The organism is Streptomyces sp. NPDC101165, assembly GCF_044768135.1.
Taxonomy (GTDB): Bacteria; Actinomycetota; Actinomycetes; order Streptomycetales; family Streptomycetaceae; genus Streptomyces.
Window position 1 is genome coordinate 56,728 of sequence record NZ_JBIWPG010000016.1, and the last position, 57,671, is coordinate 114,398.

Here is a 57,671-nt window from a genome sequence, read left to right on the forward strand (position 1 = left end):
ATCTTCGAGCCGGGCGTTCGCATCGGCTCGCCGGCCGGGTGACGAACGCCGCCCCGCCGCTTTTCAGGGCCGATCTCAGGGTTCGCCCAGGGTCATCCCGACTGCCGTCGCGGCGGACGGGCCGTCACCATGGACGCATGACGGATCACGAGCACGCCGCGACGGGTCCGGGACCCGGCCCCGGCCCGCGCCCGGCCCCGGGCACCGGACCGACGGATGCCGCGCCCGCCGCGACGGGAGGGACGGGAACAGCAGGAGCGAGGGAAGGAACGGAAGCGACGCGGGATCACGACACCGCCGGGGAGCCGGAGACCATCGACAGCGATCTCCGGTTCCGGCGCGACCGCCGGCACAAGATGATCGCCGGGGTGTGTGCCGGGCTCGGCAGGCAGACGGACATGGACCCGGTGATCTTCCGGATCACCCTGGCCGTGCTGTCCGCGACCGGCGGCATCGGCCTCATCTTCTACGGCTTCGCCTGGCTGCTGGTGCCGTACGACGGGGACGAGGAGAACGAGGTCCGCAGGCTGCTGACGGGCCGGGTCGACGGACAGGCGCTGGCCGCCGTGCTGTTCGCCCTGGTCGGCTGCGGGATCTTCCTGACCATGCTGAAGAACGGCGGGGTGCTGACCTTCGCCGTGGTGCTCTCCCTGCTGCTGGCCGGCGCCGGCTACTGGTCGCGGCGGCGCGGTGCCGCCGACCCCGATCCGCTCGCCGCGCAGGCCGCCGCCGACGCCCCGCCGGAGGCTCAGGCGCCGCCGGTCGTCACCACCTACCCGTCCTGGTGGCGGGACCCGATCGTCAAGGACGGCACCCATGTCGGCGGCACCGGCTACCTCTGGGGCCCCGGGGACGCCCGCGACCTGACCTCGTCCGTGGACGTCGGCATCGCCACGCCCTGGCCCCACAGCGGCTCGACACCGCCGCGCACCGCACCCCCGAGACCACGTGGCCCGCGCTGGATCGGCGGCTGGATATTCCTGCTCGCCCTGCTGGCCGGAGGCGTGGGCACCGGGCTGACCTGGGACACGCACCCGCTGGGCACCAGCCTGCAGGCCGGCCTTGCCTGCGCGCTCGTGGTCTTCGGTCTGGGCATCACGCTCAGCGCCTTCCTGGGGCGGACCGGGGCCGGGTCGGTGTTCCTGGCGATCGTCACGGCGGCACTGCTCGCGGGGGCCACTGCTCTGCCCAAGGACATCACGACCCACTGGAGGCAGACGTCCTGGAAGCCGACCGCGACGGCGGACGTGCGGTCCGCGTACAGCCTCGGCACCGGTGTTGGCACGCTGGACCTGACCCGGGTGCACCCGGCGAAGGGGCAGACGGTGGCCACGGACGCCGAGGTGGGAGCGGGGCAGCTGAAGGTGATCGTGCCGGCGGACGCGGCCGTGCGGATGAGTATCGACGTGGGGGTGGGCGACATCCGGTTGCCCGGCGAGAACGGGAAGGACGTGGACGTGCAGCCCGGTAGGCACAGGACCGTGACGCTGTCGCCGGTCAGGGGCAGCAAGGCCGCCGGGACACTGCGGCTCGATCTGCGGGTGGGCGTCGGAGAGCTGGAGGTCAGCCGTGCTGCGTCATGAGTTCCAGCCCGGGAAGCTGGTCGCCGGTCTCTCCTTCACCGCCGCCGGCGCCGTCTACGCCGGTGACGCGGCCGGCCTGTGGAGCACCCCCCCGTTCATGGCCGTCCCGCTGGTGGCGGGCGGCCTCGTCCTGGCCGGTGTCACGGCGGCGGTGACCCGGGGCATACGCAGACGGCGCGGCACGGAGAACGGCTGGGGGGCCTAGCGGTAGCCGCCCGTCCGTTGCCGTCGGCGGGAGCGCCAGGCCGCGTCCAGGGAGAGGTAGGGCGCTCCGGCGAGGACGAGGGGCAGCCAGGCCATCAGGTAGGCGAGGTCGTTGCCGTAGTAGTAGGGGGTCGTGGCCCAGCTCACGGTCAGCCACAGGCTGAGCGAGATCAGCGCGCCACCGAGGGCGGCCAGCCGGCCGAGCAGGCCGATCAGGGTGCCGATGCCGACGGCCAGCTCGCCGAGGGCGATGGCGTAGCCGAAGCCGACCGGGTTCTTCAGGGCCATGTCGATCAGGGCGGGGACGGCCGCGGAGTCGCGTGCGGCGCGCATCGTGTCACCGATCGAGCCGGCACCGCCGGACTTCATGAACGCGCTGTCGGTGAGCTTGTTCAGGCCGGCGTAGATGAAGGTGACCCCGAGGAAGATCCGGAGCGGAAGGAGGGCGTAGCGGGTCGCCGTGTCCCGCCAGTCGCCGCGGTTCAGGTAGGACGTCTCTGTATCCGTCCGCATGCCGTGAGTCATCGCCGATAGCCACCTCTCACCCGCCGTGCCGACCCCTCACTCGACGATACGTACGACAAACGGGAACGGTTCAATCCTCTCCCGGACGTTTTTCCTGATTTCGGGTCCTCGTACAGGGGACGGGTGCACGAGTCGCGGGCCCCGGCTGCCACTGCGGGTCGGTCGGTGTCACCGGCAGGATGCCCTCGCTCGCCGCTCCCCTGCCCTTACTCCGTCACGTGGACCATGCACCGGTTGGTCGCCACCCCGGCCGCCGTGACCACCTGTACCTCCACCGAGCCGGGCTCCACCTCGGCCGGGACCGGGACGGTCAGGACGGTGTCCGTGGGGTTGCGGAAGCCGCCGGCGACGGGGACCAGGGGCACCCGGACGTCCACCGCACCGATGCGCACGACCATGCGGGAGAGACGGTCGGCGCTGTGGGCGCCGGGTGGGACGAAGCCGGTGCCGCGGATCTCGATGTCGTCGCCGGTGCGGATCGGTCCGTCCAGGTCACCGGGCTCACGGGCGCGGACCACGGAGAGGATCACCGGACGGCCGCCCTCCGCGTACTTGCCGGCCAGGTAGGTCGCGGCCGAGATCAGCACGACGACGGCGAGGCCCCAGGGCAGGTCCGGCAGCTGGTCGGGGCGGCGGGCCAGCCGTACCGCGGCGAAGGCGAGGGCGACGGCGCTGATGACGGCGTACTGGATGTCGGCGAAGGCGCCCCGGCCGGAGTCGTCGGTCAGCAGGTCGGCGGCGCGCGGTCGGTGGGCCGGCACCTTCTGCAGCCGCAGACCGAGGATGCGCAGGCCGACCACCCGGCGGACCAGCACGGCGATGCCGCACACCACGGCGAGGACGGTCACCACGCCCGCCCCGCGCGCGAGATCGAGACCGGAGAGCAGCGCGTCGCGTTCGCCGTGGTCGGAGGCGGCGGCCAGGCGGACCGCCAGCAGCAGCACCGCGTAGGCGACGAACAGCACCCAGCAGGCGGCCACCGTACGGGAGGTGGACATCCGGTTGTCCTCGCCGATGACGGGGGCCAGGACTCCGCCGCGTGCCCGGTGGAACCAGGAGGCGGCGGTCAGGGCCGCCGCGACGACGAGCGCGGCGAGCAGTGCGGCCGTACGGGCGCCGGTCCAGTCCGCACCGACCGCGGTGAGCGACTCGGCGAGCAGCAGGGCGACGACCGCGCCCCACACCGCGCACACCGTGCGCAGCCACAGCCGGGCGAGCCAGGCCTCGCCCTCCGCCCGGCCCCGTTCGGCGACGGCCTCCGCCTGCTCGGTCAGCTCCGCGGAGACCCACTGGCGGGAGGCGGACGCCGAGTGCGCCACGCCCGCCGGCAGGCCCTGCCCGGCCGCGAACTCGTCACGGGCGCGCAGGAACGCGGCGACGGCCCGCCGATGCCCCTCGCGGGCCCCGTGCGGACAGTCCCCGCAGGCGCAGCCGCCTCCGTGCGCCCCCTCGGCACCCGTTGCCGCGCCGTGTCTCGCCTCCTGCACCGCCACGCCCGACGCCCGCCTTCCCCTCGCCCCGAGACACGGCCGACGTCCCCCTCTGCGAGCCGTCCCACCGCCGTGCAACTCCCCTGTGTCGAGAGCGAATTGTGCCCTACGCAGGGCCGTTCCGACCCCTCTGTCCAAGTCCCTGAGAGTGAAGTTCGGGCCACCATGTTGACCCGGCTGCGAGAATCTCCCCATGGCCGAGATCCTCCAGCGGGACGGCACCTGGGCGTTCGACGGCAGCACGATCCGGATCACCCCCGGGCTCCACCGTTCCGTACCGCTGTTCCGGCAGACGTACGGGGAGATCGCCGTGCCGCTGGAAGCGGTGTCCGGCGTCGGCTACGAACCCCAGCGGGGGCGCGGCCGGCTGCGGATGCGGCTGCGCGAGGGCGCCGACCCGCTGCTGCAGGCCACCGGCGGGCGGCTCCCGGAGGCGGCCGACCCCTACCGGCTGACCGTTGACGCGGACCGCGGCGGGGTCGCCGAGTTCGTCGCCGAGGAGATCCGGCACGCGCTGCTGCTCGACCAGGTCCCCAAGGAGCCCACGGCGGCCTACCTCCTGCCGGGGCCACCGGTGCCGGTCTCGGTGCGCTCCTCCGACGGCACTGTCTCCTTCGACGGCGCGCAGGTGCGCATCGACTGGGCCGACACCTCCGACCGGGTCAAGCGCGCGACCGGCCCGCGGATCATCGGCCTCGGCGACCTGGTCCAGGCCGAGTGGCTGCCCAACTCCGGCTACGAGGACGGCTTCCTCAGGTTCGTGACCCGGGAGACGGCGTTCTCCAAGCTGCCGCCCGAGCGGGACCCCTACACCCTCGACCTGTGGGGCAGCGTCCGGCGCGACCTGCTGACCGCGCTGGTCGCGGCGGCCGTCACCGCCCGGCTGCCGCATCCCTCCACCCGCACCGGCGGCGCGTTCACGGAGCGGGTCCGGCCCCCGGCCACCGTGCCGGCGCAGGCCGACCACCACGACGTACTGCTGCGCCGGCTGCGGGAGCTGGGCGAGCTGCACCGCGACGGGGTGCTCACGGACGAGGAGTTCGCGCAGACGAAGGCCACCGTCCTGCGGGGCTTCTAGCTGAGCAGATCCGGTTCGCTGCGGCTGATGTCCTGCCACAGCGGCTGGTAGTTGATCCAGCCCACCAGGTCGCCGCCGAGCTGTTCGCGGGTGGCCACGGCCTGCTTGTGGTCGATCAGGACGGGCCGGCCGGCCGCCTTCGCCATCAGCTGGACCTGGCAGGACCGCTCCAGCGACATGAACCACCAGGCCGCGGCGTCCACCGAGTCCCCGACGGTCAGCAGCCCGTGGTTGCGCAGCACGAGCGCCTTGTGGGAGCCGAGGGCCGTCGCGATACGGCGGCCTTCGGCGGCGTCGACGGTGACGCCGGTGTAGGTGTCGTAGAGCGCCACGTCCTCGTAGAAGGCGCAGCTCTCCTGGGTGATCGGGTCGATCAGGTCACCGAGCGCGGCGACGGCCCGGCCGTGCACGGAGTGGCAGTGGGCGACGGCGACGACGTCGGGGCGGGCGGCATGGACCTGGGCGTGCACGGTGAACGCGGCCTGGTTGACGTGGTAGCGGCCCTCGACGACCTGTCCGTCCTGGTTGGCGAGGACGAGGTCGCTGACGGTGACGTGCTTGAACGGCATCCCGAACGGGTTGACCCAGAAGCAGTCGCTGAACTCGGGGTCGCGCGCGGTGATGTGGCCCGACACCCCGTCCTCGAATCCGGCGCGCCCGAAGATCCGCAGGGCGCCCGCGAGCCGCTCCTTGCGGTGCCGGCGCTCGTCCTCGACCGAGTCGTGCATCGGGGGCATGGCGAACTGCAGCTGGTCGGTGGGCAGCGGCAGGGGCGGGGTCGGCCCGTGCATAGGTCCTCCAGCGTGGGGAGTGCTGTACGCGCCGGAAGTTACCGCCGGTCAGCGCAAAAGGGCAGTGCTGTTTTGTAAAGATGACGTACGCAGCGAATACACGACAGAGGATGTCCGGTTTGCCGGTGAGACTGGCACGTATGAACTGGGCAGCCTTCACCACCGCAGCACCCGAACTGGCAGCACTCGCCGAGGAGCGCTTCGGCAGCTACCGGCACCACGTCCTCGCGACCCTGCGCAGGGACGGGTCGCCCCGCACGTCCGGCCTGGAGGTCCGCTTCCTCGGTGGTGAGCTGTGGCTCGGCATGATGCCGCGCTCCCTGAAGGCCCTCGACCTGCTCCGCGACCCGCGCTTCGCGCTCCAGGCGAACCCGGGCGCCGACGTCGGCAGCGGGGACGTGCGGATCGGCGGCCGGGCGTTCGAGGTCGAGGACGGCGCGGCCAAGGCCGCATACGTCGAAGAGGTGGAACCGCCGCAGCCGTTCCACCTCTTCCGCACCGAGCTGACGGAGGTCGTACGGACCTACGTCGAGGACGAGAAGTACCTGGTCACCCAGGTCTGGAAGCCCGGAGAGCCGGTGCGGTCTCTCAAACGGACATGATCCTCAGCGGCGGGACTACTCCCACTCGATGGTGCCCGGCGGCTTCGACGTCACGTCGAGGACGACCCGGTTGACGTCCCGGACCTCGTTGGTGATCCGGGTCGAGATACGGGCGAGCACGTCGTACGGCAGACGCGACCAGTCGGCGGTCATGGCGTCCTCGGAGGAGACCGGGCGCAGGACGATCGGGTGGCCGTAGGTGCGGCCGTCGCCCTGGACGCCGACCGAGCGGACGTCCGCGAGCAGGACCACCGGGCACTGCCAGATGTCCCGGTCCAGGCCGGCCGCGGTCAGCTCCTCGCGGGCGATGGCGTCGGCGTCCCGGAGCAGGTCCAGGCGCTCCTTGGTGACCTCGCCGACGATACGGATGCCGAGGCCGGGGCCCGGGAAGGGCTGGCGCTGGACGATCTCCTCCGGCAGGCCCAGCTCCTGGCCGACCATGCGGACCTCGTCCTTGAAGAGCTTGCGGAGCGGCTCGATGAGCTTGAACTCCAGGTCCTCGGGGAGGCCGCCGACGTTGTGGTGCGACTTGATGTTGGCGGTGCCGGTGCCGCCGCCGGACTCGACCACGTCCGGGTACAGGGTGCCCTGGACCAGGAACTCCACGGCCGGGCCCTCGTCGGCGATGATCTCGGCCTGCGCCTGCTCGAAGACGCGGATGAACTCGCGGCCGATGATCTTCCGCTTCTCCTCGGGCTCGCTGACACCCTTGAGCGCGGTCAGGAAGCGCTCCTCGGCGTCCACGACGACCAGCTTGACGCCGGTCGCGGCCACGAAGTCCTTCTCGACCTGCTCGGTCTCGCCCTTGCGCATCAGGCCGTGGTCGACGTACACGCAGGTCAGCTGGTCGCCGATGGCGCGCGCGACGAGGGCGGCGGCGACGGCGGAGTCCACGCCACCGGACAGACCGCAGATCGCGCGCTTGTCGCCGACCTGCTCGCGGATCGCGGCGACCTGCTCCTCGATCACGTTGCCCGTGGTCCAGGACGGGGTCAGGCCCGCGCCGCGGTAGAGGAAGTGCTCCAGCACCTGCTGGCCGTGCGTGGAGTGCATGACCTCGGGGTGGTACTGGACGCCGTAGAGCTTCTTCTCGTCGTCCTCGAAGGCGGCGACCGGGACGACGTCCGTGGACGCGGTGACGGTGAAGCCCTCGGGGGCGGCGGAGCAGGCGTCGCCGTGCGACATCCACACGTGCTGCTCGGCCGGGGTGCCCTCGAAGAGGGTGGAGGACGTGCGGGAGACGTGCAGGTCGGTACGGCCGTACTCGCGGGCGCCGGTGTTGTCGACGGTGCCGCCGAGGACCTCCGCCATGAGCTGGAAGCCGTAGCACATGCCGAAGACGGGGACGCCGGCCTCGAAGAGCTCGCGGCCGAGGCGGGGGGCGCCCTCCTCGTACACGGACGAGGGGCCGCCGGAGAGGATGATCGCCGCGGGGTTCTTGGCGAGCATCTCCTGGACCGGCGTGGTGCTCGGCACGATCTCGCTGTAGACCCGCGCCTCGCGGACACGGCGGGCGATGAGCTGGGCGTACTGCGCGCCGAAGTCGACGACCAGGACGGTGTCGGGGGTGGCGGCAGCGGGAGTCGCTGATGACACGGGGTGCCTTCCGGCGGTTTGGGCGGGGGTCTGTGTTTCCGATTCTAACGGGGCGGGCGCGGGAGGCGTCCCGTACCCGGTGCCGTGGCATACTGGCCCCCATGCGCAAGCACTCGACCTTCGTCTTTACCTATGGCACCCGGCCCGCCGGCTGCCATGGTCGTGCTGCTTGAGCTGACGCCAAGCGACTTCCCAGGCGCCCCGGGCCGACAAGGCCCGGGGCGCCTGTCGTTTTCCGGGTTCTGTCGTTCCGGGGCATCCACCAGCCACCTCACGAGGAGCCCCCAGCATGAGCACCGCGACCACGACCAGTCCGGACCGGACCATCGCCGACGCCCGTGAGCGCATCGACGCGCTCGACGACCGGATCATCGGGCTCATCCAGGAGCGGATGGCCGTGTCCACCGTCGTCCAGCAGACCCGCATCGCCTCCGGCGGCCGGCGGGTGAACCTCTCCCGCGAGATGGAGATCCTCGGCCGCTACCGCGAGGCCCTCGGCAAGCCGGGCACCGCCCTCGCAATGACGCTGCTGGAGCTGTGCCGGGGTCGCATCTGAGTTCGGTCCCGCTCTCACCCGTACGGCGCGTGACCGGCCCACGGACCGCTTCGTTGATCCCGGTGTCCGTGCCAGCCAGGGGCGGGCCCGAAAGAACCACGCGTGGCTCGCTGGAGCGATGAGGCGTACGGGTCGTGCCGTGCGCCGTGGGACCTCGCTCCAGAGAAGTGACCGGACGGCAGGGGACAGCAGCCCGGTCACCCAAGAGAACGGCCGGCTCCGGGGACGCCCGGGGCCGACCGGCGGAAAATTGCAAAAATGCACCAGTGCCGGGTCAAACGGTTGCGGATGCCTCGCTCATCCAGCACGATGCGTAGAAAGCCCCCAAGTCCCCTCGCAGACAACGGCATTGCCCCACCCCCGCCTGTCCGCCCGGGGTCGAGACCACAGGAGAAGCGGCGCAACCCCCCGGCGTCGCTCCCAGGCACCGGCGCCGCCCTGACGTCGGTGCTGACGAAAGAGGGCCCCGCGGCTCAAGCCCGCGGGGCCCTTTCGTCACGCCCGCCACACGCCCCTCGCGCGTGACTCACATCACAGAAGAATCGCGTGAGGCGGCGCAACCGTTCAGGCCCCTCGCTGATCAAACCTGCTACCGGATCAAGAAGACGGTAAGAGCGAGGGACCTGCGTTCGGAGGGGGATGCAGGTCCCTCGGTGCTTTCTCCGGTCGAACCGAGGACTTCTCCGCGGCTACTTCTTCGGCGGCACTGCCGGGATCCCCAGGAACGGCAGCTTCAGCGCGCCGAACGCGTCCGCCGGGACCGCCGGGGTGCGCGGCTCCACCGGCTTCAGGCGTTCGTACGCCGCTCCCTGCGCCGGACGCGGATCCTCCTCACCCTTGTTCGGCCAGTACGACATGGCCCGCTCGGCCTGCGCGGTGATCGTCAGCGACGGGTTGACGCCCAGGTTCGCCGAGACCGCGGCGCCGTCCACGACCGAGATGCCGGGGTGGCCGTACAGGCGGTGGTACGGGTCGATCACGCCCGTCTCCGGGGAGGCGCCGATCGGGCAGCCGCCCAGGAAGTGCGCGGTCAGCGGGGTGCCCATCAGCTCGCCGACGTTGCTGCCCGCGAAGCCGTTGATCTCGGCGGCGAGGGCCGAGGCGGCCTCCGAGGCGGCCTTGATCTGCTTGGGGTTCGGCGCGCCGTGGCCCTGCCGGGCGGTGAGCAGGCCCTTGCCGACGCCGTCGGGCTTCAGGTACGTCGTCAGCGAGTTGTCCAGGGACTGCATCACCAGGCCGATGATGGTCCGCTCCGACCAGCGCCGGTTGGACAGGGAGCGGGCGACCAGCACGGGGTGGCGGGCCGCGTTCGCCAGCCAGGCCAGGACGCGCGAGGAGCCCTCGGCGTAGGGGACCTGGAGGATCGACAGGCCGCCCATCGAGTTCGAGCCCTTGCCGTAGCGGACCGGCTCTATGTGGGTGTTCTCGTCCGGGTGGACGGAGGACGTGATGGCGACCCCGCGGGTGAAGTCGGCCCTCGCCTCTCCGGTCGCCCTGCGGTAGCGGCGGTTGTCCGTCTGCGCGCCGACCAGCGCCTCGGAGTTGGTGCGGGTCAGATCGCCGAGGCGGGCGGAGAGGTGGGGCAGCTGGCCACCGGACTTCATGCGGTGCAGCAGGGTCTGGGTGCCGTACGTACCGGCCGCGATCACGACCCGCCGCGCGGTGAAGAGCCGGCCCCTGCCCTTCTTCTTCTGGTCCGTCGGCAGCGTCGCCACCGCGTAGCCGCCCCGCGAGTCGTCGGTGACGGACACGACCGTCGTCATGGGGTGGACCACCGCGCCCGCCTTCTCGGCGAGGTACAGGTAGTTCTCGTTCAGGGTGTTCTTCGCGCCGTGCCGACAGCCGGTCATGCACTCGCCGCACTCGGTGCAGGCCTTGCGGGACGGGCCGGCCCCGCCGAAGTACGGGTCGTCGACCTGCCCGCCCGGCCGCGCCTTCGCCGCCCCGTCGGCGTCCTTGCCGTCACCGAAGAACACGCCGACCGGCGCCATGTGGAAGGTGTCGCCGACGCCCATCCGCTGTGCCGCCGCCTTCAGGTGCACGTCGGAGGGGGTCATGGTGGGGTTGAGCCGGACGCCGAGCATGCGCTGCGCCTGGTCGTAGTACGGCTTCAGCTCCTCCTGCCAGTCGGTGATGTCCTTCCACTGCGGGTCGTCGAAGAAGGCCTTCGGCGGTACGTAGAGGGTGTTGGCGTAGTTGAGCGAGCCGCCGCCCACCCCGGCGCCCGCCAGCACCATCACGTTGCCCAGCAGGTGGATGCGCTGGATGCCGTACATGCCGAACCTGGGGGCCCAGAGGTAGTTCTTCAGGTCCCACGAGTTCTTCGGGAGGGTGTCGCGGGCGAAGCGGCGGCCGGCCTCCAGGACGCCCACCTTGTAGCCCTTCTCGGTCAGGCGCAGGGCGGTCACCGAACCGCCGAACCCCGAGCCCACGACGATGACGTCGTAGTCGTACCCGTCCTCGTCCCGGGTCTGGACAGACTTCTCCTGCGACACGTGCTCTCCTCGTCGAGAACGGGGTTGTCTTGCTCTAGCGGAAGCGGAACGCCTTCATGAGGCGGAGGCTGCGGCTCATGAACTGGGCGTACTTCTCGTCGTCCATGCCGAGCGACGGCGCCATCGGCAGCAGCCGCTGCTCGGCCACCGTCTGCGCCTCGGTGTACTTGAGGATGCCCTCGGAGCCGTGTCGGCGGCCGAGGCCGGAGTCCTTCATGCCGCCCATCGGGGACTGGACGCTGCCGTAGGCGGGTGCGTAGCCCTCGTTGACGTTGACGGTGCCGGTGCGCAGCCGGGAGGCGACGTCCTGGCCGCGGCGGGCGCTCCTGGTCCACACGGACGCGTTCAGGCCGTACGGCGTGGAGTTGGCGCGCTCGACCGCCTCGTCGTCGGTCTTGAAGCGGTAGATCGACACGACCGGCCCGAAGGTCTCCTCCTCGCACACGGACATGGAGTCCTCGACACCGTCGAGGATGGTCGGCTCGAAGAAGTACGGGCCGATGTCCGGGCGGGCCACACCGCCCGCGACCAGCTTCGCGCCCTTGGCGACGGCCTCCTCCACGTGCCGTTCGACGGTCTTCAGCTGCCGTTCCCCGACCAGCGAACCCATGTCGGCGCCGTAGGCGAGGGAGTTGCCGAGCCGCATGCCCCTGGTGCGGGCGGCGAAGCGCTCCAGGAAGGCGTCGGCGACGGACTCGTGGACGTACAGCCGCTCGATGGAGATGCAGAGTTGGCCGGCGGAGGAGAAGCAGGCGCGTACGGCGCCGGCGGCGGCCTTCTCGATGTCGGCGTCCTCGAGCACCAGCATGGCGTTCTTGCCGCCGAGTTCGAGGGAGACGCCGACCAGGCGGGCCGCCGCACCTTGCGCGACCTCGCGCCCTGTGCGGGTGGAGCCGGTGAAGGAGACGTAGTCGGCGTGCCGGACGACCTCCGGACCGACGACCGGGCCCTCGCCGAGCACGACCTGGAAGACGTCGGCGGGCAGTCCGGCCTCGATGAGCAGGTCACGCGCCCAGAGCGCGGTGAGGCAGGTCTCGGTGTCCGGCTTCATCACGACCGCGTTGCCGGCGACGAAGGCGGGCAGCGCGTCGCCGACCGACAGCTCCAGGGGGTAGTTCCAGGGGGCGATCTGGCCGACGACGCCGCGCGGGTGGCGGAGTTCGGTGACCTTCGTCAGGGTCGGCATAGCGCCCGCGTGCCGCTTGGGCCGCAGGTAGGCGGGGGCCTTGCGGCCGTAGTGGCGGGCGGCCACCGCGACGGCCTGGACCTCCTCGTGCGCGTGCAGGCGGGCTTTCCCGGTCTCCAGCTGGATGAGGTCGAGGACCTCGGCCTGCCGTTCGAGCACCAGGTCGTGGAAGCGGAGCAGCACGGCGGCCCGCTGCCGTACCGGCGTCCTCTCCCACACCGCCTGGGCGGCGCGGGCGGCCTGGAAGGCGTTGAGCACGTCCTCGGGGGTGGACTCGGGCAGGTCGGCCAGCTTCTCGCCGGTGAACGGCGTGTGGTTGGCGGTACGGCCCGAGCCGACGACGCCCTTGGTCAGCTGGGCCACCAGTTCGGGGGTGACCACGTCGGCGGCGGTGCGGGCCCCTTCGGGGGCGGGCGCGAGGGGGTTGGTGCCGGTGATGTCCGGGGCCTGCGAGTCCGTCATGACGCGCAGGGTATGCCGAGGCGAAGGCTTTGGGTACCCGTCGGTAACGGGGATTCACGGAGTACACACACAGCGCCAGTGATCACTGGCAGCAAATGTGCTGATCAGGGCGTTGTCGGGGTGACGATCACTCGGCTCCGGGCTTTTTCGCGAGGAGGAGACCGAGGGCGGCGAGGGGGGTGCGGCGGCGGGGGTCGGGGGTGGGGGTGGGAGCCACGGGGACCGGAGCGGGAGGCACGGGCCGGGGTCCCGGCGCGGGCGGGGGTTCCCGGTCGGTCCCGGGTGTCGTCTCCGCCAGGGGCGGTACGCCCGCGCACACCTCCAGCACCGCCGCGACCTCCTCCGCACCCGGCCGCGCCTCCGGCTCCGTCGCGTGCAGCCGGGTCAGCAGCGGGCCGAGCGGCCCGGCGTCCCCGCCCCCGACGGCGGCGGCGAGCAGCGCCCCGAGGGACCACAGGTCGGAGGCGGGACCCGCACCGCGCCCCGACGCCCGCTCCGGCGCGACGAACTCGGCGGGCCCCTCTCCGGCGTGCCCGTCCCCGATCCCGAAGTCGGTGACGACGACCCGTCCGGTGCCGGACTCGATCAGGACGTTGGCGGGCTTGAGGTCCCGGTGCACGATCCCGACGGCATGCGCGGCCCGGAGCGCCCCGAGGACGGCGAGCCCGACCCGGGCGGCCTCGGCGGGCTCCAGCGGCCCGCGCCCGAGAGCCTCCCGCAGCGACTCCCCCTGGACCAACTCCATGACGATCCAGGGGAGTCCGTTCTCGGTGACGACGTCGTACAGGGTCACGGCCGAGGGGTGCCGTACCCGGGCGGCGGCCCGCGCCTCCGTGTGGAGACGGTGCGCGATCCGCCGGCTCTCCTCGTCGTCGGCCGGATCCCCGGGCAGGACGGGCTCCTTGACGGCGACGTCCCGCCGGCCCTGCTCGTCCCGCGCCCGCCGGACGGTCCCGGACGGACCGGCACCGAGGCGCTCCAGGAGCCGGTAGCGCCCACCGATCAACCGTCCGTCGGGCGAGCGTTCGCCGTCTCCAGTCATGTCACATGAGTACCGTGCGCACCACGCCCTTGTCGAAGCGGGCGGTCAGGCGGCCCACCGGTGCAGCGTGAACTCCCCTTTCTCCTTGCGCACTTCGACGGCGCCTGCGCCACCGAAATGCGCGGGGACGACCAACGCCCGTTCGTCGGCGGCGCGTTCGAGCACCCGGAGCCGGGTCGCCGCCGCCTGCCGCGGGTCGAGGCAGAAGCAGCTGCTGCACTCGGGGTGCAGGATCTGCACCGGACTGTGCAGCAGGTCGCCGACGAACACGGCCCGCTCGCCGCGCGAGGCGAGGCGGAGCACGGAGGATCCCGGGGTGTGGCCGGGGGCGGCCTCCAGGACGAGATGCTCGTCGATGCGGTACTCGCCGTCCCACACCACGGCCTGCCCGGCCCGGTGCACGGGCGCGACGCTGTCCTCGTAGACGAGCCGGTCGTCCACGCGCACGCCGCCCGCGTAGCCGCCCTCGGGCCCGAAGTGGTGGTCGTCGGCGGCCGGCAGGAGGTACCGGGCGCCGGGGAAGGACGGTACCCACACGCCGTCGGCGTTGCGGGTGTTCCAGCCGACATGGTCGCCGTGCAGATGCGTGTTGACGACGACGTCGACGTCCTGCGGACGGACCCCGGCCCGCTCCAGGCGGTCCAGGAAGTCCCCCTGCCGTTGATGGAAGAGCGGATTGCCGGGACGCTCGCGGCCGTTGCCGACACCGGTGTCGATCAGCACCGTGCGCCCACCGGAGCGCACCACCCAGGTCTGGAGCGCCACCACGGCACGGTCGCCGCCGGGCTCGCGGTGGTCGGGGACGAGTTCCTCCTCGTGGGCGCTCCACACCTCGGGCCCGCAGTCCGGGACGAGGGCCCCGGCGGGCACGTACGGCCCCCGCCACTCGACGATACGGAGCACCTCGACGTCGCCGACCCTGAAGCTCTGCACATTGTCATCAGCCATACCGATGACCCTAGGAGCCTGGATTGAACGTCCCAATGCTCATTCGGCTCTGTCCAATACGCTGTTGTCTCATGGATGTGGTGAGCGATGCGATCTCGGCGGTCCGGGCCGGCCGGCCGTCCTCGAACCGGCTGCGGGTGCGCGGCAGCTGGAGCGTCCGGCTCGCGCCGTACGAGGGGGCGGGCTTCCATGTCGTCCTGAGCGGCGCGTGCCGGCTCGTGCCGGACGGGGGCGGCGACCCGGTGCCGCTGAGCACGGGGGACGTGGTGCTGCTGCCGCACGGGGCGGGACACGTGCTGGCGGACCGGGCGGCGGGAGCCGCCGAGATACGGCGGGCGGTGCCGTTCGAGGAGGTGGGGGACACGGACGTACGGCTTCCCGGGTCCGGCCCCGGCGTCGAGCTGCTGTGCGGCAAGTACCGTCTCGACCGCAGTCGCACGCACCCGCTGCTGGCGGAGCTGCCGCAGGTGGTGCACCTGCCGCACCGGGTCGGCGACCATCCCGAACTGCGCACCGCCGTCGACCTGTTGGCACGGGAGCTGGACGAGCGCCGGCCGGGCGCCTGCCTGGCCCTGCCGAGTCTGCTGGACCTTCTGCTGATCTACATGGTCCGCGCCTGGATGACCCGGGCGGAGACGGGCGCGTGGCCGGCGGTGCTGAACGACCCGGTGGCGACGGCCGCGCTGCGGGCCCTGCACTCCGATCCGGCTGCCGCCTGGACGGCCGACCGGCTGGCCTCGGAGGCGGGCGTCTCCCGCGCCACCCTGTCCCGCCGCTTCACCTCGCTGGTCGGCCGCCCGCCGATGGCGTACCTCACCTGGTGGCGCCTGACCCTGGCGGCGACCCGGCTGCGCGACTCGGACGTGCCCCTGGCGACGGTGGCCCGGGAGACCGGCTACGGCAGCCCGTACGCCCTCTCGCACGCGTTCAGCCGGGAGTTCGGCACCACACCGGGGCGGTACCGGGAGCGGGTCCGGGCCGCGGAGCCCGCCCTCACGGCTTCGTGATGTCCAGGTTCGCGATCGCCGCCTTCGCCACCTCCCGGCCCCGGGCGGTGAAGTCGCCCTTGCCCGGGTAGCCGATGGTGAGCCGGTACAGGTCGCCGGACCTGGTCCGGTAGTAGAAGATCTGGATCTCCCGCGGGCGCGGGTTCTCGCTGTCGTCGGTGGTGTAGGCGACGGTGTTCGTGGCGGCCTGCCGGCCGCGGTACTTGGCGTTGTCGTCCGGGTGCGTCGTCGCGCCCTTGGCCATGCCGAGCTCGTAGGCGCCCTCGTTCTTGAACTTCTCGTCGTCGGCGCGCATCTGGGCCACGGCGTTGCTCTTGATCTCCTTGAGGGAGTCCTCCGACTTCCTGGTCAGGTCCAGGACGACCGAGATGCCGCCGCTCCAGTCCGTGTACGACACCCAGCTCTTGTCGGTGGCGTTCTTGTCCGGGTGGCCCACCTGATAGGTCGCGGGGACGGCGAGGGTGGCCCCCAGCCTGGGGTCCGCCCGCTTCGTCCAGCCGTCGGGGAGCGGGCCGGCGAAGGGGTCCGCGAGGACCAGGTATCCGGCCGCAGCGGCCGCGACCACGGCGGCGCCCACGCCCAGCCAGACCTTCCGGCCCGGCCGCGCGGAGCGGGTGGCGGGCTCGGTGACCCGGACCTGCTGGGTGGGTTCCGGCGCCGGCGTTTCGGCGGCCGCCTCCAGCAGGCCGCGGACCTGCGCGGCCGTCGGACGGCGGGCGGGGTCCTTCTGGAGCAGCCCGTTGATGGCCTCGGCCAGCGGGCCCCGCGCGGTGGCGGGCACGGCCGGGGCTGCGTTGAGGACGGACTGCAGGGTGGCCGGGGTGTTGCTGCGGCGGAACGGGGAGACGCCCTCGGTGGCCGTGTAGAGGACCACACCCAGGGACCACAGGTCGCTCGCCGGGCCGGGGCGCTGCCCCAGCACCCGTTCCGGCGCGATGTACTCGGGCGAGCCGACGAAGCCGCCGGTGTCGGTCAGGTTCGTCTCGCCCTCGATCTGCGCGATGCCGAAGTCCGTGAGGACGACCCGGTCGTACCGGCCCAGCAGCACGTTGTCCGGTTTCACGTCCCGGTGCAGGACGCCCGCCGCGTGCGCCGCCTCCAGCGCGCCGAGCACCTGCAGACCGGTCCGGGCCGCCTCGCGCGCGTCCAGCGTGCCCTCCTGGAGCGCGTCGCCCAGCGAGCGTCCACGCACCAGCTCCATCACGATCCACGGGCGGTCGTCGACGACCGCGACGTCGTACACGTCGACCACCGCGGGGTGGTCGAGCCGGGCCGCCGCGCGTGCCTCGCGGCGCATCCGCTCGAAGGCGTTGGCGCGTTCCCGCTCGGGAAGGTGGTCCGGGACCCGGGGTTCCTTGACGGCGACCTCGCGGTCCACCATCTCGTCCTTGGCCCGCCACACGGTGCCCATCCCGCCGTGGCCGAGCTTGGCGAGCAGCCGGTACCGCCCGGCGATCAACCGCCCGGCGCCCTGGGCGGGCACCACCGGAGGCTGAGGGCCCGGGTTCGGGCTCGGCGGTTGCAGAACAAAACTCGTCGTGTCGTCGGCCGTGCGGCCGGCTCCCCCGTCACTGCTCATGGTTCATCCATATCGCGCCATGAGCGCCCCAGCCACAGGGAACGCGAACCGGTCACGAAGCCGTGACCGAGAAGGTGTCCACGGCCACGTCGAAGTACTCCCGGGCCTCCTTGACCTTCCCGACCGGCGCCGACACCCACACGTCGTACATCCGGCCGCCCTCCTCCCAGCACACGTCGTAGGTGTGGCGCGCGCCCTCCGCCGCGCTGAAGCCGTTCCAGGTGAACTCCCAGAGCGCGGCGGGGTGTCCGGCGTGCGTGGTCGTGGTGACCCGGCCGTCGTGGTAACCGGGGTTGGTGCTGGGCCCGTCGGCCGCCGACCGGTTCATCACCCCGGTGGGGCCGCCGGGTTCGGGCGCGGAGACCTTGATGCCGAGGCGGAAGGTCTGCCCCGGCGAGAGGTAGAAGACCCGCTCGCCCTGGCGTTCGCGGGTGAAGTCCTCCGGCACGGCGAGGGAGAAGCCGGCCGGGTCCCGGGCGGTGCGGTAGCCGGAGGGTGCGGTGTGTGTGGTGGAGGCCGCCGGTGCGCTGCTCGCGGTGGGCGTCGGGGACTTCGGTGCGCCGGTGGACGGGGAGTTGCCCGTGGGCGTGGTCGGACTGGTCGCCGTGCCGCTCGGGGTGCCGCCGCCTCCGTCGCCGCCCTGGTTCAGCAGCAGTGCCGTCGCCGACACGCCCGCGCCGGCCACCGCGGCCACGAGCAGCGCGGCGACCAGCACTCCGCGCGCGGACTGGCGTGCGGCCGGCGGCTGTTCGGCGGTGGGCGCGGGCGGGGTGAGCGGCCCGTGCGGCACGTCGTGCTCGGTGGGCGTGTAGGGGTTCACGGGTGCCCGGCCTCGGGAGTCACCGAGCCTGGGCGTACGGCCTCGGGAGTCACCGAGCCGCGGCGTACGCCCCTTCGTGTCACCGCTCCGGAGCGTGCGGGCCGAGCCCGGTGTGCCGCCCGGCGCGGCCGGGGTGCGCCCCGTCTCCAGGTACGTCCGCAGCATCCGCTCGGCCTCCGCCGCGCCCAGCCGCCGGTCGGGGTCGCGCTCCAGCAGGCCGAGTACGACGGGCAGCAGCGGCTCGGCCTGCGCGGGTGGCCGGATGTCGGCGGCGACGACGGCGTGCAGGATGCCGCCGAGCGAGTCGCGCCGGAACGGCGACTCGCCGCTGAGCGCCGTGCACAGCAGCGCGCCCACCGACCAGAGGTCGGACTCCGGCCCGGTGCGGACGCCGGACATCCGTTCCGGGGAGGTGTACTCGGGCGAGCCGACGAAGGAGCCGGTCTCGGTGAGCGTGGTGGCGCCCGCGACCTGTGCGATGCCGAAGTCGGTGAGCACGACCCGGTCGGTGTCGGACTCGATCAGCACGTTCGCCGGTTTGATGTCCCGGTGCAGCACCCCGGCCGCGTGCGCGGTGCGCAGCGCGCTCAGCAGGTCGATGGCGATCCGGGCGGCCTCCGCTGCGTCGACCGGCCCACCTGCGGCGATGCGGTCGGCGAGCGAGCCGCCGTCGATCAGCTCCATGACGATGTACGGCCGTTCGTCCTGCTCGACCACGTCGTGCACGACGATGATGTGCGGGTGCCGCAGCTGCGCCACCGCCCGCGCCTCGCGGAAGGTGCGCTCCCGGCGGCGGCGGGCGTCGTCATCCGTGAGGGAGTCGTCCGGGGACAGCTCCTTGACCGCGACCTGGCGACCCAGCAACTCGTCGCCGGCCCGCCATACGACGCCCATTCCGCCGCGCCCGATCCGCGCCAGTAGGCGGTAACGGCCCGCGATCACACGGAAGTCGTCCCCCTCGGATCCCATGAGCCCCATCATGCCGCACCGGCCGCACGCCTTCCGGGGCGGTCATCGGCCAAGCCTCGGGAACTCAGTCGGAGTTCGGCTGCCAGCCCTGCAGGACCCACTTGAACTGCTTGCTCGTCGTCGTCCAGTCGGCGGCGGGCGTCGACATGTAGATGGCGTACTCCGTGCCCCCGCGCGAGTAGTACGTCTCCTCGATGGCGTGTCGCGGGCCGGCCACGTAGGGCGGGTCCTTCTTCAGCGCGTTCCACGTGTACTCCCACACCGAGCCCTTGCGGTCGCGGTAGGTGTTCGTCTCCATGGCCACGCGCTGGTAGCCGACCAGCCGCTGGAGCGTCTGTTCCAGGTCCTTCTGATGCTGGTAGGCGTCGAAGAAGTCCGGGTTGGTGTCGATGGAGACGCGGACGAAGTGCATGCCGCCGTCGGGCGAGTAGTCGATCTGCTTGAGCGCGCCGTCGTCGCTGTACACCTTGCGCTTCCAGCCCTTGGGCAGGAGGAGGCTGAAGCCCACGGGGTCGTTGTACCGCACCCAGCTGTCGGGGACCGCCCCCTCCGGGGCCGGGCTCTTCGTGGTCGGGCTCTTCGTGGCCGAGGTCGCCGGCGCCGGAGTCGCCCCGCCCGCCTCGGTGTCGGCCTGGAACCCGTCCCACTGCTGGAAGACCACCGCGGCACCGCCGCCGAGCACGGCCGCGACGGCGACGACGAGCGCGAGCGTGCGCAGGCGGCGCCGGGGGCGCCGGGGGCGGGCCGGTGCGGTGGGCGCCACCGTGGCCGGTCCCACCGCTGTCGGGCCCATCCCGTTCGGGGCCACTGCGGTGGTGGGGCCGGTGGCGGAACGCCCTGCGGCGCCCGTCCCGGAGCCGTAGCCGGAGGTGCCCGCTCCGGAGCCGTACGACCCACTGCGGTACGGCCCGCCGGCGTACGACCCACCCGTGTACGACCCGCTGGTGTCCACGCCGGAGCCCTGGGTCGGTACGAACGCCTGTGCGGCGTTCGGCCGGCGGCCCTCCGCCGCCTCGGCGAGCAACTGCTCCGTCTCCTCAGCGCTGGGCCGCTGGGCCGGTTCCTTGCGCAGCAGGGCGGTGATGACGGGGCCGAGCACATCCGCGTGGCGGAGCTCCTCCGCCTCCTCCTCGACGACCGCCTGCATGGTGCTCAGCGGCGAGGTGCGGCGGAACGGCGAGCGGCCCTCGACCGCCGTGTACAGCGTGGCGCCGAGCGCCCACAGGTCCGAGGACGCGCCGGGGTCGTGACCGCGCACCCGCTCGGGCGCGAGGTAGTCGACCGAGCCGACGACCTCGCCGGTGCGGGTGATGGTGGTGTCGCCCTCGATCTGGGCGATGCCGAAGTCGGTGAGCAGCACCCGACCGTCCCGGCCGAGCAGCACGTTGCCGGGCTTGACGTCCCGGTGCAGCACGCCGGCGGAGTGCGCGGCGCGCAGCGCCCGCAGCACCCACAGGCCGATCCGGGCGGCCTCGCGCGCGTCGAGGCGGCCGCGGTCCTTGACCGCGTCGGCCAGCGAGCGGCCCTCGACCAGCTCCATCACGATCCACGGGCGGCCGTCGTGTTCGAGCACGTCATGGACGGTGACGACGGCGGAGTGGTTGATGCGCGCGGCGGCTCGGGCCTCCGCCCGGGTGCGGGCGAGCAGAACGGCCCGGTCGCTCTCGGATACGTAGAGTGCGGCGGTCAACTCCTTGACGGCCACCGTCCGGTGGAGCACCTCGTCGTGGGCGCGCCACACCCGGCCCATGCCGCCGCTGCCGATGGAATCGGCAAGCCGGTAGCGGCCCGCTATCAGCAGGCCCTGCATCTGATTCACGTTGCCCCGCAATGCTCTTGACAGGCTCAGACTAAGGACCGGCCTGCCCGCTGGGAACAAGCGGGGTGCCAAGGTGACAGTCCTGTGACGGTTGTCTCTACCCCTGTGTACAGGCCGCTCAACGCGTGTAGCGGTACGTCGCCGTGGCCTGCTCGTACAGCCGCGTCACCTCGTCCCGCTCGGCCTCCGGACCCCGGACCTGGACGATGTGGTAACGGCCGTTCAGCAGGATCGCCATGTTGCGCACGTACAGGTCGCGCCCCTGCCCGTCGGTCCAGGTGAACTGGCCCTCGGCCATGGTCCGTCCGCCCACCTCGATCGTTCGCAGGCCGGTGGCCGTGGCCCAGCTGGAGTTCCGGTACGGCTGCAGTTCGCGCTCCTTGTCCCGCTGGTAGACCATCGGATCGCTGCCGCCCGCCGAGGCACTGTCCCGACCCGGCACGAGGAGCAGCTCGAAGTTCCCGTGCGAGTAGACCACCTGGCCGCTGCCGTTCTTGGGCGTGCGGTCCCAGCCCTTGGCGACGGCGACCTTGAAGCCCTCCGGGTCGGTGCGCAGGGTGAACCCGTCGGCGACGGAGGGATCGCCGCCGGTCTGCGTCTCGGTGGCGGGCTCGGACGCCGAGGGGCTGCCGCCCGCGGACTGCCCGGAGGACGGCTGCTGGGTGCGCGAGGGCGCGGGGCTCGCCTCCCCGGCGCTGCCGGTACGGTCGCTGCCCGCCGCGCCGCTCTCCCCCTGCTTCGGCATGAAGAGCATCGCGTACGCCACCGCCCCGGCCAGCAGGAGCAGTATCAGCAGGAGCAGCGTCCGGCCGAGGCCGCGCGGGGAACGGGTCGCCTCCTCCCGGGCCCGCTTGTGCCGGCCGTGCGGATGGGGCGCGGGCATCCCGGCGCGCCGCCGCCGCACCAGCTCACCGCGACGCCGGACGATCGGCAGCCGGCTCGGGTCGGTGGGCGGGACGGGGACGACATGGGCGCCGGCGTCCGGCTCGGGCGCGGAGCGCACCAGCGAGCGCAGCCAGCCGCTCAGCTCCTCGAAGTCCAGCCGGTCGGTGGGGTCCTGGCGCAGCAGCGACTCCACGACCGGGCGCAGCGGCCCGCACTCCTCGGCGAAGGCGGGCGGCTCCGCGCACACCAACTGCACCAGCTCGGCCGTGGACTCCTCGGGGTAGGGCGCATGCCCCTGCACGGCCCGGAACAGCAACGCCCCGAGGGCCCACAGGTCGGTGGCAGGCCCGATCGGCGCCGCCAGCTGCCAGTTCTCGTGCACGGGCCCGGCCTGCTCCGGCGCCCACCGCTCGGTCACCGGCCCCACGACGGTCATCCGCACCTGCCGCGCCCGTTCGGCGGCGAGCGCGGTGGCGGGGCCACGGCGTACGGCACCGCCGCCGGGCTCGTCCCAGCGGACGCCACCGGCGGCCGGGGTGAGGGCCGCGCCTGCGGGGAGGGCGGGGGGCTGTCCGGGAACGGGGGCGCCGTGACCTGAGCCGCGCGGCGGACCCGCGGGCGCCTGACCGGGTACGGGCAGCCGGCCCGCACCGGGTGCTGCGCCGCGGCGCCACTCCCCGGGAGGCAGGCCGGGTCGCTGCCCGTCGCCGCCCGGCTCGGTCGGCGTGCCTGCGGGGGCCGTGCGCGGTGAGGCGCCGTGCCAGGAGGAGCCGTGCACCCCGTAGGGGTCGGCGATACGGCCGGACTGCGAGGCGGCCCGGCCGGAGGAGTACGGCGGCTGCACGGTGCCGTTGTCCGTGGCCTCGCCCTCGGCGGGCGGGCGGGCTCCGGGCAGGGCGGCGCGGCCGTTCTGCTGGGCTTCCTGCACCCGGGCTGCGGCCCGGGCTCCCGCGCGGTAGGCGGCGATGGCCCCGGCCCGAGCGGCGCGGATGTCGTCGCCGCTCTCCAAGGCGCGTCGGCTCGCAGGTCCGGGGACGGTGGCTCCACCCGAAGCCCCGTTCGCGCTCGGCACGGGCAGCCCACCGGCCGCCCGCGCCTGGATCGCGGCCCGCCGCGCCGCCTCGGGATCCGCGTCGGGGGACGGCACGGGTCCCGAACCGTCCTCCGGGCCACTCACCGCACCGGCCGGAACATCACCGCCCGCGGCACCCCGCCCGCCGTCGCCACCGAGACCCTGAGCACCGGAGTCACCGAAACCCTGGCCACCGGAACCGCCCGGCCCGATGGTTCCTGTCGGCCCGTCCTGGCCCTGCTGCCCGTCCGGAACCGGCACCGGGTCGTACCCGCACAGTGCCTCCTCCGCCGCGCCGACCGCGAGGCCGGTCAGCATCACACGGCCGTCGTCGCAGACGAGGACCGTGCGGGCGGTGATGTTGCGGTGCACCCAGCCGTGGCCGTGCAGGACACGCAGCGCCATGAGGACGTCGGAGGCGACCTCGGCCGCCCGGTACGGCGTCAGCGGCTGCTCGGCCAGCAGCGCGGACAGCGGACGCGCGGCCACCCACTCGCTCACTATCCACAGTGAGCCGCCCTCGGCGAACACGTCGAAGACCTGGTCCAGTCGCGGATGGTCGGGGATGCTCGCCGCCGCCTGCGCCGCCTCGACGGCGCGCCGCACCGCCGGGTCCGAGGGCCGGCGGGTGGCGGTCCGGGCCGCCGGGGTACGACGCGTCCCGCGCTCACGCGCGGTGAACCCCTCGGGCAGCCCCTCCGCGTCGAGCACCTCGGCCTCGACGACCTCCGGCAACGGCACCTGACGGACCAGCACTTCCTGGCCGCTGTAGGTGTCGAAGGCCCGGCTCTCGGTCAGTTCGTACTCGTCGGAGGGCGGCAGCGGCAGGCGGTAGCGGTCGGCGAGCACCCGGCCCGCATAGTCGTCCACGTTGCCTCCCCCGGCCGCCTGGTCGTTCACATCCGTTCCCGTACGACCCGTTGTGCATCCACAATTCGGCTCCGTACGGTCCGCAACCATTCACGATACGTGCCGGAGGCAAGTCGCATTGAGGGGATGACGGATTCTCACTGCCCCAAACAGGGCTCGTTCACATCACGACTTGGGCTCGAAGGACGTCGTCAGCGTCTTCCAGGTGTCCTTGCGCAGCGCGCTGTTCCACTCCGCGGCCTTCGCCGTGTACATCAGCCCGTACCCTTGATGGCTGTTCACCACGAACCCCCGGTCGATCGAACGGTACTTGGTACCGCCCTCCACGTAGGTGAACTCCCAGTCGGCCGTGTTCCAGTCGCGGTAGTGCACCTGTTCTATGCGGATCTTCCGGTACTGGGAGCGGTACATGTAGCGCTCCTGGGACTTCCAGTCCGACACCGGGTCGTCCTTGGGCGTGCTGGTCCAGCCGACGAGCAACATCTGCCCGTTCGGCCCGGTGTAGCGGTCTCCGGCCTGCCCGGTGGACTTGTACTTCCACCCCTTGGGCAGCCCGATCGAGTACCCCTGGGTGCCCTTGTGGGTCGACTCCACCGGTGCGCTGCCGTCCCTCTTCGAGCCGGACGAGTCGGAGTTGTCGTCGCCGGCCGGGCTCGCGCTCGTCTCCGTCGCCGAACCGGTCGTGGTGGACGCCGAAGTGCTTCCGTCCGTCTTGGCGTCGCCGTCGGTGTCGCCCTTGCCGCCCGCGCCCTTGTCCTGCTTGGTGGAGGCGCTGGCGCTGGCCGCGGCCTTGGCACCGCTGCCGTTCTTGCTGCCCTTGTCGTCGTCCCCGTTGAACACGATGGCCAGTACGGTGCCGATCACGGCGAGCACGACCACCACCGCGACGATCACCAGCGTCCGCTTGGCCACCACGTCGGTGAGCGGCGCTCTCGGCACCGGCCGCGGCGGCAGGTCCAGGTCCGGCGGCGGCACCACGGGCCACCCCGAACTCGGCTTGTTCGTGCCGGAGTTCGGCGCGGCGGAACCCTGGGCCGGACCGGCCGGCCGCCCGGGCGTCCCGGCACCCTTGCCCGAACCGCTCTCCACGGCCGACGTGCCGCCGGTGCCCGGAGCCGCCGTACCACCATCGCTCTTCGCACGCGCGGACGGCGACGAGCCCGCCGCCCCTGCCGCCTTGCGGACCGACCGCAGTGCCCCACGCAGCTTCTGCCCGGCCTCCTCGCCCCGCTTGCCCTCGGGCCCGTCGGGCTGCGCCGGCAGCGGAACCACCCGGGTGGCGTCCATCGCCTCCGGCTCCGGCGCGTGGATCACCTTGTTGAGCATCGTCCGGGCACCGGCGTCGTCGAGCCGCTGGGCCGGGTCCTTGGTGAGCAGGCCGTAGATGACGTCCCGGAGCGGACCCGCGTTCTTGGGCTCCTCCAGGGGCTCGGTCATCACCGCGGTCAGCGTGGCGATCGCGGAACCCTTGTCGTACGGGGGCAGACCCTCGACCGACGCGTACAGCAGGCCGCCCAGCGACCACAGGTCGGCCGCGGGTCCCGGCTTGTGCCCGCGGGCGCGCTCCGGGGAGATGTAGGAGGGGGCGCCGACGAGCATGCCGGTGGAGGTGATGGACGGGTCACCCTCGACCTGCGCGATACCGAAGTCGGTGAGCACGACCCGGCCGTCGTCGGCGATGAGCACGTTGGACGGCTTCACGTCACGGTGCAGGATGCCCTCGCGGTGCGCGGAGCGCAGCACGTCGAGGATGGCCAGCCCGACCTCGGCAGCGCGCCTGGGCTCCAGCAGGCCGTCCTCGCGGATGGCCTCGGCGAGGGACTTGCCCTCGACCAACTCCATGACGATCCAGGGCCGGTCGTCCTCCTCGACCACGTCGAAGACCGTCACCGCACTGTTGTTGCGGATCCGGGCGATCGCCTTGGCCTCGCGCAGGGTGCGCGTGATCAGGCGCCGCTTCTCCTCCTCGTCGATGTTCGACGGGAACCGCAACTCCTTGACGGCGACCGTCCGGCCGAGGGTCTCGTCCTCGGCGCGCCACACCGTGCCCATGCCGCCGCGGCCCAGCACGTCTCCCAGCCGGTACCGCCCGGCGAGGAGACGACGCTCGCTCTTGTCCTGACGAGTCTCCTGACGTGATGTGCCCGCCCGCTCCGCCTCCGACATGCGTCCCCTCATGCAACCCGCCCTGACAGAGCCTCCATTGTCTCTCACCCGACAAGCGGCCGACGCCCAGGGTGCCTCTGACCCCGTACCGGGCTCCGCACACCGGAACACCCACTGAAGCCAAGCTTCCGCTTACCGGGATGATGGACCCGAGCAGAGAGGAGCCCGGATGCCGACGCTTCGGACAGTCCTGTCCATACCGGTGTTGCTGACCCTGCTGCTCACCCCCACCGCCTCCTCTGCGGACTCGGCGGGCGCCGCCACGGACGCGGCCCTCCCGCTGCTGGTCACCCGGGGCAGGGCACCCGCCGCGGCCCTGCTGGCGCTGGACGGAAACCGCTCCCGCTACACCGCCGCCGGTCCGGGCATGGCGCGCGCCGACCACTTCCGCGCCGGCAGCGTCACCAAGACCTTCGTCGCCACGGTCGTGCTGCAACTGGCCGCGGAACACCTGCTGTCCCTGTCCGACCCCGTGGAGGGGCACCTGCCGGGACTGCTCCGCGGACGCGGCACCGACGGACGGCACATCACCCTGCGCGCCCTGCTCACCCACACCAGCGGGCTCGCCGACTTCACCCGGGCCACCCGGGGGACCGTCCCCCTGACCCCGCTTCAGGCCGTACGCATCGCCCTCGCCCTCCCTCCGGCCCGCCCGGGCCGCTACGCCTACTCCAGTACCAACTACGTCCTGCTCGGCATGGTCGTCCGGCAGGTCACCGGCCACTCGTACGCCACCGAGGTCCGGCGCCGGATCATGGCTCCGCTCGGCCTTGCGGACACCTCCCTTCCCGGGTCCCGCAGCTCACTTCCGCTGCCGCACGGCCGCGCCTACGCCGCCGACGGCTCCGACGTCACCCGGCTCGACCCGCGCGTGGCCGGCGCGGCGGGCGAGCTGGTGACCACACTGGCCGACCTGGACCGCTTCTACGCGGCTCTGCTCGGCGGCCGGCTGCTGCCCTCGCACTGGCTGCACGAGATGCTCAACACCCGTGCCGCGCATGGCTCGTACGGCATGGGGATCTTTCCGGCAAAGCTCCCGTGCGGCATCACGGTGTGGGGACACAACGGCCGGATATCCGGGAGCTACGTGCGCACCGCGGCCACCGCCGACGGCCGACATGTCCTCACCTTCCGTGTGAACACGGACGCGATCACAGATCCCCGGCTCGAACCGGCCTTGCTCGCCGCCGAGTTCTGCCCTCGCACCTGGTAGAACGCGCCGGTTCCGAACGAAGATCCCGGTTCACGACACTCGTTCGAGTGAAAGCCGGAGGCGGGCCCGCCTCGGCGCAGCCCACCTCAAGTCGGCCCACCTCGGCTCAGCTCAGCGGCACGATGTCCGGCGCCCCCAGTCTCGCCGCGTCCGCCGTCAGGTCGTCCGGCTGGAGCTGGGACTCCCGCTCGGCCTCGACCCGCTTCTCGTAGTGCTCCACCTCGCGCTCGATCTGGTCCTTGTCCCAGCCGAGCACGGGCGCCATCAGCTCGGCGGCCTCGCGGGCGCTGCGGGTGCCCCGGTCGAACGTCTCGATGGAGATGCGGGTGCGGCGGGTGAGCACGTCGTCCAGATGCCGGGCGCCCTCGTGCGAGGCGGCGTACACGATCTCGGCGCGCAGATAGTCGTCGGCGGCCCGCAGGGGCTCGCCCAGGGCGGGGTCGGCGGCGATGAGGTCCAGGATCTCCTCGGCCATCGAGCCGTACCGGTTCAGCAGGTGCTCCACCCGGACCACGTGCAGTCCGGTGCGGGCCGCGATCCGCGCCCGCGCGTTCCACATCGCCCGGTAGCCCTCCGCACCCAGCAGCGGGATCTCCTCGGTGACACAGTCGGCGACACGCATGTCTAGGCCGTGCACCGCCTCGTCGACGGCGTCCTTCGCCATCACCCGGTACGTCGTGTACTTGCCGCCCGCCACGACCACGAGACCCGGCGCCGGATGCGCCACGGTGTGCTCGCGGGACAGCTTGCTGGTGGCGTCGGACTCGCCGGCCAGCAGCGGACGCAGCCCCGCGTACACGCCCTGCACGTCGTCACGGCTGAGCGGGACGGCGAGCACCGAGTTGACGTGTTCCAGCAGGTAGTCGATGTCGGCGCTGGAGGCCGCCGGGTGGGCCTTGTCGAGGTCCCAGCCGGTGTCGGTGGTGCCGACGATCCAGTGCCGGCCCCAGGGGATGACGAACAGGACCGACTTCTCCGTGCGCAGGATCAGACCGGTGGTGGAGTGGATGCGGTCCTTGGGCACGACCAGGTGGATGCCCTTGGAGGCGCGGACGTGGAACTGGCCCCGCTCCCCCACCATGGCCTGCGTGTCGTCGGTCCACACACCGGTGGCGTTGACGATCTGCTGGGCGCGGATCTCGTACTCCCCGCCGCCCTCCACGTCCTGCACCCGGGCGCCGACGACCCGCTCGCCCTCGCGCAGGAACCCGGTCACGCGCGCGCGGTTGGCCACCTTCGCGCCGTACGACGCCGCCGTGCGCACCAGGGTCGCCACATACCGGGCGTCGTCCATCTGCGCGTCGTAGTACTGGAGGGCGCCGACCAGGGCGTCCTTCTTCAGGCAGGGGGCAACGCGCAGGGCGTGACGGCGGGTCAGGTGGCGGTGCAGGGGCAGGCCCCGGCCGTGCCCGCGGGCCATGGACATCGCGTCGTACAGGGCCACGCCGGAGCCCGCGTACAGGCGCTCCCAGCCCTGGTGCTGCAGCGGGTAGAGGAAGGGCACCGGCTTGACCAGGTGCGGGGCGAGCCGCTCCAGGAGCAGGCCGCGCTCCTTCAGGGCCTCGCGGACCAGGGCGAAGTCGAGCATCTCCAGATAGCGCAGACCGCCGTGGACCAGCTTGCTGGATCTGCTGGAGGTGCCGGAGGCCCAGTCGCGGGCCTCGACCAGGCCGGTGGACAGGCCGCGGGTCACGGCGTCCAGTGCGGTTCCGGCGCCGACCACTCCGCCGCCGACCACCAGCACGTCCAGCTCGCGCTCCGCCATCGCCGCCAGTGCCTCGGCGCGCTGCGCCGGACCCAGAGTCGCTGTCCTCACCGCTGCCTCCCGCTGTCGAAGAACTCGCTCGCGTCGGCCGCACCCGGGTGGGCGAAGCCCCGGTTCATCCCCTCCTCATGCCCAAATTCTGACCGGCTTGCCCGACTTCAGCCACCACGGGCTCCCAACCTGTGGACAACACGAACACAACCCCCGGAAGACACACGAACACAATCCCACATAACGGTCATATTTACTCCTAGTGTGACAGTGCGCTCGCTCTTGCTGTCCACAGCGGTTGCGCATCTGTCCCGCTTCGGTTACTGGGAAGGACGGGCCCACGCCATGCCCGCAGATCTCGCCGTCATCGGACTCGGTCCCTACGGCCTCCCGCTCGCCCAGGCCGCCGTCGCCGCAGGCATCCCGACCATCGGGTACGCCACCGGCCCCGAGGCGGGTTCACTCAGCCCGGCCGAGCTGCGGCGGATGCACGCGGCCGGTTTCCGGCCCGCCACCGACCCGGCCCAGCTCGGCCGGGTGCGCACCGCCGTGATCTGCGCGCCCACCCCGCGCGGCGCCGACGGCGGGGTCGACCTCGGCCAGGTGGAGGCCGCCGCCCGCACCCTGGCGGAGCGGCTGCGCCCGCACACCACGGTCATCCTGGAGTCGCCCGTGCTCCCCGGGACCACCGAGAAGTTCCTGCGCCCCCTGCTGGAGGAGGGCTCCGGGCTGCGCGCCGGCCGCGACTTCCACCTCGCCTACTCGCCCAGCCGCGTCGACCCCGGCAACCGTGACCACACCCCCGCCGGCACGCCGAAGGTCATCGGGGGCCTCACCCCCGCCTGCACCGAGTCGGCCGCGGCCTTCTACGGACGGCTCACCGACAAGGTGGTACGCGCGCGCGGGCTGCGCGAGGCGGAGGCCGTACAGGTTCTGGAGACCAATTACCGGCACGTCAACATCGCGCTGGTCAACGAGATGGCCGTCCTCTGCAACGAGCTGGGCGTCGACCTGTGGGACGTCATCCGCTGCGCGGAGACCAAGCCGTTCGGCTTCCAGGCGTTCCGGCCGGGCCCGGGCGTCGGCGGGCACGGCGTCCCGCAGGACCTCACCGGCCATGCGGGCCGCACGCTGCGCATGGTGGAGCTGGCCCAGCAGGTCAACCACCGCATGCCCCGGTACGTCGTCCAGCGCGCCGCCACGCTCCTGAACGAGCACGGCAAGTCCGCGCGCGGTGCCCGCGTCCTGCTCCTGGGCGTCACCTACAAGCCCGACCTCGCCGACCTGCAGTGCACCCCCGCCCGGGAGATCGCCGTCCGCCTGATGGAACTGGGCGCCTCGGTCAGCTACCACGACCCGTACGTACCGTCCTGGAGCGTCCTGGACCGCCCGGTCCCGCGTGCGGACTCCCTGTACGAGGCGGCCGCCGACGCCGACCTGACGATCCTGCTCCAGCAGCACCGGACGTACGACCTGCAGGGACTCTCGGTGAAGGCTCAGTTGCTGCTGGACACCCGAGGGGCCACGCCCACGGGGGCGGCGCACCGGTTGTGAGCCTGCCCCGCGCGGGCCGCCCAGGAAGCCCGCCGAAACGAAACGGCCCACCGGTCGGACCGGTGGGCCGTTCGTCGGAGCAGACGGATCACCTGGCCGAGTGCTCGTATCGGTAGCCGACCGCCTTGCGGGCGATCCCCTTGCCCACGGACTTGCCGGTGATCTTGCTGTACACGTTGAACGAGTACTCCTTGTACAGCGGGTACGCGTTCAGGGTGCCGAACTTGCCCCTGGGGACGTCCCAGCTGCCCGCCATGCTCTTCGTGCGCGACCTCGTGACGTCGAAGCCGACGGCCCCCGACACCGCTTCCGCGGTCACCGTGATGCTCGTGCTCCTCGTGTTGCTCACCGTTTCGATGGCCGTCAGCGTGAGCGTCATGGGACCTCGCCCCTGAACGACGGCGATGGAGTTCTTGCCCTGCACCAACCCGTGGTATTTGACGCTCTTGATGCCGCAGAGGGCCGGGTTGTAGTCGAGCCGCATGCTCCGGCACGGCGTCCTCGAGGCGGCGCCGGCCTCGCCGGTCATGCCCAGGGTGCCCGTGAGGACGGCAAGGGCGACGGTTGCGGCGCGCGCGCCACGGGATACGGCAGAGCTGGTCGATCGCATGGAGTTCCCCTCGTTCCGCTGCTGGTCAAGCAGCGGAACGAGACTAGCGATGTCAGGAACACATCAGACAACCGGAACCGGATATCTGATCAACATTTGAGCCTTGTCCCTGCGCAGACACGGAGCAGGGGCCTCGGACCGGACGGGACACGGTCCGAGCCCCCTGCTCGAGCAGGTGGGCTACCGCCGGTGCTGCGAGTCCGCCACCGTCACCTCGACCCGCTGGAACTCCTTGAGCTCGCTGTAGCCGGTCGTGGCCATGGCGCGGCGCAGAGCGCCGAAGAAGTTCATCGAGCCGTCCGGGGTGTGGGACGGGCCGGTGAGGATCTCCTCGATCGTGCCGACCGTGCCCAGGTCGACCTTCTTGCCGCGGGGCAGCTCCTCGTTGACCGCCTCCATGCCCCAGTGGTGGCCCTTGCCGGGCGCGTCCGTGGCACGGGCCAGCGGGGAGCCCATCATCACGGAGTCGGCACCGCAGGCGATCGCCTTCGGGAGGTCGCCGGACCAGCCGACGCCGCCGTCCGCGATCACGTGCACGTACCGGCCGCCGGACTCGTCCATGTAGTCGCGGCGGGCCGCGGCCACGTCGGCGACCGCGGTGGCCATCGGGACCTGGATGCCGAGCACGTTGCGCGTGGTGTGCGCGGCGCCGCCGCCGAAGCCGACCAGGACACCGGCCGCGCCGGTGCGCATCAGGTGCAGGGCGGCGGTGTAGGTGGCGCAGCCGCCGACGATCACCGGGACGTCCAGCTCGTAGATGAACTGCTTCAGGTTCAGCGGCTCGTGCGCGCCGGAGACGTGCTCCGCCGAGACCGTCGTACCGCGGATGACGAAGATGTCCACGCCCGCGTCCACGACCGCCTTGGAGAACTGGGCGGTGCGCTGCGGGGAGAGCGCGGCCGCCGTGACCACGCCGGAGTCGCGCACCTCCTTGATGCGGGCGCCGATCAGCTCCTCCTTGATGGGAGCCGCGTAGATCTCCTGGAGGCGGCGGGTCGCCTGCTCGGCGGGCAGCTCGGCGATCTCGTCGAGCAGCGGCTGCGGGTCCTCGTACCGCGTCCACAGGCCCTCGAGGTTCAGCACACCGAGGCCGCCCAGCTCGCCGATCCGGATCGCGGTGGCCGGGGAGACGACCGAGTCCATGGGAGCGGCCAGGAAGGGCAGCTCGAAGCGGTAGGCGTCGATCTGCCAGGCGATCGAGACCTCCTTCGGGTCCCGCGTACGGCGGCTGGGGACGACGGCGATGTCGTCGAAGGCGTACGCCCGGCGGCCGCGCTTGCCGCGCCCGATCTCGATCTCAGTCACGTCTTGGCCTTTCCCTGATGCATTGCAGCGTCTTCCAGTATCGCCGACACGTACGACAAGGGCGGCCCCGGATGCTCCGGGACCGCCCCTGCACGGCCTGTACGGCCCTCACGCGTGCGCGTGCGTCACTTCTGCCTGCTGTAGTTCGGCGCCTCGACCGTCATCTGGATGTCGTGCGGGTGGCTCTCCTTGAGGCCCGCCGAGGTGATCCGCACGAAGCGGCCCTTGGACTCCATCTCCTCGATGGTGGCGGCACCCACGTAGCCCATGGTCTGGCGCAGGCCGCCGACGAGCTGGTGCAGCACGTTGGACAGCGGGCCGCGGTAGGGCACCTGGCCCTCGACGCCCTCGGGCACGAGCTTCTCGTCGGAGGTCACTTCGGCCTGGAAGTAGCGGTCCTTCGAGTACGACTTGCCCTGGCCGCGGGACTGCATGGCACCCAGCGAGCCCATGCCGCGGTACGACTTGAACTGCTTGCCGTTGATGAACATCAGCTCGCCCGGCGACTCCTCGCAGCCGGCGAGGAGGCTGCCCAGCATGACCGTGTCCGCACCGGCGGCGAGCGCCTTGCCGATGTCGCCGGAGTACTGCAGACCACCGTCGCCGATCAGCGGGATGCCCGCCGGACGGGCGGCGAGGGAGGCCTCGTAGATGGCGGTGACCTGCGGGACACCGATACCGGCGACCACGCGGGTGGTGCAGATCGAGCCCGGGCCGACACCCACCTTGATGCCGTCGACACCGGCGTCGATGAGCGCCTGGGCGCCGTCGCGGGTGGCGACGTTGCCGCCGATCACGTCGACGTTCACGCTGGACTTGATCTTCGCCATCCAGCTGAGGGCGTTGCTGTTGTGGCCGTGCGAGGTGTCGACGACCAGGAAGTCCACACCGGCCTCGGCGAGCGCCTGGGCACGCTCCAGCGCCTCGGGGCTGGCACCGACGGCGGCACCGACGAGCAGACGGCCCTCGGCGTCCTTGGCGGCGTTGGGGTACTTCTCGGCCTTGACGAAGTCCTTGACCGTGATCAGGCCCTTGAGGACGCCCTCACCGTCGACCAGCGGCAGCTTCTCGATCTTGTGCTTGCGCAGCAGCTCCATGGCCTCGGGCCCGGAGGTGCCGACCTTGCCGGTGACCAGCGGCATCGGGGTCATGACCTCGCGCACCTGGCGCGTGCGGTCGCTCTCGAAGGCCATGTCGCGGTTGGTGACGATGCCCAGCAGCTTGCCGGCCGGGTCGGTGACCGGGACACCGCTGATGCGGAACTTGGCGCACAGGGCGTCGGCCTCGGCGAGCGTGGCCTCCGGGTGCACCGTGATCGGGTCGGTGACCATGCCGGACTCGGACCGCTTCACCAGGTCGACCTGGTTGACCTGGTCCTCGACGGAGAGGTTGCGGTGCAGCACGCCGACGCCGCCCAGCCGGGCCATCGCGATCGCCATGCGGGACTCGGTCACCTTGTCCATCGCCGCCGACAGCAGCGGGATGTTGACCCGGACATTGCGGGAGATGCGGGACGAGGTGTCGACCGCGTTCGGGAGCACCTCGGATGCGCCCGGCAGCAGCAGCACGTCGTCGTAGGTCAGCCCGAGTGTCGCGAATTTTCCGGGCACTCCGTCGACGTTTGCAGTCATGACACCTTCCCCAAATGGCCTTGATCGGTGCGGATGTCCATGCTAACGGGAAGCACGGCTAGCAAATTCCACGGTCCGGGATGACTTCAGGCTTCGTATGTTCGTACGGAAACGAACCCGCGCCTGTTCAAGAAAGGGAGCTACGGAGGCTCCGCCCAGGGCAGTTACTGCTCGGCGAGCGCGCGCAGCCGGCTCAGCGCCCGATGCTGGGCCACCCGCACGGCGCCGGGTGACATTCCCAACATCTGCCCCGTCTCCTCCGCGGTCAAGCCCACGGCGATACGCAGCAGGAGCAGCTCGCGCTGGTTCTCCGGGAGGTTGGCCAGCAGCTTCTTGGCCCACTCGGCGTCGCTGCTGAGCAGGGCGCGCTCCTCGGGGCCGAGGGAGTCGTCCGGGCGTTCCGGCATCTCGTCCGAGGGGACGGCCGTGGAGCCCGGGTGGCGCATCGCGGCGCGCTGGAGGTCGGCGACCTTGTGCGAGGCGATGGCGAAGACAAAGGCCTCGAAGGGGCGGCCGGTGTCGCGGTAGCGCGGCAGGGCGAGGAGGACGGCGACACAGACCTCCTGGGCGAGGTCCTCCACGAAGTGCCGTGCGTCGCCGGGGAGCCGGGACAGCCGGGTGCGGCAGTAGCGCAGGGCCAGGGGGTGCACATGGGCGAGCAGATCGTGCGTGGCCTGCTCGTCCCCGTCGACGGCACGATGCACGAGCGCACCGATCGCCCCTTGGGCCGTGCCCGCCTCGTCGTCGCGCATCGGTCCATGGTGCCCTGCGGCCGTCCGGTCCGTCGCATCGTGTTCGTGGTTGTGCACCGAAGCGTTATGAGCAGGTGCGCCGGCACTCATTCCCTGCGCCCTCCCCTTCCGCTCGACCGACTTGTCCCCGAGAGACTCCACATCTCAAGGATGCGGCATCCGCGCCGAAACGAGCACCGCACGCTCTCCGCCGACCCCCGCAAGGGCGTGCGTGGTGGATCAGTCCCCACGGAAACAGAGCGAAGCAGCAGGTCAGACAGATGCCCACGGATTCTGGACGGGACGGATCCACCACTCGCCGCCCACCACATCCACACCCGCGGGTGAGCCGGGCCGGAGGCGAGCGCCCGCGGCCGGCTCATCCAGCGGGGTCTAGCGGACCAGACCCCAGCGGAAGCCCAGGGCCACCGCGTGGGCGCGGTCCGAGGCGCCGAGCTTCTTGAAGAGCCGGCGGGCGTGGGTCTTGACCGTGTCCTCGGAGAGGAACAGCTCGCGGCCGATCTCGGCGTTCGAGCGACCGTGGCTCATGCCCTCCAGCACCTGGATCTCACGCGCGGTGAGGGTGGGCGCGGCGCCCATCTCGGCCGAACGGAGGCGACGCGGGGCGAGACGCCACGTCGGGTCGGCGAGAGCCTGGGTGACCGTGGCCCGCAGCTCCGCGCGCGAGGCGTCCTTGTGCAGGTAGCCGCGGGCGCCGGCGGCGACCGCCAGGGCCACTCCGTCCAGGTCCTCGGCGACGGTGAGCATGATGATGCGCGCGCCCGGGTCGGCGGACAGCAGTCGGCGCACGGTCTCGACGCCGCCCAGGCCGGGCATGCGTACGTCCATCAGGATCAGGTCGGAGCGGTCGGCGCCCCAGCGGCGGAGGACTTCCTCGCCGTTGGCCGCCGTCGTCACGCGCTCGACGCCGGGCACGGTCGCTACCGCGCGGCGGAGCGCCTCTCGGGCAAGCGGGGAGTCGTCGCAGACGAGGACGGATGTCATGACCGCCCTCCGCAGCTGATGCGCGTCACCTTGAGCCTCCAGGCTGGTACGGAATCGTCACCTGTGCGGTCGACCGTCTCGGACGCCTGCCCGAGCGCTTGTGTTTTCAACCGCCTCCGCACTCTCAACGACGGTCACTCGAAAGAGTTACGGGGCTGCGTGCCGTCTTCGGCACTCTACGTGAGGGCGCCGACACGGTGCAGACATGCCCAACAGACCCTCAAGTTTTCATCACAACCTATGCCCCATTTAGCCGCTTTTGCTCCCGTTTCTCAGTGTCTAGAGCTAGATTCGCAATGAGTCATATTTTCATCTCCTTAGACCGGAGATGTACGGTCGATGGCACCGTATCCGCCCAGAACGGCTACAAGGGGTCACGTAATGGCAGATTTCTCCCGCCTTCCCGGACCGAACGCGGACCTGTGGGACTGGCAGTTGCTCGCTGCCTGCCGCGGGGTGGACAGCTCGCTCTTCTTCCACCCGGAGGGCGAGCGCGGGGCGGCTCGGAGCGCTCGCGAGAACTCGGCCAAGGAGGTCTGCATGAGGTGCCCGGTCCGTGCGGAGTGCGCGGCGCACGCGCTGGCGGTGCGCGAGCCGTACGGCGTCTGGGGCGGCCTGACCGAGGACGAGCGCGAGGAGTTGATGGGGCGGGCGCGCAACCGCCTGGTGTCGGCGTCGACGACCAGCGGGGGCTCCGCACCGCACGCCTGAAGGAACGTTTCTGCGATAACTAGGCACCCGGGCACGCGCACGCGTGCCCGTGATCCTTGAGAGGACCCCGCACCGGCGTCACTGCCGTCCGGCGGCCCGGGCCAGCTGCTCCAGCGTCGCCGCCACGGCGGGCACCTGTGCCAGGTCGGGCAGGGCGAGGGCGACGATCTGCCGTCGTACCGCGGGTTCCAGCGCCACCGTGCGCACTCCCCGGGGCCGCACCGACTCCACCGCGAGCTGCGGCAGTACGGCGACGCCGAGGCCCGCGCCGACCAGGCCGACCACCGCCGGATAGTCGTCGGTGGCGAAGTCGATGCGGGGCGTGAAGCCCGCGCTCTCGCACACCTCCACCAGCTGGCCACGGCAGCGCGGACAGCCCGCGATCCAGGGCTCCCGGGCCAGCTCACCGATGGCGACGGACTCCGCGCGCCCGAGCCGGTGCCGTTCGGGCACCAGGGCGACCAGACGGTCGGTCAGCAGGGGCCGTACGACGAGGTCGTCCCACTCCTCGGCGACCGCCGCGCTCTCGTAGCGGAAGGCGAGCGCCAGGTCGCAGTCGCCCTCGCGCAGCAGTTCGACGGACTTCGGGGGCTCGGCCTCCTCCAGCGAGACGCGGGTGCCGGGGTGGGCGGCGCGCAGGGCGGCCAGGGCGGTGGGGACCAGCGTGGAGCTGCCGCTCGGGAAGGAGACCAGCCGGACCCGGCCGGCCCTCAGGCCCGCGATCGCGGCGACCTCCTCCTCGGCCGCGGTGAGCCCGGCGAGGATCCCGGAGGCGTGCCGGACGAGGGCCTCGCCGGCCTGGGTCAGACGCATCTCGCGGCCGCTGCGGACCAGCAGCGGGGTGCCGACCGAGGACTCCAGGGCCTTCATCTGCTGGCTGACGGCGGGCTGGGTGCAGCCCAGCTCGCGCCCGGCCGCCGAGAAGGAACCGGTGGTGGCGACTGCGCGCAGGACACGGAGATGACGAGCCTCGATCACCCCCCGAGCATAAGCCTGACTTGGACATGGCGCCTCATATTGCGTCGACGCTTTGGGGTGCGGTCCCGTACCGTGCGAAGCATGAAGCTTCTCTCGGTCAATCTGGGTCGCCCGACGCCGGTGCCGTACACGGACCAGGCGGAGGGTGTGACCGGCATCGACAAGCGGCCGACGGACGGGCCGGTGCGGGTGGCGGCTCCGGGGCCCAAGGGTGTCGGCGGGAGCGGGCTGGCCGGGGACGCGGTGTGCGAGCTGCGCCACCACGGCGGCTACGACCAGGCGGTGTACGCCTTCGCGCGCGAGGACCTCGACGACTGGGAGCGAGAGCTGGACAGATCGTTGGCAAATGGCTGCTTCGGCGAGAACCTCACGACGGAGGGCCTGGACGTGTCCGGGGCGCTGATCGGCGAGCGCTGGCGGATCGGGTCCGAGGTGGTGCTGGAGGTGACGTCGGGACGGATTCCGTGCCGTACGTTCCAGGGCCATTTGGGCGAGCGGGGCTGGGTGAAGAGGTTCACCCGGAAGGGCGCGACGGGTGCCTACCTGAGGGTGGTCGAACCGGGTGAGATCCGGGCCGGTGATCCGATCGAGATCGTGCACCGGCCGGACCACTCGGTGACGGCGGCGATGCAGTTCCGCGCGGTCACCACCGAGCGGGAGCTGCTGCCGCAGCTGCTCGTGGCGGGCGAGGCGCTGCACACCGAGACGCTGGCCGCGGCCCGCAAGTACGTCGCCGGACAGGGCCGCTGAGGGGCCGTCACCGTCAGCGGACGCCGTCGGTCCGGGTCACTACCCTTGGGCCATGACAACGGCTCTGATTACGGGATCGACCGCGGGAATCGGTGCCGCGTTCGCGCGGCGGCTGGCGGCTGACGGGCATGACCTCGTCCTGGTGGCCCGGGACGCCAAACGGCTGCGCGAGCAGGCGACCGAGTTGCACGACCGGCACGGCATCGAGGCGGAGGTGCTGAGCGCCGACCTCGCCGAGGACAAGGGCATCGAGGCGGTGGCCGAGCGCCTGAGCGACCGGAAGAACCCGGTCGACCTGCTGGTCAACAACGCCGGCTTCGGCAACAAGGGCCGCTTCCTCGAAGTGCCCATGGCCGACGAGCTGAAGATGCTCAAGGTGCACTGCGAGGCGGTGCTGCGGCTGACCTCGGCGGCGTCCGAGGCGATGCGCGAGCGCGGCCGCGGCGGCGTGGTGAACGTCGCCTCGGTGGCGGCCTTCGTGCCCCGGGGCACCTACGGCGCCTCGAAGGCCTGGGTCGTGCAGTTCACCCAGGGCGCGGCGAAGGACCTGGCGGGCAGCGGCGTGCGGCTGATGGCGCTGTGCCCTGGCTTCGTGCGCACCGAGTTCCACCAGCGGGCCGGGATGGGCACGGACAACATCCCGGGCTGGATGTGGCTGGACGCGGACAAGCTGGTCGCGGCGGCCCTGGCCGACCTCGCGCGCGGGAAGACGCTGTCCATCCCGGACCCCCGGTACAAGGCGCTGATGGGACTGGTGAAGGTCACCCCACGCGGGCTGATGGGCGGCATCAGCTCGAAGACGGGGCGCAAGTACGGGCCCCAGTAGGACGGGTGGCGTCCGCGTTCCGGTGGGAAAATGGGCCTGACGGATCCGGACCCAGGGGGCCGGGAGGCGGCGCCATGACGTTCGTACAGCTCATCGACTGCAGGACCAGCCGGATCGACGAGATGAACCGGCTGATGGACCAGTGGGTCGAACAGACCAAGGGGAAGCGGACCGCGACGCACGCGGTGGTCGGCAAGGACCGCTCGGACGCGTCGCACGTCATCGAGATCGTGGAGTTCCCGTCGTACGAGGAGGCGATGCGGAACTCGAACCTGCCGGAGACCGACCTGATCTTCCGGGAGCTGGTCGCCCTGTGCGACGAGATGCCCACGTTCACGGACCTGGACGTGGTGCGCGACGAGCCGTTGTACGCGGCCCAGGCACGCCGGTTCTTCGACACCGTCGCGATACGGGGGCCGTTGCCTCCGCTGAACGACCTGATCGCGGAGCACTACCACGACCACGATCCGGCCAACGAGCAGGACCAGCTCGGGCTGGACAACATGCGGCGTGAGATCGACATGTGGCGGGGCGCCTTCGACTTCACGTTCACGATCGAGGACCAGATCACCCAGGCGGACCGGGTCTGCACCCGCTGGAGCTGGTACGGCATCCAGACCGGCGAGTTCATGGGCCTGCCCAACACCGGCCGGCAGGTGTCGATGACCGGTACGACCGTCTTCCGGTTCGACCACGACGGCAAGATCTGCGAGGCCTGGTGGCAGTACGACCGGCTCGGGCTGCTGGGGCAGTTGGGCGCGCTGGACGAGCTGGAGAAGTAGGGCGCGGGGCAGCCGGGCACACAGCGAAGGCCCGGCACCCCCTCGGGGTGCCGGGCCTCGGTGCTGAGGTGCCTCAGTGGGCGTGGCCGTGGCCGTGGCCCGCCTCGGCCGGCTCCTCTTCCTTCTTCTCGACGACCAGGGTCTCGGTCGTGAGCAGCAGGGAGGCGATGGAGGCGGCGTTCTCCAGGGCGGAGCGGGTGACCTTGACCGGGTCGATGACGCCGGCCTTGACCAGGTCGCCGTACTCGCCGGAGGCGGCGTTGTAGCCGTTGCCCTTCTCCAGCTCCGCTACCTTTGAGACGATGACGTAGCCCTCGAGGCCGGCGTTCTCGGCGATCCAGCGCAGCGGCTCGACGGCGGCGCGGCGGACGACCGAGACACCCGTGGCCTCGTCGCCGGACTTGCCGAGGTTGCCCTCGAGCACCTTGACGGCGTGGACCAGCGCGGAGCCACCACCGGAGACGATGCCCTCCTCGACCGCGGCGCGGGTCGCGGAGATGGCGTCCTCCAGACGGTGCTTCTTCTCCTTCAGCTCCACCTCGGTGGCGGCGCCGACCTTGATGACGCACACGCCGCCGGCCAGCTTCGCGAGGCGCTCCTGGAGCTTCTCGCGGTCCCAGTCGGAGTCGGTGTTCTCGATCTCGGCCTTGATCTGGTTGACCCGGCCGACGACGTCCTCGGAGTTGCCGGCACCGTCGACGATGGTCGTGTCGTCCTTGGTGACCGTCACGCGGCGGGCGGAGCCCAGCACGTCCAGACCGGCCTGGTCGAGCTTGAGGCCGACCTCCTCGGAGATGACCGTGGCGCCGGTGAGGACGGCCATGTCCTGCAGCATCGCCTTGCGGCGGTCGCCGAAGCCGGGGGCCTTCACCGCGACGGCGTTGAAGGTGCCACGGATCTTGTTGACGACCAGGGTCGACAGGGCCTCGCCCTCGACGTCCTCGGCGATGATCAGCAGCGGCTTGGAGGCACCCGCCTGGATGACCTTCTCCAGCAGCGGCAGCAGGTCCTGGATCGAGCCGATCTTGCCCTGGTTGATGAGGATGTACGGGTCCTCGAGGACGGCCTCCATGCGCTCCTGGTCCGTCACGAAGTACGGCGACAGGTAGCCCTTGTCGAAGGCCATGCCCTCGGTGAAGTCCAGCTCCAGACCGAAGGTGTTGGACTCCTCGACGGTGATGACACCGTCCTTGCCGACCTTGTCCATCGCCTCGGCGATCAGCTCGCCGACCTGCTGGTCCTGGGCGGACAGCGCGGCGACGGCGGCGATGTCGGACTTCTCCTCGATCGGGCGGGCCGAGGCGAGGAGGTCCTCGGAGACGGCGGCGACGGCCGCGTCGATGCCCTTCTTCAGGGCGGCCGGGGAGGCGCCGGCGGCGACGTTCTTCAGACCCTCGCGCACCAGCGCCTGGGCGAGCACGGTGGCGGTGGTGGTGCCGTCACCAGCGATGTCGTTGGTCTTGGTCGCCACCTCCTTCACCAGCTGGGCGCCGAGGTTCTCGTACGGGTCCTCGACCTCGACCTCGCGGGCGATGGTGACACCGTCGTTGGTGATGGTGGGAGCGCCGAACTTCTTGTCGATGACGACGTTGCGGCCCTTGGGGCCGATCGTCACCTTCACCGTGTCGGCCAGCTTGTTGACGCCGCGCTCGAGGGCGCGACGGGCGTCCTCGTCGAACTTCAGGATCTTCGCCATGACAGCGTGAGCCCTCTCGGAAATCTGTGGGTGAAAAAAGAACTGCGCCCCGGCGCCCGGCTTCTTATGTGGTCGCGGGGGCCAGGGGCGCAGCTGGTGGCAACTGGGTGCCGGAGGTGACTACTTCTCGATGATCGCGAGAACGTCGCGAGCCGAGAGGACGAGGTACTCCTCGCCGCTGTACTTCACCTCGGTGCCGCCGTACTTGCTGTACAGGACGATGTCGCCGACCTTGACGTCGAGCGGAAGGCGCTCGCCGTTCTCGAAGCGGCCCGGACCCACGGCGAGGACGGCGCCCTCCTGGGGCTTCTCCTTCGCGGTGTCCGGGATGACCAGGCCAGAGGCGGTGGTCTGCTCGGCGTCGAGCGGCTGGACCACGATGCGGTCCTCGAGCGGCTTGATGGCAACCTTGGAGCTGGTGGTCGTCACGATCCGACCTCCCCCTTCGGAGATCTCACGGGGTTAACTGTCTGAGGTGGCGACCAGGTCGATCCGTCGTCGCGGGTGCCGGACCTGCCCGTCGCTTTTGTTGGCACTCTCATCTGCCGAGTGCCAGAGCCGAGACTATGACCGTGATTAGCACTCGGTCAAGCGGAGTGCCAATGCCGTGCGGCGCGTCGGCCGGGTTGGGGGTACGCGGAGCCGCTCGGTTGCCGGTGTCGGCCCCGCCGCCCCGGGGGCTGCCGCCCCCAGACACCCGCTTCGGCCCTGAACGGGCCTTGTCCTCAAGCGCCGGACGGGCCGGTTGTCACAGGTAGTCCTCGAGGCGCCCCACGGTCAGCCCGCGTGCCTGCACCCGACGCAGCAGTCGCGCGGTGCGTTCCTTCAGCGTCGGGCCCGTGGCCTCGTCGGGGCCGACCAGGACGATGTCTCCCGGGCGCAGACGGCGCTCCCCGTGCGTGTAGGCGATGCCGTCGGAGGTCATGGCGGCGCGCCACAGGACGAGCGAGGAGATGCCGCAGTCGGCGGCGGCGCGCAGCGTCGTGGTGTCGTACGTGCCGTAGGGCGGGCGGAAGAGGTGCGGGCGGACGCCGAAGCGGGACTTGAGTTTGTCCTGCTGGCCGCAGATCTCGGCGCGCTGGCCGGCGTACGGCAGTCCGGGCATCGCCGGGTGATCGAGGGTGTGGTTCTCGATCTCGGCGCCGACCGCGCGCAGGCGGGCGAAGTGACCGTAGCCGGGGCCTACGACGCTGTCGGTGAGGAAGAAGCTGACCGGCAGTCCGAGGTCTCGGACCATGTCGACGAAGCGCGGGTCGCGTTCGGCGCCGTCGTCGTAGGTGAGGAAGACGACCTTGTCGGTGGTGGCGACGTGGTCCACGACGCGGGGCGGGGCAGCGCCTGCCCCACGGGCCGTCAGGGGGCGGACACGGTGGCGGGGCGGGGCGGCGAGCGGGGCGGCCAGGCCCCAGCGGCGGTACGCCTGACTGACGGCCGGGCTGGGCTTCCGTACGCCCTGGGCCGCCCGTTTGCCGAGGCGTTCGATGGGGTCGACCGACTGGGCGCAGCCCGCGAGGAGGAGGGCCGACGCGAGGACGACGGCCGACCCGGCCCGTGCTCCTCCCGGACCTCGCCCCGGTCGCCCCCGGTGCCTCACAGGTAGTCCTCCAGGCGCGCCACGGCGTACCCCTCGCGCGTGACCTTGTTCAGGAACCGGCGCATGTCATCGACCATCGTGCCGTCCCAGTCGCTGCGGCCCCGGAAGTGGGTGAGCACGATGTCGCCGGAGTGCAGGTTCCTGTCGTCCTCGCGGTACTCCCAGTGGTCGACGAAGACCTCCTCGTCCCAGATCGGCGCGTACTTGATCCCGCAGGACTTGGCGGCGCGCAGGGTGTCGCCGTTGTAGTTGCCGTAGGGCGGGCGGAAGACGGTCGGCGCCTTTCCGAACTGCCGCTCCATGACGGCCTGCATGCCGCAGATCTCGTCCTTCTGCTCCTCGTAGGACAGTCCGGGCAGATAGGGGTGGGTGAGGGTGTGGTTGTTGAGGGTGTGGCCCTCGGACTGCATCCGGCGGAAGTAGCCGTAGTCGTCCTTGACGAGGTAGTTGCTGAGGAAGGCCGTGTAGGGGATCTTCAGGTCGCTCATCATGCGCAGGAACGCCGGGTCCTTCTCGGCGCCGTCGTCGATGGTGAGGAAGACGACCTTCTGCCTGGTGGGGACGGTGGTGAAGACCGGTGGGAGGTTCTCCTCCTCCTGGCCGTCCACCTCGAAGCCCGCGCGCGCGGTGATCTTCGGTTTTGCGGCCGGTGGCGCCGGGGGTCTCAGGGGGACCTCGTCGAGGTTCCAGTGCCGGGCGGCGGCGACCAGGCGGGCGTGTTCGGCGGCGAGGCGGGCCCGTGAGTCCGCCGGGCCGCCGTGGCCGGGGGCGGTCCCGGTCGCGGAGTCCGAACCCGTGGCGGAACAGCCGGAGACGAGGGCGGCGGAGGCCAGCGCGGCTGCCGCGCAGCGGAGGGCGACCTTCGGGATGCGTGCCCGGCTTTTGTCATTTTGTACTACTACTCGCATGGTGCCGGATCCTTCCAGCCCCGGGCCCCGAACCCGGTCCGACACCGCCGCCGGAGGCGCACCGTCCACCGACTGGCCCACAATGACCCGGTGAACGACCTCGCCCTTCTCCTCACCCCCGAAGGCCGCGCCCTCCTCGACGAGGTGCGCGACACCGACCCCGCACAGGAGCTGGCCGTGGCCACCCGGCTGCGCCGCGAGCACCCCGCCGAGTTGGTGTCGGCGGCACTGGGCCAGGCACGGCTGCGGCAGCGGGCGGTGACGAAGTTCGGGGCCGAGGACGCGCGGCGGATGTTCTTCACGCCGAACGGGGTCGAGCAGTCGACCCGGGCGAGCGTGGCGGCGTACCGGGCGGGCCGCATGCGGGAGCTGGGCGTGACCTCGGTCGCCGACCTGTGCTGCGGGATCGGCGGCGACGCGATCGCGCTGGCCCGGGCCGGGATCCGGGTGCTGGCCGTGGACCGGGATCCGCAGACGGCGGCCACGGCTCGGGCGAACGCCGAGGCGCTGGGGCTCGCCGGGCTGATCGAGGTCCGGGAGGCGGATGTCACCGAGGTGGACACGGCGGGCTACGACGCCGTGTTCGTGGACCCGGCGCGCCGGGGCGGGCGGGGCAGGATCTTCGACCCGGAGGCATACTCCCCGCCCCTGTCCTGGGCGGTCGCCACGGCCCTCGGGGCACCCCGCGCCGCCCTGAAGATCGCCCCGGGCATCCCGCACGAGGCGATTCCCGCCGAGGCCGAGGCCGAGTGGATCTCGGACGCCGGGGACGTGAAGGAGGCGGTGCTGTGGTTCGGCACCGGGGCGCCGGGGGCCGTACGGGCCACGCTGCTGCCGGGCCCGCGCGCACTCCTCGGCCGGGGTCTGCCCGATCCCCGGGTGCGCCCCGTCGGGCGGTACTTGTACGAACCCGACGGCGCCGTCATCCGCGCCCATCTGGTCGCGGAGATGGCCGAGGAGGTCGGTGGCGGCCTGGTCGACGAGACCATCGCGTACGTCACGGCCGACGAGCTGCACCCGACGCCGTACGCCTCGGCCTACGAGATCACCGACCGACTCCCCTTCAACGTCAAGAAGTTGAAGGCCCTGCTGCGGGAGCGGGAGGTCGGAACGCTGACCGTGAAGAAGCGGGGGTCGGCGGTGGAGCCGGAGGAGCTGCGCAGGAAGGTCAAGCCGCAGGGGCCGGGCTCGGCAACCGTGTTCCTCACCCGGGTCGCGGGGGCCCCGACCATGCTGATCGGCACCCCCGCGCAGTCGCCGGCTACTGCCGGTGGAGCGTCCTGAGCGGCTCCAGGTGCGGGTCGGCACCGGCCGGCCCGGACGTGCCCGCGGCGGTGCTCGCGGCGAGGGGGCTCACCGGCAGGTCGCCGTTGTAGTACGGGTGGTACACGAACTGGCCGGCGCCCGCGCTGATCGCGGTGCCCGCCGTGTCCAGTCCGGCGGGCGGGACGGACGAGTTGCCGCCGAAGGCGATCACGGCCTGGGTGCCCGCGGCCTCGCGCACGAGGTAGCTCTTGACCTCGCTCGGCAGGGTCGCGGGGTCGGTCCACAGGACGGGACCGAAGACGTTCATCGCCGAGGCCGCGGAAACGCCGCCCCGCCAGGAGCCGCCCGCGAGGGCCACCTGGTACGGCGCGCTCCACCAGAACTTCGCGAGGGCCACGGACAGTGCCCCGCCCGTCTCGCGCCCGGACTTCATCGCCGTGATCGGGTAGTACGTGAACGTCGACGGCCAGTGCGAGAAGTACGTGTGCGTGAGCGCGTACTTGGCGCTCGAACCCACCGCGATGACCATGGTGTTCTTGGGGTTCAGGCTGTTCAGGTACGACTTCACCGACGACGTCAGCGTGCTGCCGTTGCTGAGGACGACGCTGCCCGCGCTGCTCGTGCCGTCCGCACCGGCGGCGGCCGCTGCGGGGATCGCCGAGCCGTACACGGTGCCGTCGGCCAGGAACACGTACTTGGGTGTGCTGGTGACCGACTTGGCCACGGCGACCGAGGTTGCGTAGCGGTCCGTGCCCGACAGCCGCTTCGGAGTGAAGCCGAGCGACGTCACCTGGGAGGAGACGGAGCTGCTGAGGACGGACGTGCCGCCGACGAGGTAGACGGTGGAGCCGGGCTTGAGAGTCCGCTTCAGCTCCGACTTCACCGCCGAGGACAGTCCGCTCTTCGGGGTGCCGAGCACCGGGCCGTGCTTCTTGCCGGCCAGGGCGGGCGCGGTGAGCGAGTACGCCATGCTGTCCCGGTTGATCAGCACCGCGGACTTGGCGTTCATCAGGCCCGGCACGCTGCCGCCGACCTTGTTCCAGGTCCAGCGCGAGGAGGCGATGTTGGTGGCGTAGGTGTCGGCGCCCCAGACCCGGCCGGTGAGGTTCTTGCGCAGCGGCTGCCAGGCGAGGTCCCACTTGGCGGTGGTGGGCGTGTCGTAGAGGACCTCGGTGGTGCCGCCGGCGAGGTCGAGGATCTGGTCCTGCGTCTCGTTCGAGGTCGTGTCCAGCTCGTACGCCAGCCTGGTGCCGTCGGGCGACCAGGCGGGCCTGCTGATGGAGCCGGTCTCGTCGGGCAGCCACGGAGTCACCGCGCCGGTGGCCACGTCGACCGTGTACAGCTTGCCGCCGAGGGTGTAGGCGACCTTGGTGCCGTCCGGGGAGATGGCCGGCGCGTTGGCCTTGCCCGCCACCAGCTGCTTGAAGGTGTTCTTCGCGCCGTCGTACAGCCATACGGCGCCGAAGCGCCGGTCGCCGCTGCAGGTGGTGCCCGAGCGGATGAACGCGAGCTTGCCGTTCACGGCGCCGCTGGGCTGGCTGTCGCAGCCCTCCTGCGCGGCGGCGAACAGGTGCTGCTGGACGCGGCTGCCGTCGGAGGGGGCGACGCGCAGCCGCCCGCTGAGCGTGAAGACGACGTCGCTGCCGCCCCACCAGAAGGTCGGGTCGTCGGCGAGGATCGAGTCGGTCGTGTTGACCGGGAGCTCCACGGAGCCCTTGAAGTCGTGCCCGACGACGTTGACGCGTCCGGTGGTCTGGTTGACGTAGGCCATACGGCTGCCGTCGGGCGACCAGGCGGGCTTCATGGCGTTCGAGAGCCGGCTCACGGGCGCGGTGCCGTCCTCGTACAGCTGCGAGACGTAGCCGTCCATGTCCGCGGTGAGGATGCCGTTGGCCGCGGTCCAGTCGGTGCCGGCCGAGGCGCCCGGGGCCAGCGCGGCCACGGTGCCGGCGGTCAGGGCCACGGTGGCGCCGAGCGCGACGAGCCGGTGGCGTGCGGAAGATCTGGAAGAGCGCACGATGCGTTGTACCCCCCACAGGTATCGGTGGTACTGCCCCGCCCGCGGAAGGTGTCACGCCGGTTGCGTGGCAGCCGCGCAACTGTAAACCCTCACTGACCAGGAAGGGAATGCAGTTTCGCGTTCAACAGCTGACGCTCGCGCTCGTTGCGTGTCAGCTCGGCCGCGCGGACGAACTCCTCGCGGGCCTCCGCGGTGCGCCCGAGCCGTGCCAGCAGGTCGCCGCGCACGCTGGGCAGCAGGTGATAGTCGCGCAGGGCGGATTCGGCGGTCAGGGCGTCGACCAGCTTCAGCCCCTCGGCCGGGCCCTCGGCCATCGACACGGCGACGGCGCGGTTCAGCTCGACGACCGGGGACGGGGCGCGGGTCGCGAGCAGGCCGTACAGGGTGGCGATGGTCCGCCAGTCGGTCTCCTCGTAGGTGTACGCGTGCGCGTGACAGGCGGCGATGGCGGCCTGGAGGGCGTAGGGGCCGGGGGCGCCGGTGGCGTCGGCGCGGCCGAGGGCCCGGATGCCGCGGGCGATGAGCATGCGGTTCCAGCGGCGGCGGTTCTGGTCCTTGAGCAGCACCGGGGTGCCGTCGGGGCCGGTGCGGGCGGCGGTGCGGGAGGCCTGGAACTCCAGGAGCGAGGTCAGGGCGTGCACCTCGGACTCCTTGGGCATCAGGGCGGAGAGCACCCGGGCCAGCCGGAGGGCGTCCTCGCACAGCCCGGGACGCAGCAGGTCGTCCCCGGCAGTCGCCGCGTAACCCTCGTTGAAGATCAGGTAGATGACGTCCAGGACGGAGCCGAGGCGGGCCTCGCGGTCGGGGCCGTACGGCACCTCGAAGGCGACGTTCTTCGTGGCCAGGGTGCGCTTGGCGCGGACGATGCGCTGGGCGATCGTCGGCTCCGGGACGAGGTGGGCCCGGGCGATCTCGGCGGTCGTCAGGCCGCCGAGCAGCCGCAGGGTCAGCGCGGTGCGGGCCTCCGTGGACAGCACCGGGTGACAGGTGGTGAAGACGAGCCGCAGCAGGTCGTCGTCGATGTCCTCCGGGTCGGCGGGTTCCTCCGGCGGGGCCGTGGTCTCCAGGTCCCGGCCCATCTCGGCGAGCTTGCGGGCGTAGGTCTCGCGGCGCCGGACCAGGTCGACGGCGCGATGCCGGGCGGTGGCCATGAGCCAGGCGCCGGGGTTGTCGGGCACGCCGTCCCGGGGCCATCGCTCCAACGCCGCGACCAGCGCGTCCTGCGCCAGTTCCTCGGCGATGCCGACGTCCCGCACGATGCGCGCCACGCCGGCGACGACCCGCGGGGACTCCAGCCTGAAGACGGTCTCGATCGCGTGCGCCGCGGTGGGCTGTGCTTCCACAGCCCACCATGCAACACCCCCGGGCGGTCCGAGGCCAAGTGAGGCTCAGCCCTCCGCGATCTCCCGGACCTCGCAGCTGACGGTCCAGTAGTCCTCGTGGACCTGCAGGAACCGCTTGGCCCACTCCAGGGCCTCGGCCTTGTCCTTGCACTGCATGATCGCGTAGCCGCCGACGACCTCCTTGGACTCGGTGAAGGGCCCGTCGGTGACCGAGATCTTCCCGCCCGACCAGCGCACGGTGGTGCCCTGGGCGGAGGGGGTCAGGCCGGCGGTGTCGAGCATGACCCCGGCCTTGGTGACCTCCTCGATCAGCTGGCCCATCCGCTGCATCAGCTCCTCGCTGGGGCCCTCGGCGGGGGCGGAGGACTCGTCGATGTGCACGATCGACAGGTAGCGGGGCATGGTGACTCCTTCGGTCGGTGCGGCGGGGTCCGTCCCCGCCGCTCACCCATGCGTCGATCGGGAGACACCTGGATCGACACGGTCCCGGAAATTCCTCGAAGAAGTTTTTCCGGGGGTGTGCGGCGCCGCTACTTCAGCTCGGCCCCGAACGCCGCCTTCGTGTACGGCGCCCCGACCCCCTTGCCGCCGAAGGCGAGGGCCGCGTCCGTGACCAGGCCGGTGGCGCGGCCCTGCAGAACCGCGACCGCGCCGTTGCCCGCGTCCTCGAACAGTGCGGTGGCGGCCAGGTCGGCGTGGCCGTCGCGGTTGATGTCGAGCAGGGCGACCGTGGCACCGAAGGAGTCGTTCCGCTCGGCGGCGCCGGGGACGCCCTTGGTGTTCTGACCGAAGGCCTGCGCGCCGGTGCCGGTCAGGCCGGAGCTGCTGCCGCGCAGCACGTCGACCACGCCCTCGCCGTCGTTCTCGCCGGGCGCGCCGACGGCCACGTCGTCGATGCCGTCGCCGGTGATGTCGCCGACGGAGACGGAGGTGCCGAACCTGTCGCTCGGCTCCGTGGCGCCCGGGACGCCGGGGGTGTCCTGCGCGTACGACTGCCAGGTGTCCTGGCCGCCGAGGCCGGAGGGCGAGCCGTAGGCCACGGAGATCTTCTCGTCGTCCGCGAATCCGCTGACCAGGTCGTCGTAGCCGTCGCCGTTGACGTCGCCGAGCGCGGCCGCGCCGTCGCCGCCCGGGTACGAGTCGGTGACGCGGGTGAGGCCGGACGGGCCGCTCAGGTAGAGGCGGCTGCAGTGGCTGCCGTCACCGCAGTAGCCGGTCAGCAGCAGGTCGGCACGGCCGTCGCCGTTGACGTCGCCGGTGCCGCCGTCGTGGATGTCGATCCACTTGAGGTAGTCGGGGTCGAGCGGGGTCTTGGCGGCCGGGCTGCCGGAGCGCTTGAGCGGGCCCTTCCAGAGGGTGGCGGTGGTGCCGTGCGGGTCGTCGCCGGAGGCGAAGCCGGTGCGGAACGCGGCGAGGTCGAGGCGTCCGTCGCCGTTGAAGTCGCCGGTCTGGGTGTCGGTGGCGGGGATCGACGTGCCGCCGGACAGCCCGTGCGGGCCGCCCCAGACCACGACCGCGTCGGCCGACGCGGAGCCCGTGCCGATGACGAGGTCGGCGTAGCCGTCGCCGTCCAGGTCGCCCTTGGAGACCTGGAGGCCGAAGCGCTGGTCCTTGGCCGGGCTGCCCGGGACGCCGGTCGTGGCACGGCTGATGATCGTGCGGTGCGTGGTGGACAGGCCGTGCGGACCGCCGTACATCACGGCCACATAGCCCGCGCCGGACTGCCCGCCGACCGTGGCGCGCGGGGCGCCGACGGCCAGGTCCGCGTACCCGTCGCCGTTGAAGTCGTCGCGGACGGGCGCGGCCGTCTTCGTAGCGGACGCCTGCGGTACGGCGACCCCGAGGGCGGTGAGGCCCAGGGTCAGCGGAAGCGCCCAACGGGCGTGCGAACGCAACGAGAACACCGGAAAACCCCCACATGTACGGCGATCGGATCACCGCAGGAGACTCGCGGGTCACACCGATGGTTGTGCTGCTCGGCCCGGCGGGCTGTGGTGCTGCTCAGCGCAGCGACGCCCACAGTTCGCTCGCCGCCGGTTCCTTCGCCACCACACGGTTGGCGTCGGAGGGTGCCGTGACGACCGGCATCATCACCGTCTTCACCCGGTCGGCGGTGAGGCCCTTCAGGCTCTGGCCGAGCTTCGTCAGCTCGCCCAGGGAGTCGAGGCCGGTGTCCGTGGTGAGGCTGGCGGTGACCGCGTCGGCGACCTTGTAGAGCTCGGCCGGGTCGGTGAGGAGGTCGGTGGTGGCCATCTGCTCCAGCAGGGCCTTCACCAGCTTCTGTTGCAGGCCTATGCGGCCGAGGTCGCTGCCGTCGCCTATGCCGTGCCGGGTGCGGGCGAGGGCCAGGGCCCGGGTGCCGTTCAGGTGGTGGGTGCCGGAGGCGAGGTGCAGATGGCTCTTGTCGTCGTCGATGTCCTGGTCGGTGGTGACCGTGACCCCGCCGAGCGCGTCCACCAGCTTGGCGAAGCCGGAGAAGTCGATCTCGATGTAGTGGTCCATGCGGACGCCGGTGATCGACTCGACGGTCTTGACCGCACACACCGGACCGCCCACCGAGTAGGCGCTGTTGAACATCGCGCTGTACGCCACCGCCGTGGAGCCGCCGGAGGACAGCGGGCAGGACGGGCGGGTGACGAGGGTGTCGCGCGGGATGCTGACGACGGTCGCCTTCGTGCGGCCGGCGTCGATGTGCACGACCATCGCCGTGTCGGAGCGGGCGCCGGAGCTGTCGCCGCCGCCCAGCTCCTGGTTGGCCCTGCCGCTGCGCGAGTCGGAGCCGAGGACCAGGATGTTCAGGGCCTCGGTGGGCAGCGGGGAGGCGGCGGCCGAGGCGGTCGCGGCCGGGGTGACCACCGCCTTCGCCGGGCGGTTGTCGCCGAGAGCGCCGTTGATGTCGACGCTCTTGATGTTGTTGTTGAGGTGCCAGTACGCGTAGCCGGCCGTGGCCACGCCCAGCACCAGGAATCCCGCCAGAGTGAGGCCGGCGGCCTTCAGCGCTCTCGACCGCCGGCCCACCCGTCTGCCCGCGTCGCCCTGCTCCTCGTGTCGCGTCACGGGCAGGAACGTAAGTCCGAATTATTAGCAGACTGTTAGCGGAAGCTTTGAGAGACGGTTTTCTCGGGAAATTCTCATCCCACCGTCACCGTGGGCAGCGGATTGCTCCCGCTCCACGACGCGTTGAAACCGAACGTCACCGAACCGCCGTCCGGCACGGACCCGTTGTACGAGGCGTTCGCGCAGGACACCGCCGCGCCGGACTGGGTGCAGCCGGCGTTCCAGGCCTGCGTGATCTGCTGGCCCCCGCCGAACGTCCAGTTCGCCTTCCACGAGGACAGCGAGGCCCCGGAGCAGGAGATCGTCACCCGGCCCGTGAAGCCGGTGTTCCACTGACTGGTCACGCTGTAGGCCGCGGTGCAGGCACCGGTCGGGGGCGGGGTGGTGGTGGAACCGCCGAGGGCCTCGGCGATGCCGCGGTACGCCGGTTTCGGTGTGTAGTTCTCGTCGTACGGCGTCGCCGCCCCGTACCCGGGGAACGTGCTCGGCACCCAGGAGTCGGAGTCGGTGAAGCCCCACACGGTGACGTTGACGCAGCGGGTCACGGCCGCGCAGGCGGCCACCACGGACTTGAAGTCGGCCGCCTGCTGGGCGAGTTTGGCGCTGTCGGCGGGCAGCGCCATCCGTACGTCCAGCTCGGTGATCGCCACGTCCACGCCGAGGTCGGCGAAACGCTGGATGTTCTGCTGGAGCGTGGCCGGCACCTGGCCGAGGACCAGATGGGCCTGCAGGCCGACGCCGTCGATCGGGACGCCCTGCCGCTTGAGGGACTTGACCAGGTTGTACAGGGCGGTGGACTTCGCGTTCACGCCCTCGACGTTGTAGTCGTTGATGTACAGCTTGGCGTCCGGATCGGCCGCGTGCGCCCAGGTCAGGGCGTTCGCGATGTAACCGGAGCCGAGGCCGTCGTACCAGAGCGTCGAGCGGTAGCTGCCGTCCTCGTTGAACGGCTCGTTGACCACGTCCCAGGCGGCGATCTTTCCCTTGTAGCGGCCGACCTCGGTGCCGATGTGGTTCTGCAGCAGGCTGCTCAGCTGGGCGGAGGTCCGGCTGCCGTTGGTCAGCCAGCCGGGGTTCTGGCTGTGCCAGACCAGGGTGTGGCCGCGCACCTGCTGGTGGTGGGCCTGGGCGAAGGCCACGATCTGGTCGGCCTCGCTCCAGTCGAAGCTGCCCCGGGTGGGCTCGACCGTGCCCCACTTCATGGCGTTGCCCGGGGTCAGCGAGCTGAACTGCGCCCCGGCCAGGTCGCCGTAGGTGCCGGTGAGCTTGGAGCCGGTGACGGCGGTGCCGATGACCTTGTTCTTCGCCGCGGCGAGGTCGCGCAGCGGGGTGTCGGCGGCGTGGGCGGTGCCGGTGCCGGCGGCGCACAGGCCGACGATGGCGACCAGAGCGGCCGGACAGGCCCTTGAGGAAGTTCTGGAAGTTCTGGAAGTTCTGGAAGTTCTGGAAGTTCTGGAGGATCTCATTGCGGGTGCCTCCGAAAGTTTCGGTCGTGCAACCGATTGACTTCGGAGGAGTGTGGGGGCGCGCACCCCACCCGTCAATACGTCAACTTCCGGCCACCGGTGTCACCGCACGCCCGGCGCCGCCGTACTGGAACGCACCACCAGGCTGGTCGCGAGCTCCACCCGGGTCGCCGCCCGCTCGTCCGCGGCGCGGCCCAGCTCCAGCACCAGCCGGGCCGCGGCCTCGGCCATCTCGGTCAGCGGCTGCCGTACGGTCGTCAGCGGCGGGCCCACCCAGCGGGCCACCGGCAGATCGTCGAAGCCGACCAGGCTCAGGTCCTCCGGGATGCGCAGCCCCAGCTCGCGCGCGGCCTCGTACAGGCCGAGCGCCTGCAGGTCGTTGCCCGCGAAGACCGCGGTGGGCCGGCCGGGGCCGCGCAGCAGCTCCATGCCCAGGCGGTAACCGGAGTCGTGGTGGAAGTCGCCGGTCCTGATCAGATCCGGGTCGACGGGGAGTCCGGCGGTCTCCAGGGCGGCGCGGTAGCCGTCGAGGCGGGCGCGGCTGCACATCATCCGGGAGGGTCCGCTGATCGCGCCGATCCGGGTGTGGCCGAGCTCCACCAGGTGCCGGGTGGCGGCGAGGCCGCCCTGCCAGTTGGTGGCGCCGATGGAGGGGACGTCCGGGCCCGGGTCGCCTGCCGGGTCCATCACCACGAACGGGATGGAGCGGCTGGTCAGCAGCGCCCGCTGGGACTCGTCCAGGCCGGACAGCACGAGCACCACCCCGTGCGGGCGGCGGGCGGCGACCTGGTCGGCCCAGGTCCGGCCCGGGGTGAGCCGCCCGGCGGACTCGGACAGCACGACGCTCAGGCCCGCGCCCCTGGCCACGTTCTCCACGCCCCGGATGACCTCCATCGCCCAGGCGCTCTCCAGCTCGTGGAAGACCAGGTCGATCAGCGGCGAACGGGACGCCTCGGCGCGGCGGCGCCGGTAGCCGTAGGCGCGCAGCAGCTCCTCGACCCGGGTGCGGGTCGCCGGGGCGACATCGGCGCGGCCGTTGAGGACCTTCGAAACAGTCGGAGCGGACACCCCGGCTTCCCGGGCGATTTCGGCGAGGGTCGCCGTCTGCGTTTCTGCGGGCTTCGAAGGCTTCATGCCCGGGATCGTATCCCTGCGGGCCCTCTTGACGAAGGTCTTCGCGCGCCATAGGTTCCCGGAACATTCGAGATATTGACCGAAACATTCGTGAGCATCCCGACTCCATCCGACGGGAGTTCCATGACCACCGCCCCTTGGCGCGACCCCGCCCTGCCCGCCGCCGACCGCGTCGACGCCCTGCTCTCCCGGATGACCCTGGAGGAGAAGACCGCCCAGCTGTACGGGGTGTGGGTGGGCGCCGCCACGGACGGCGACGGCGTCGCCCCGCTGCAGCGCGAGATGGCCGCCGGCCCCTCCGCCGACGAATGGGACGAGCTGATCACCCGCGGCCTCGGCCAGCTGACCCGCTCCTTCGGCACCGCGCCCGTGGACCCGGCGCTCGGCACCCGGGCCCTGGCCCGCGCCCAGCGGCGGATCGCGGCGGCGGGCCGCTTCGGCATTCCGGCGATCGCCCACGAGGAGTGCCTGGCGGGGTTCACGGCCTGGGGCGCGACGGCGTACCCGGTGCCACTGGCCTGGGGCGCGGCCTTCGACCCGGCGCTGGTCGAGGAGCTGGGCCGGCGCATCGGCCGCGATCTGCGCTCGGTCGGTGTCCACCAGGGTCTCGCCCCTGTCCTGGACGTGGTCCGCGACCCCCGCTGGGGCCGGGTGGAGGAGACGATCGGCGAGGACCCGTACCTGGTCGGCACCACCGGCGCGGCCTATGTGCGGGGCCTGGAGTCGGCCGGGGTCGTCGCCACGCTCAAGCACTTCGCCGGGTACGCGTCCTCCGCCGGCGCGCGCAACCTCGCGCCCGTCCGGGCGGGGGTGCGCGAGTTCGCGGACGTGACCCTGCCGCCGTTCGAGATGGCGCTGCGCGAGGGCGGGGCGCGCTCGGTGATGGCCTCGTACACCGAGACGGACGGTGTGCCGGTCTCCGCCGACCCCCACCTGCTCACCGGCCTCCTGCGCGACGAGTGGGGCTTCACCGGCACGGTGGTCGCCGACTACTTCGGCATCGGCTTCCTGCAGACCCAGCACCGGGTCGCCGAGGACGAGGCGGGCGCGGCGCACCTGGCCCTCGCGGCGGGCATCGACGTCGAGCTGCCGACCCTGAAGTGTTACGGCACCCCGCTCGTGACCGCCGTTCGAGAGGGCCGCGTCCCGGAGTCCCTGGTGGACCGGGCGGCCCGCCGCGTCCTGCTCCAGAAGTGCGAACTGGGCCTGCTCAACGAGGACTGGCAGCCGGAACCGGACGGCCCGGTCGACCTCGACCCGGCGGACAACCGGGCGCTGGCCCGGCAACTGGCCCAGGAGTCGGTGGTCCTGCTGGACAACCCCGACGGTCTGCTCCCCCTGGCGCCCGACACCCGGGTCGCGGTCGTGGGCCCCCGGGCGGCGGACGCGCTCGCGATGCTCGGCTGCTACTCCTTCCCGTCCCACGTGCTCACCCACCACCCCGAGGTCCCTCTCGGCATCGGCGTCCCGACCGTCCTGGACGCCCTGCGCGCCGAACTCCCGGACGCCAAGGTCACGTTCGCCGAGGGCTGCGGGGTCTCGGACCCGGGCACCGCGGGCTTCGCGGAGGCGGTCGCCCGGGCCGCCGAGGCGGACGTGTGCGTGGCGGTCCTCGGCGACCGCGCGGGCCTGTTCGGCCGGGGCACGTCGGGCGAGGGCTGCGATGTGGCGGACCTGCGACTGCCTGGCGTACAGGGCGAGTTGCTGGACGCGCTGCTCGCCACGGGCGTCCCGGTCGTCCTCGTGCTGCTGACCGGCCGCCCCTACGCACTGGGCCGCTGGCACGGCCGGCTCGGCGCGGTCGTGCAGGCCTTCTTCCCCGGCGAGGAGGGCGGCCCGGCGCTCGCCGGGGTCCTCTCCGGCCGCGTGAACCCCTCCGGCCGCCTCCCGGTGAGCGTCCCGCGCCTGCCCGGCGGGCAGCCCTGGACCTATCTCCAGCCCCCGCTGGGCCTGGCCGGCGAGGTCAGCAGCCTGGACCCGACCCCGCTGTACCCGTTCGGCCACGGCCGCTCGTACACGTCGTTCGCCTGGGAGGACGGTACGGGCGACGATGTCACCGAGATCGGCACGGACGGCTCGTACGACCTCTCGCTGACCGTCCGCAACACGGGCGGGAGCGCGGGCGCGGAGGTCGTCCAGCTGTACCTGCACGATCCGGTGGCGTCGGTGACCCGTCCGGACGTCCGGCTCATCGGCTACCAGCGGGTGGAACTGGCCCCGGGTGAGGCCCGCCGGCTGACCTTCCGCTTCCACGCGGACCTGTCGTCCTTCACCGACCGCACGGGCGCGCGAGTGGTGGAGCCGGGGGCGCTGGAGCTGCGGCTGGGACCGTCGAGCGCGGAGGTACGGCACACGGCTGCGCTGCGGCTGACGGGACCGGTGCGGGTGGTGGGGTCGGATCGGCGGCTGCGCTGTGAGGTGGAGGTGTCCGAGGGAACCGATTGAGCGGAAGGGGCCGGGGGGACGTATTGAGCCACGGCGGAACCAGAGAGAACCCGGTTCCGCAAGACCCCTGACGCGGGCGTTCGGAATCGGTTCAGGTTGCGCCTGGCAGGGTCGGGCCGAAGTTGATCACCCCCCACCCCGACAGGAGCACCCTTGACGACCACGAAATCCGTGATGAAGAAGCTGCCCGAGGTCACGCTGGCGTTCTGGATCATGAAGATCGCCGCGACGACCCTCGGCGAGACGGCCGGCGATCTGTTCGCGCAGACGCTGAAGCTCGGCTACTTCCTCACCACCATCGCCCTGTTCGTGGTCTTCGTGGTGACGCTGGTGATCCAGCTGCGCTCGTCCCACTACAACCCGTTCTTCTACTGGACCGTGATCCTGTCGACCTCCATGGCCGGCACCACGATGTCCGACTTCATGAACCGGGACGCCAGCGCCAAGTACCTCTCCGACGGCGCCACGAAGCTGGGCTGGGGACCGCAGGGCCTCGGCCTCGGCTACCCGGAGGGCGCGGCGATCCTGATCTCGATCCTGCTGTTGATCTTCCTCGGCTGGAAGCTCAGCGGGATGACCTTCCAGATCACCGAGATCGTCTCCTTCCGGGGCGAGGCCCTGTTCTGGTCGGCCATCCTGGTCTCCAACACGCTCGGCACCTCGATGGGCGACTTCCTCTCGGACAGCTCGGGCCTCGGCTACCTGGGCGGCGCCGCCCTGGTGACCGGTCTGCTGCTCGTGCTGCTCGCGCTGATGAAGGTGCCGGCCGTCCCGAACGTCCTGCTCTTCTGGATCGCCTTCGTCCTGACCCGCCCGCTGGGCGCCACGGCCGGCGACTTCCTGACCAAGCCCGTCGCCAAGGGCGGCCTGGACCTGGGAACGGCCGGTTCGTCGGCGGTGCTGCTCGCGATCCTGTTCGGCCTGATGGCGTACGCACACCTGCAGGAGCGGCGGGCCGGGGCGGACGGACCCGAAGGCCCGGAGGCGGAGGCGGTCAGTCCCGAGAAGGCTCACCGCCGGTAACGCAAACACCCCGCCCCCGGAGAACCGGGAGCGGGGTGTTCATGGAGCGCCGGGCAGGCCTTGCACCTGCATTTCCCCGCAGGAAGCGGGGCGTCTTTCCTTGGACCACCAACGCACTGCGT

46 protein-coding genes are annotated in these 57,671 nt (G+C 71.8%); 15 read left to right on the forward strand and 31 right to left on the reverse strand.

What is annotated here, in order from left to right; translation table 11 throughout:
• Positions 1 to 137 precede the first annotated feature (137 nt).
• Positions 138 to 1,583, forward strand: coding sequence for a PspC domain-containing protein (locus ACIRVH_RS30860; protein WP_403959915.1), 1,446 nt, complete (start codon positions 138 to 140; stop codon positions 1,581 to 1,583).
• Positions 1,570 to 1,788, forward strand: coding sequence for a hypothetical protein (locus ACIRVH_RS30865; protein ID WP_403959918.1), 219 nt, complete (start codon positions 1,570 to 1,572; stop codon positions 1,786 to 1,788). The genes ACIRVH_RS30860 and ACIRVH_RS30865 overlap by 14 nt, the downstream gene beginning before the upstream one ends.
• On the opposite strand, the gene ACIRVH_RS30870 is transcribed toward ACIRVH_RS30865, so the two are convergent.
• Entirely contained in the window at positions 1,785 to 2,300 is a 516-nt protein-coding gene (locus tag ACIRVH_RS30870; protein WP_403959920.1) for a DoxX family protein, read from the reverse strand. The genes ACIRVH_RS30865 and ACIRVH_RS30870 overlap by 4 nt on opposite strands.
• Before the next feature lie 218 nt (positions 2,301 to 2,518).
• Positions 2,519 to 3,805, reverse strand: coding sequence for a hypothetical protein (locus tag ACIRVH_RS30875; protein ID WP_403959923.1), 1,287 nt, complete (start codon positions 3,803 to 3,805; stop codon positions 2,519 to 2,521).
• A gap of 190 nt (positions 3,806 to 3,995) precedes the next feature.
• Here ACIRVH_RS30875 and ACIRVH_RS30880 point away from each other — a divergent pair, with 190 nt between their 5' ends.
• A complete protein-coding gene (locus ACIRVH_RS30880; RefSeq protein ID WP_403959926.1) occupies positions 3,996 to 4,880 on the forward strand; it encodes a DUF4429 domain-containing protein in 885 nt (294 codons plus the stop codon).
• Here ACIRVH_RS30880 and ACIRVH_RS30885 read toward each other — a convergent pair.
• The gene (locus tag ACIRVH_RS30885; RefSeq protein WP_403959929.1) at positions 4,877 to 5,671 is read right to left on the reverse strand and encodes a class II aldolase/adducin family protein; all 795 of its coding nucleotides are present in this window, start codon (positions 5,669 to 5,671) and stop codon (positions 4,877 to 4,879) included. The genes ACIRVH_RS30880 and ACIRVH_RS30885 overlap by 4 nt on opposite strands.
• 140 nt (positions 5,672 to 5,811) lie before the next feature.
• Here ACIRVH_RS30885 and ACIRVH_RS30890 point away from each other — a divergent pair, with 140 nt between their 5' ends.
• On the forward strand, positions 5,812 to 6,273 hold the full coding sequence (locus ACIRVH_RS30890) for a pyridoxamine 5'-phosphate oxidase family protein (RefSeq protein ID WP_403959932.1): 462 nt from the start codon (positions 5,812 to 5,814) through the stop codon (positions 6,271 to 6,273).
• A 15-nt stretch (positions 6,274 to 6,288) separates the two neighbouring features.
• Here ACIRVH_RS30890 and guaA read toward each other — a convergent pair whose 3' ends face one another.
• Positions 6,289 to 7,869 (reverse strand): glutamine-hydrolyzing GMP synthase, encoded by a 1,581-nt coding sequence (guaA, locus tag ACIRVH_RS30895; protein ID WP_403959936.1) that lies wholly within the window; start codon positions 7,867 to 7,869, stop codon positions 6,289 to 6,291.
• Positions 7,870 to 8,158: 289 nt separating this feature from the next.
• Here guaA and ACIRVH_RS30900 point away from each other — a divergent pair, with 289 nt between their 5' ends.
• Positions 8,159 to 8,425, forward strand: a complete 267-nt coding sequence (locus tag ACIRVH_RS30900; RefSeq protein ID WP_403959938.1) for a chorismate mutase — start codon at positions 8,159 to 8,161, stop codon at positions 8,423 to 8,425.
• Between the two features lie 689 nt (positions 8,426 to 9,114).
• Here ACIRVH_RS30900 and ACIRVH_RS30905 read toward each other — a convergent pair.
• From ACIRVH_RS30905 to ACIRVH_RS30920, 4 genes are all read right to left on the reverse strand, one after another.
• Positions 9,115 to 10,920, reverse strand: a complete 1,806-nt coding sequence (locus ACIRVH_RS30905) for a GMC family oxidoreductase N-terminal domain-containing protein (protein WP_403959941.1) — start codon at positions 10,918 to 10,920, stop codon at positions 9,115 to 9,117.
• A 34-nt stretch (positions 10,921 to 10,954) separates the two neighbouring features.
• On the reverse strand, positions 10,955 to 12,568 hold the full coding sequence (locus tag ACIRVH_RS30910) for a succinic semialdehyde dehydrogenase (RefSeq protein WP_403959943.1): 1,614 nt from the start codon (positions 12,566 to 12,568) through the stop codon (positions 10,955 to 10,957).
• Positions 12,569 to 12,695: 127 nt separating this feature from the next.
• On the reverse strand, positions 12,696 to 13,610 hold the full coding sequence (locus ACIRVH_RS30915; protein ID WP_403959946.1) for a serine/threonine-protein kinase: 915 nt from the start codon (positions 13,608 to 13,610) through the stop codon (positions 12,696 to 12,698).
• A 45-nt stretch (positions 13,611 to 13,655) separates the two neighbouring features.
• Positions 13,656 to 14,558 (reverse strand): MBL fold metallo-hydrolase, encoded by a 903-nt coding sequence (locus ACIRVH_RS30920; protein WP_403959949.1) that lies wholly within the window; start codon positions 14,556 to 14,558, stop codon positions 13,656 to 13,658.
• A gap of 71 nt (positions 14,559 to 14,629) precedes the next feature.
• Here ACIRVH_RS30920 and ACIRVH_RS30925 point away from each other — a divergent pair, with 71 nt between their 5' ends.
• Positions 14,630 to 15,565 (forward strand): AraC family transcriptional regulator, encoded by a 936-nt coding sequence (locus ACIRVH_RS30925; protein ID WP_403959952.1) that lies wholly within the window; start codon positions 14,630 to 14,632, stop codon positions 15,563 to 15,565.
• Here the strand turns inward: ACIRVH_RS30925 and ACIRVH_RS30930 are convergent.
• From ACIRVH_RS30930 to ACIRVH_RS30950, 5 genes are all read right to left on the reverse strand, one after another.
• Positions 15,552 to 17,144, reverse strand: a complete 1,593-nt coding sequence (locus ACIRVH_RS30930) for a serine/threonine-protein kinase (protein ID WP_403959955.1) — start codon at positions 17,142 to 17,144, stop codon at positions 15,552 to 15,554. The genes ACIRVH_RS30925 and ACIRVH_RS30930 overlap by 14 nt on opposite strands.
• 52 nt (positions 17,145 to 17,196) lie before the next feature.
• Positions 17,197 to 18,933: a protein kinase gene (locus ACIRVH_RS30935; protein WP_403959958.1), complete on the reverse strand. Its 1,737-nt coding sequence runs from the start codon at positions 18,931 to 18,933 to the stop codon at positions 17,197 to 17,199.
• Positions 18,934 to 18,997: 64 nt separating this feature from the next.
• On the reverse strand, positions 18,998 to 20,743 hold the full coding sequence (locus tag ACIRVH_RS30940) for a serine/threonine-protein kinase (protein ID WP_403959961.1): 1,746 nt from the start codon (positions 20,741 to 20,743) through the stop codon (positions 18,998 to 19,000).
• Between the two features lie 127 nt (positions 20,744 to 20,870).
• Positions 20,871 to 23,579 carry a protein kinase gene (locus ACIRVH_RS30945; protein ID WP_403959963.1) on the reverse strand — a complete coding sequence of 903 codons (2,709 nt, stop codon included), beginning with the start codon at positions 23,577 to 23,579 and terminating at the stop codon, positions 20,871 to 20,873.
• Positions 23,580 to 23,744: 165 nt separating this feature from the next.
• Positions 23,745 to 25,745, reverse strand: coding sequence for a serine/threonine-protein kinase (locus ACIRVH_RS30950; RefSeq protein ID WP_403960270.1), 2,001 nt, complete (start codon positions 25,743 to 25,745; stop codon positions 23,745 to 23,747).
• A gap of 169 nt (positions 25,746 to 25,914) precedes the next feature.
• Between ACIRVH_RS30950 and ACIRVH_RS30955 the strand changes: the two genes are divergently transcribed.
• Complete coding sequence (locus tag ACIRVH_RS30955; RefSeq protein WP_403959966.1) at positions 25,915 to 26,958, forward strand: serine hydrolase domain-containing protein; 1,044 nt, start codon at positions 25,915 to 25,917, stop codon at positions 26,956 to 26,958.
• 106 nt (positions 26,959 to 27,064) lie between these two features.
• Here ACIRVH_RS30955 and ACIRVH_RS30960 read toward each other — a convergent pair whose 3' ends face one another.
• Positions 27,065 to 28,774 carry a glycerol-3-phosphate dehydrogenase/oxidase gene (locus tag ACIRVH_RS30960; protein WP_403959969.1) on the reverse strand — a complete coding sequence of 570 codons (1,710 nt, stop codon included), beginning with the start codon at positions 28,772 to 28,774 and terminating at the stop codon, positions 27,065 to 27,067.
• 285 nt (positions 28,775 to 29,059) lie between these two features.
• On the opposite strand from ACIRVH_RS30960, the gene ACIRVH_RS30965 reads away from it, so the two are divergent.
• Complete coding sequence (locus ACIRVH_RS30965; RefSeq protein WP_403959972.1) at positions 29,060 to 30,268, forward strand: nucleotide sugar dehydrogenase; 1,209 nt, start codon at positions 29,060 to 29,062, stop codon at positions 30,266 to 30,268.
• Positions 30,269 to 30,356: 88 nt separating this feature from the next.
• Here the strand turns inward: ACIRVH_RS30965 and ACIRVH_RS30970 are convergent, their stop codons facing one another.
• The 5 genes from ACIRVH_RS30970 to ACIRVH_RS30990 all read right to left on the reverse strand — a co-directional run bounded on the left by ACIRVH_RS30970 (position 30,357) and on the right by ACIRVH_RS30990 (position 35,550).
• Positions 30,357 to 30,878, reverse strand: coding sequence for a hypothetical protein (locus ACIRVH_RS30970; protein WP_403959975.1), 522 nt, complete (start codon positions 30,876 to 30,878; stop codon positions 30,357 to 30,359).
• A gap of 180 nt (positions 30,879 to 31,058) precedes the next feature.
• Positions 31,059 to 32,183 (reverse strand): GuaB3 family IMP dehydrogenase-related protein, encoded by a 1,125-nt coding sequence (locus ACIRVH_RS30975; protein ID WP_386578361.1) that lies wholly within the window; start codon positions 32,181 to 32,183, stop codon positions 31,059 to 31,061.
• A 125-nt stretch (positions 32,184 to 32,308) separates the two neighbouring features.
• Complete coding sequence (guaB, locus tag ACIRVH_RS30980; RefSeq protein WP_403959978.1) at positions 32,309 to 33,814, reverse strand: IMP dehydrogenase; 1,506 nt, start codon at positions 33,812 to 33,814, stop codon at positions 32,309 to 32,311.
• A gap of 164 nt (positions 33,815 to 33,978) precedes the next feature.
• Positions 33,979 to 34,566: a sigma-70 family RNA polymerase sigma factor gene (locus ACIRVH_RS30985; RefSeq protein WP_067119558.1), complete on the reverse strand. Its 588-nt coding sequence runs from the start codon at positions 34,564 to 34,566 to the stop codon at positions 33,979 to 33,981.
• A gap of 372 nt (positions 34,567 to 34,938) precedes the next feature.
• Positions 34,939 to 35,550 (reverse strand): response regulator transcription factor, encoded by a 612-nt coding sequence (locus ACIRVH_RS30990; RefSeq protein ID WP_003948568.1) that lies wholly within the window; start codon positions 35,548 to 35,550, stop codon positions 34,939 to 34,941.
• Positions 35,551 to 35,931: 381 nt separating this feature from the next.
• Between ACIRVH_RS30990 and ACIRVH_RS30995 the strand changes: the two genes are divergently transcribed.
• On the forward strand, positions 35,932 to 36,261 hold the full coding sequence (locus tag ACIRVH_RS30995) for a WhiB family transcriptional regulator (protein ID WP_145879553.1): 330 nt from the start codon (positions 35,932 to 35,934) through the stop codon (positions 36,259 to 36,261).
• 78 nt (positions 36,262 to 36,339) lie between these two features.
• Here ACIRVH_RS30995 and ACIRVH_RS31000 read toward each other — a convergent pair whose 3' ends face one another.
• Positions 36,340 to 37,239 (reverse strand): LysR family transcriptional regulator, encoded by a 900-nt coding sequence (locus tag ACIRVH_RS31000; RefSeq protein WP_403959983.1) that lies wholly within the window; start codon positions 37,237 to 37,239, stop codon positions 36,340 to 36,342.
• A gap of 81 nt (positions 37,240 to 37,320) precedes the next feature.
• On the opposite strand from ACIRVH_RS31000, the gene ACIRVH_RS31005 reads away from it, so the two are divergent.
• From ACIRVH_RS31005 to ACIRVH_RS31015, 3 genes are all read left to right on the forward strand, one after another.
• Complete coding sequence (locus tag ACIRVH_RS31005) at positions 37,321 to 37,989, forward strand: MOSC domain-containing protein (protein ID WP_403959985.1); 669 nt, start codon at positions 37,321 to 37,323, stop codon at positions 37,987 to 37,989.
• 52 nt (positions 37,990 to 38,041) lie between these two features.
• The gene (locus tag ACIRVH_RS31010) at positions 38,042 to 38,815 is read left to right on the forward strand and encodes an SDR family NAD(P)-dependent oxidoreductase (protein ID WP_403959988.1); all 774 of its coding nucleotides are present in this window, start codon (positions 38,042 to 38,044) and stop codon (positions 38,813 to 38,815) included.
• A gap of 74 nt (positions 38,816 to 38,889) precedes the next feature.
• Complete coding sequence (locus ACIRVH_RS31015; protein WP_403959991.1) at positions 38,890 to 39,597, forward strand: ester cyclase; 708 nt, start codon at positions 38,890 to 38,892, stop codon at positions 39,595 to 39,597.
• A gap of 73 nt (positions 39,598 to 39,670) precedes the next feature.
• On the opposite strand, the gene groL is transcribed toward ACIRVH_RS31015, so the two are convergent.
• From groL to ACIRVH_RS31035, 4 genes are all read right to left on the reverse strand, one after another.
• Positions 39,671 to 41,293, reverse strand: coding sequence for a chaperonin GroEL (gene groL, locus ACIRVH_RS31020; protein WP_403959993.1), 1,623 nt, complete (start codon positions 41,291 to 41,293; stop codon positions 39,671 to 39,673).
• Between the two features lie 120 nt (positions 41,294 to 41,413).
• A complete protein-coding gene (gene groES, locus ACIRVH_RS31025; protein WP_403959996.1) occupies positions 41,414 to 41,722 on the reverse strand; it encodes a co-chaperone GroES in 309 nt (102 codons plus the stop codon).
• Positions 41,723 to 42,041: 319 nt separating this feature from the next.
• Positions 42,042 to 42,887, reverse strand: coding sequence for a polysaccharide deacetylase family protein (locus ACIRVH_RS31030; protein ID WP_403959999.1), 846 nt, complete (start codon positions 42,885 to 42,887; stop codon positions 42,042 to 42,044).
• Positions 42,884 to 43,795, reverse strand: a complete 912-nt coding sequence (locus ACIRVH_RS31035; RefSeq protein ID WP_403960002.1) for a polysaccharide deacetylase family protein — start codon at positions 43,793 to 43,795, stop codon at positions 42,884 to 42,886. Before ACIRVH_RS31035 ends, ACIRVH_RS31030 begins: the two co-directional genes overlap by 4 nt.
• 90 nt (positions 43,796 to 43,885) lie before the next feature.
• Between ACIRVH_RS31035 and ACIRVH_RS31040 the strand changes: the two genes are divergently transcribed.
• Positions 43,886 to 45,079 carry a methyltransferase domain-containing protein gene (locus ACIRVH_RS31040; protein ID WP_403960006.1) on the forward strand — a complete coding sequence of 398 codons (1,194 nt, stop codon included), beginning with the start codon at positions 43,886 to 43,888 and terminating at the stop codon, positions 45,077 to 45,079.
• Here ACIRVH_RS31040 and ACIRVH_RS31045 read toward each other — a convergent pair.
• The 7 genes from ACIRVH_RS31045 to ACIRVH_RS31075 all read right to left on the reverse strand — a co-directional run bounded on the left by ACIRVH_RS31045 (position 45,057) and on the right by ACIRVH_RS31075 (position 54,081).
• Positions 45,057 to 47,078, reverse strand: a complete 2,022-nt coding sequence (locus ACIRVH_RS31045) for a cell wall-binding repeat-containing protein (protein ID WP_403960008.1) — start codon at positions 47,076 to 47,078, stop codon at positions 45,057 to 45,059. The two genes, ACIRVH_RS31040 and ACIRVH_RS31045, sit on opposite strands and share 23 nt — an antisense overlap.
• Positions 47,079 to 47,170: 92 nt before the next feature.
• Complete coding sequence (locus tag ACIRVH_RS31050; protein ID WP_403960011.1) at positions 47,171 to 48,424, reverse strand: RNA polymerase sigma factor; 1,254 nt, start codon at positions 48,422 to 48,424, stop codon at positions 47,171 to 47,173.
• A gap of 45 nt (positions 48,425 to 48,469) precedes the next feature.
• Positions 48,470 to 48,826, reverse strand: a complete 357-nt coding sequence (locus ACIRVH_RS31055) for a YciI family protein (RefSeq protein ID WP_403960013.1) — start codon at positions 48,824 to 48,826, stop codon at positions 48,470 to 48,472.
• A 128-nt stretch (positions 48,827 to 48,954) separates the two neighbouring features.
• A complete protein-coding gene (locus ACIRVH_RS31060) occupies positions 48,955 to 50,328 on the reverse strand; it encodes an FG-GAP-like repeat-containing protein (protein ID WP_403960015.1) in 1,374 nt (457 codons plus the stop codon).
• 97 nt (positions 50,329 to 50,425) lie between these two features.
• Positions 50,426 to 51,481 carry an LCP family protein gene (locus tag ACIRVH_RS31065; protein ID WP_403960018.1) on the reverse strand — a complete coding sequence of 352 codons (1,056 nt, stop codon included), beginning with the start codon at positions 51,479 to 51,481 and terminating at the stop codon, positions 50,426 to 50,428.
• A gap of 74 nt (positions 51,482 to 51,555) precedes the next feature.
• Positions 51,556 to 52,947: an endo-1,4-beta-xylanase gene (locus ACIRVH_RS31070; RefSeq protein WP_403960021.1), complete on the reverse strand. Its 1,392-nt coding sequence runs from the start codon at positions 52,945 to 52,947 to the stop codon at positions 51,556 to 51,558.
• A 102-nt stretch (positions 52,948 to 53,049) separates the two neighbouring features.
• Entirely contained in the window at positions 53,050 to 54,081 is a 1,032-nt protein-coding gene (locus ACIRVH_RS31075) for a LacI family DNA-binding transcriptional regulator (RefSeq protein ID WP_403960024.1), read from the reverse strand.
• A gap of 123 nt (positions 54,082 to 54,204) precedes the next feature.
• On the opposite strand from ACIRVH_RS31075, the gene ACIRVH_RS31080 reads away from it, so the two are divergent.
• Positions 54,205 to 56,526, forward strand: coding sequence for a glycoside hydrolase family 3 N-terminal domain-containing protein (locus tag ACIRVH_RS31080; RefSeq protein ID WP_403960027.1), 2,322 nt, complete (start codon positions 54,205 to 54,207; stop codon positions 56,524 to 56,526).
• Between the two features lie 153 nt (positions 56,527 to 56,679).
• A complete protein-coding gene (locus ACIRVH_RS31085; protein WP_403960029.1) occupies positions 56,680 to 57,549 on the forward strand; it encodes a hypothetical protein in 870 nt (289 codons plus the stop codon).
• Positions 57,550 to 57,671 lie beyond the last annotated feature (122 nt).

Bases quoted from the DNA above. Each gene is read 5' to 3' on its own strand.
- ACIRVH_RS30860 (WP_403959915.1), top strand. From the start codon at position 138: ATGACGGATCACGAGCACGCCGCGACGGGTCCGGGACCCGGCCCCGGC.
- ACIRVH_RS30870 (WP_403959920.1), bottom strand. From the start codon at position 2,300: ATGCGGACGGATACAGAGACGTCCTACCTGAACCGCGGCGACTGGCGG.
- ACIRVH_RS30880 (WP_403959926.1), top strand. From the start codon at position 3,996: ATGGCCGAGATCCTCCAGCGGGACGGCACCTGGGCGTTCGACGGCAGC.
- ACIRVH_RS30885 (WP_403959929.1), bottom strand. From the start codon at position 5,671: ATGCACGGGCCGACCCCGCCCCTGCCGCTGCCCACCGACCAGCTGCAG.
- ACIRVH_RS30890 (WP_403959932.1), top strand. From the start codon at position 5,812: ATGAACTGGGCAGCCTTCACCACCGCAGCACCCGAACTGGCAGCACTC.
- ACIRVH_RS30900 (WP_403959938.1), top strand. From the start codon at position 8,159: ATGAGCACCGCGACCACGACCAGTCCGGACCGGACCATCGCCGACGCC.
- ACIRVH_RS30910 (WP_403959943.1), bottom strand. From the start codon at position 12,568: ATGACGGACTCGCAGGCCCCGGACATCACCGGCACCAACCCCCTCGCG.
- ACIRVH_RS30915 (WP_403959946.1), bottom strand. From the start codon at position 13,610: ATGACTGGAGACGGCGAACGCTCGCCCGACGGACGGTTGATCGGTGGG.
- ACIRVH_RS30920 (WP_403959949.1), bottom strand. From the start codon at position 14,558: ATGGCTGATGACAATGTGCAGAGCTTCAGGGTCGGCGACGTCGAGGTG.
- ACIRVH_RS30925 (WP_403959952.1), top strand. From the start codon at position 14,630: ATGGATGTGGTGAGCGATGCGATCTCGGCGGTCCGGGCCGGCCGGCCG.
- ACIRVH_RS30930 (WP_403959955.1), bottom strand. From the start codon at position 17,144: ATGAGCAGTGACGGGGGAGCCGGCCGCACGGCCGACGACACGACGAGT.
- ACIRVH_RS30935 (WP_403959958.1), bottom strand. From the start codon at position 18,933: ATGGGATCCGAGGGGGACGACTTCCGTGTGATCGCGGGCCGTTACCGC.
- ACIRVH_RS30940 (WP_403959961.1), bottom strand. From the start codon at position 20,743: ATGCAGGGCCTGCTGATAGCGGGCCGCTACCGGCTTGCCGATTCCATC.
- ACIRVH_RS30950 (WP_403960270.1), bottom strand. From the start codon at position 25,745: ATGTCGGAGGCGGAGCGGGCGGGCACATCACGTCAGGAGACTCGTCAG.
- ACIRVH_RS30955 (WP_403959966.1), top strand. From the start codon at position 25,915: ATGCCGACGCTTCGGACAGTCCTGTCCATACCGGTGTTGCTGACCCTG.
- ACIRVH_RS30965 (WP_403959972.1), top strand. From the start codon at position 29,060: ATGCCCGCAGATCTCGCCGTCATCGGACTCGGTCCCTACGGCCTCCCG.
- ACIRVH_RS30970 (WP_403959975.1), bottom strand. From the start codon at position 30,878: ATGCGATCGACCAGCTCTGCCGTATCCCGTGGCGCGCGCGCCGCAACC.
- guaB (WP_403959978.1), bottom strand. From the start codon at position 33,814: ATGACTGCAAACGTCGACGGAGTGCCCGGAAAATTCGCGACACTCGGG.
- ACIRVH_RS30985 (WP_067119558.1), bottom strand. From the start codon at position 34,566: ATGCGCGACGACGAGGCGGGCACGGCCCAAGGGGCGATCGGTGCGCTC.
- ACIRVH_RS30990 (WP_003948568.1), bottom strand. From the start codon at position 35,550: ATGACATCCGTCCTCGTCTGCGACGACTCCCCGCTTGCCCGAGAGGCG.
- ACIRVH_RS30995 (WP_145879553.1), top strand. From the start codon at position 35,932: ATGGCAGATTTCTCCCGCCTTCCCGGACCGAACGCGGACCTGTGGGAC.
- ACIRVH_RS31005 (WP_403959985.1), top strand. From the start codon at position 37,321: ATGAAGCTTCTCTCGGTCAATCTGGGTCGCCCGACGCCGGTGCCGTAC.
- ACIRVH_RS31010 (WP_403959988.1), top strand. From the start codon at position 38,042: ATGACAACGGCTCTGATTACGGGATCGACCGCGGGAATCGGTGCCGCG.
- ACIRVH_RS31015 (WP_403959991.1), top strand. From the start codon at position 38,890: ATGACGTTCGTACAGCTCATCGACTGCAGGACCAGCCGGATCGACGAG.
- groL (WP_403959993.1), bottom strand. From the start codon at position 41,293: ATGGCGAAGATCCTGAAGTTCGACGAGGACGCCCGTCGCGCCCTCGAG.
- ACIRVH_RS31035 (WP_403960002.1), bottom strand. From the start codon at position 43,795: ATGCGAGTAGTAGTACAAAATGACAAAAGCCGGGCACGCATCCCGAAG.
- ACIRVH_RS31055 (WP_403960013.1), bottom strand. From the start codon at position 48,826: ATGCCCCGCTACCTGTCGATCGTGCACATCGACGAGTCCTCCGCCCCC.
- ACIRVH_RS31070 (WP_403960021.1), bottom strand. From the start codon at position 52,947: ATGAGATCCTCCAGAACTTCCAGAACTTCCAGAACTTCCAGAACTTCC.
- ACIRVH_RS31075 (WP_403960024.1), bottom strand. From the start codon at position 54,081: ATGAAGCCTTCGAAGCCCGCAGAAACGCAGACGGCGACCCTCGCCGAA.
- ACIRVH_RS31080 (WP_403960027.1), top strand. From the start codon at position 54,205: ATGACCACCGCCCCTTGGCGCGACCCCGCCCTGCCCGCCGCCGACCGC.